This window comes from Citrobacter sp. CF971 (assembly GCF_006385635.1).
Classification (GTDB): domain Bacteria; phylum Pseudomonadota; class Gammaproteobacteria; order Enterobacterales; family Enterobacteriaceae; genus Citrobacter; species Citrobacter freundii.
Genome location: NZ_CP041051.1, coordinates 574813 through 632483, shown reverse-complemented (window position 1 = coordinate 632483; position 57671 = coordinate 574813). Strand labels below are relative to the sequence as shown.

55 protein-coding genes and 1 pseudogene (2 of these 56 only partly in view) are annotated in these 57671 nt (G+C 52.7%); 20 read left to right on the top strand and 36 right to left on the bottom strand.

Annotated features, from left to right (window positions below; genetic code table 11):
* The 4 genes from tssD to tamA form a co-directional block, all read right to left on the bottom strand.
* A protein-coding gene (gene tssD, locus E6P06_RS06525; RefSeq protein ID WP_119173895.1) for a type VI secretion system tube protein TssD crosses the window boundary here: on the bottom strand, positions 1-1134 show its 5' portion. 78 nt of this gene lie to the left of the window's left edge; 1134 of the gene's 1212 nt are visible here — the first part of the coding sequence; it begins with the start codon at positions 1132-1134; its stop codon lies off the left edge, out of view.
* A gap of 450 nt (positions 1135-1584) precedes the next feature.
* Positions 1585-1929, bottom strand: a complete 345-nt coding sequence (locus tag E6P06_RS06520) for a gamma-glutamylcyclotransferase (RefSeq protein WP_003025723.1) — start codon at positions 1927-1929, stop codon at positions 1585-1587.
* A gap of 2 nt (positions 1930-1931) precedes the next feature.
* A complete protein-coding gene (tamB, locus tag E6P06_RS06515; protein ID WP_139935051.1) occupies positions 1932-5708 on the bottom strand; it encodes an autotransporter assembly complex protein TamB in 3777 nt (1258 codons plus the stop codon).
* Positions 5705-7438: an autotransporter assembly complex protein TamA gene (gene tamA / locus E6P06_RS06510; RefSeq protein WP_003025718.1), complete on the bottom strand. Its 1734-nt coding sequence runs from the start codon at positions 7436-7438 to the stop codon at positions 5705-5707. Before tamA ends, tamB begins: the two co-directional genes overlap by 4 nt.
* A 212-nt stretch (positions 7439-7650) precedes the next feature.
* On the opposite strand from tamA, the gene msrA reads away from it, so the two are divergent.
* On the top strand, positions 7651-8289 hold the full coding sequence (msrA, locus tag E6P06_RS06505; protein ID WP_016149464.1) for a peptide-methionine (S)-S-oxide reductase MsrA: 639 nt from the start codon (positions 7651-7653) through the stop codon (positions 8287-8289).
* A 7-nt stretch (positions 8290-8296) separates the two neighbouring features.
* Here msrA and E6P06_RS06500 read toward each other — a convergent pair whose 3' ends face one another.
* A complete protein-coding gene (locus E6P06_RS06500; RefSeq protein ID WP_032948399.1) occupies positions 8297-9352 on the bottom strand; it encodes a LacI family DNA-binding transcriptional regulator in 1056 nt (351 codons plus the stop codon).
* Between the two features lie 190 nt (positions 9353-9542).
* Here E6P06_RS06500 and E6P06_RS06495 point away from each other — a divergent pair, with 190 nt between their 5' ends.
* The 7 genes from E6P06_RS06495 (at position 9543) to E6P06_RS06465 (ending at position 18324) form a co-directional block, all read left to right on the top strand.
* Complete coding sequence (locus tag E6P06_RS06495; RefSeq protein WP_139935050.1) at positions 9543-10697, top strand: Gfo/Idh/MocA family protein; 1155 nt, start codon at positions 9543-9545, stop codon at positions 10695-10697.
* A 16-nt stretch (positions 10698-10713) separates the two neighbouring features.
* A complete protein-coding gene (locus E6P06_RS06490) occupies positions 10714-11898 on the top strand; it encodes a Gfo/Idh/MocA family protein (protein WP_139935049.1) in 1185 nt (394 codons plus the stop codon).
* A complete protein-coding gene (locus E6P06_RS06485) occupies positions 11895-12962 on the top strand; it encodes a Gfo/Idh/MocA family protein (RefSeq protein WP_139935048.1) in 1068 nt (355 codons plus the stop codon). Before E6P06_RS06490 ends, E6P06_RS06485 begins: the two co-directional genes overlap by 4 nt.
* A gap of 11 nt (positions 12963-12973) precedes the next feature.
* Positions 12974-13996 (top strand): Gfo/Idh/MocA family protein, encoded by a 1023-nt coding sequence (locus tag E6P06_RS06480; RefSeq protein ID WP_139935047.1) that lies wholly within the window; start codon positions 12974-12976, stop codon positions 13994-13996.
* A gap of 81 nt (positions 13997-14077) precedes the next feature.
* Complete coding sequence (locus tag E6P06_RS06475) at positions 14078-15622, top strand: MFS transporter (protein ID WP_003839533.1); 1545 nt, start codon at positions 14078-14080, stop codon at positions 15620-15622.
* Positions 15623-15632: 10 nt separating this feature from the next.
* Entirely contained in the window at positions 15633-16703 is a 1071-nt protein-coding gene (locus E6P06_RS06470) for a 1,4-beta-xylanase (protein WP_139935046.1), read from the top strand.
* 280 nt (positions 16704-16983) lie between these two features.
* Complete coding sequence (locus E6P06_RS06465) at positions 16984-18324, top strand: hemolysin family protein (RefSeq protein ID WP_003025713.1); 1341 nt, start codon at positions 16984-16986, stop codon at positions 18322-18324.
* A gap of 66 nt (positions 18325-18390) precedes the next feature.
* Here the strand turns inward: E6P06_RS06465 and E6P06_RS06460 are convergent, their stop codons facing one another.
* Positions 18391-18597, bottom strand: coding sequence for a DUF1107 domain-containing protein (locus E6P06_RS06460; RefSeq protein WP_003025710.1), 207 nt, complete (start codon positions 18595-18597; stop codon positions 18391-18393).
* Positions 18598-18925: 328 nt separating this feature from the next.
* On the opposite strand from E6P06_RS06460, the gene E6P06_RS06455 reads away from it, so the two are divergent.
* On the top strand, positions 18926-19483 hold the full coding sequence (locus E6P06_RS06455; protein ID WP_003025707.1) for a YtfJ family protein: 558 nt from the start codon (positions 18926-18928) through the stop codon (positions 19481-19483).
* Here the strand turns inward: E6P06_RS06455 and cysQ are convergent.
* Positions 19473-20213: a 3'(2'),5'-bisphosphate nucleotidase CysQ gene (gene cysQ / locus E6P06_RS06450; RefSeq protein ID WP_139935045.1), complete on the bottom strand. Its 741-nt coding sequence runs from the start codon at positions 20211-20213 to the stop codon at positions 19473-19475. The genes E6P06_RS06455 and cysQ overlap by 11 nt on opposite strands.
* A 188-nt stretch (positions 20214-20401) precedes the next feature.
* Between cysQ and cpdB the strand changes: the two genes are divergently transcribed.
* Positions 20402-22345, top strand: coding sequence for a 2',3'-cyclic-nucleotide 2'-phosphodiesterase (gene cpdB, locus E6P06_RS06445; protein ID WP_139935044.1), 1944 nt, complete (start codon positions 20402-20404; stop codon positions 22343-22345).
* 97 nt (positions 22346-22442) lie between these two features.
* Here the strand turns inward: cpdB and E6P06_RS06440 are convergent, their stop codons facing one another.
* A complete protein-coding gene (locus E6P06_RS06440) occupies positions 22443-22823 on the bottom strand; it encodes a helix-turn-helix domain-containing protein (protein ID WP_003839526.1) in 381 nt (126 codons plus the stop codon).
* A gap of 90 nt (positions 22824-22913) precedes the next feature.
* On the opposite strand from E6P06_RS06440, the gene E6P06_RS06435 reads away from it, so the two are divergent.
* The 3 genes from E6P06_RS06435 (at position 22914) to E6P06_RS06425 (ending at position 25710) form a co-directional block, all read left to right on the top strand.
* On the top strand, positions 22914-23762 hold the full coding sequence (locus E6P06_RS06435) for an SDR family oxidoreductase (protein WP_139935043.1): 849 nt from the start codon (positions 22914-22916) through the stop codon (positions 23760-23762).
* Positions 23763-23843: 81 nt separating this feature from the next.
* On the top strand, positions 23844-24668 hold the full coding sequence (locus E6P06_RS06430) for an AraC family transcriptional regulator (RefSeq protein ID WP_003025695.1): 825 nt from the start codon (positions 23844-23846) through the stop codon (positions 24666-24668).
* A gap of 76 nt (positions 24669-24744) precedes the next feature.
* A complete protein-coding gene (locus E6P06_RS06425; protein ID WP_048234098.1) occupies positions 24745-25710 on the top strand; it encodes a DMT family transporter in 966 nt (321 codons plus the stop codon).
* Positions 25711-25773: 63 nt separating this feature from the next.
* On the opposite strand, the pseudogene E6P06_RS28130 reads toward E6P06_RS06425, so the two are convergent.
* Positions 25774-27327 (bottom strand): annotated as a pseudogene (locus tag E6P06_RS28130) (methyl-accepting chemotaxis protein).
* Positions 27328-27572: 245 nt separating this feature from the next.
* Here E6P06_RS28130 and ytfE point away from each other — a divergent pair.
* On the top strand, positions 27573-28235 hold the full coding sequence (gene ytfE / locus E6P06_RS06415) for an iron-sulfur cluster repair protein YtfE (protein WP_003025690.1): 663 nt from the start codon (positions 27573-27575) through the stop codon (positions 28233-28235).
* A gap of 83 nt (positions 28236-28318) precedes the next feature.
* On the opposite strand, the gene cycA is transcribed toward ytfE, so the two are convergent.
* Positions 28319-29728 (bottom strand): D-serine/D-alanine/glycine transporter, encoded by a 1410-nt coding sequence (cycA, locus tag E6P06_RS06410; protein WP_139935042.1) that lies wholly within the window; start codon positions 29726-29728, stop codon positions 28319-28321.
* Between the two features lie 309 nt (positions 29729-30037).
* Positions 30038-30658, bottom strand: a complete 621-nt coding sequence (gene fklB / locus E6P06_RS06405; RefSeq protein ID WP_060855486.1) for an FKBP-type peptidyl-prolyl cis-trans isomerase — start codon at positions 30656-30658, stop codon at positions 30038-30040.
* Positions 30659-30877: 219 nt separating this feature from the next.
* Here fklB and E6P06_RS06400 point away from each other — a divergent pair, with 219 nt between their 5' ends.
* On the top strand, positions 30878-31528 hold the full coding sequence (locus tag E6P06_RS06400) for a LysM-like peptidoglycan-binding domain-containing protein (RefSeq protein WP_060855407.1): 651 nt from the start codon (positions 30878-30880) through the stop codon (positions 31526-31528).
* A 29-nt stretch (positions 31529-31557) separates the two neighbouring features.
* On the opposite strand, the gene E6P06_RS06395 is transcribed toward E6P06_RS06400, so the two are convergent.
* The 6 genes from E6P06_RS06395 to E6P06_RS06370 all read right to left on the bottom strand — a co-directional run bounded on the left by E6P06_RS06395 (position 31558) and on the right by E6P06_RS06370 (position 34986).
* Positions 31558-32481, bottom strand: coding sequence for a DMT family transporter (locus E6P06_RS06395; RefSeq protein ID WP_060855406.1), 924 nt, complete (start codon positions 32479-32481; stop codon positions 31558-31560).
* A 142-nt stretch (positions 32482-32623) separates the two neighbouring features.
* Complete coding sequence (gene rplI, locus E6P06_RS06390; protein ID WP_003025676.1) at positions 32624-33073, bottom strand: 50S ribosomal protein L9; 450 nt, start codon at positions 33071-33073, stop codon at positions 32624-32626.
* A 41-nt stretch (positions 33074-33114) separates the two neighbouring features.
* Positions 33115-33342 carry a 30S ribosomal protein S18 gene (rpsR, locus tag E6P06_RS06385; RefSeq protein ID WP_000135199.1) on the bottom strand — a complete coding sequence of 76 codons (228 nt, stop codon included), beginning with the start codon at positions 33340-33342 and terminating at the stop codon, positions 33115-33117.
* Between the two features lie 4 nt (positions 33343-33346).
* Positions 33347-33661: a primosomal replication protein N gene (gene priB, locus E6P06_RS06380; RefSeq protein WP_003025674.1), complete on the bottom strand. Its 315-nt coding sequence runs from the start codon at positions 33659-33661 to the stop codon at positions 33347-33349.
* Between the two features lie 6 nt (positions 33662-33667).
* Positions 33668-34063 (bottom strand): 30S ribosomal protein S6, encoded by a 396-nt coding sequence (rpsF, locus tag E6P06_RS06375; protein ID WP_003025672.1) that lies wholly within the window; start codon positions 34061-34063, stop codon positions 33668-33670.
* A 158-nt stretch (positions 34064-34221) separates the two neighbouring features.
* Positions 34222-34986 (bottom strand): TSUP family transporter, encoded by a 765-nt coding sequence (locus E6P06_RS06370; protein ID WP_032937757.1) that lies wholly within the window; start codon positions 34984-34986, stop codon positions 34222-34224.
* Positions 34987-35284: 298 nt separating this feature from the next.
* Between E6P06_RS06370 and yjfY the strand changes: the two genes are divergently transcribed.
* The gene (yjfY, locus tag E6P06_RS06365) at positions 35285-35560 is read left to right on the top strand and encodes a DUF1471 family protein YjfY (RefSeq protein WP_003025668.1); all 276 of its coding nucleotides are present in this window, start codon (positions 35285-35287) and stop codon (positions 35558-35560) included.
* A gap of 132 nt (positions 35561-35692) precedes the next feature.
* Here yjfY and E6P06_RS06360 read toward each other — a convergent pair whose 3' ends face one another.
* The 6 genes from E6P06_RS06360 to ulaA are packed head-to-tail and all read right to left on the bottom strand — an operon-like array spanning position 35693 to position 40102.
* A complete protein-coding gene (locus E6P06_RS06360) occupies positions 35693-36379 on the bottom strand; it encodes an L-ribulose-5-phosphate 4-epimerase (RefSeq protein ID WP_003839510.1) in 687 nt (228 codons plus the stop codon).
* Positions 36379-37233 carry an L-ribulose-5-phosphate 3-epimerase gene (locus E6P06_RS06355; RefSeq protein ID WP_032937760.1) on the bottom strand — a complete coding sequence of 285 codons (855 nt, stop codon included), beginning with the start codon at positions 37231-37233 and terminating at the stop codon, positions 36379-36381. Before E6P06_RS06355 ends, E6P06_RS06360 begins: the two co-directional genes overlap by 1 nt.
* A 9-nt stretch (positions 37234-37242) precedes the next feature.
* Positions 37243-37893, bottom strand: coding sequence for a 3-keto-L-gulonate-6-phosphate decarboxylase UlaD (ulaD, locus tag E6P06_RS06350; protein ID WP_003025660.1), 651 nt, complete (start codon positions 37891-37893; stop codon positions 37243-37245).
* A gap of 12 nt (positions 37894-37905) precedes the next feature.
* The gene (ulaC, locus tag E6P06_RS06345; RefSeq protein WP_003025658.1) at positions 37906-38373 is read right to left on the bottom strand and encodes a PTS ascorbate transporter subunit IIA; all 468 of its coding nucleotides are present in this window, start codon (positions 38371-38373) and stop codon (positions 37906-37908) included.
* A 10-nt stretch (positions 38374-38383) separates the two neighbouring features.
* Entirely contained in the window at positions 38384-38689 is a 306-nt protein-coding gene (gene ulaB / locus E6P06_RS06340) for a PTS ascorbate transporter subunit IIB (RefSeq protein ID WP_003025655.1), read from the bottom strand.
* A gap of 15 nt (positions 38690-38704) precedes the next feature.
* Positions 38705-40102 carry a PTS ascorbate transporter subunit IIC gene (gene ulaA / locus E6P06_RS06335; protein WP_003025652.1) on the bottom strand — a complete coding sequence of 466 codons (1398 nt, stop codon included), beginning with the start codon at positions 40100-40102 and terminating at the stop codon, positions 38705-38707.
* Between the two features lie 367 nt (positions 40103-40469).
* On the opposite strand from ulaA, the gene ulaG reads away from it, so the two are divergent.
* Together ulaG and ulaR are read left to right on the top strand one after the other, a co-directional pair.
* On the top strand, positions 40470-41534 hold the full coding sequence (gene ulaG / locus E6P06_RS06330; protein ID WP_003025649.1) for an L-ascorbate 6-phosphate lactonase: 1065 nt from the start codon (positions 40470-40472) through the stop codon (positions 41532-41534).
* A 107-nt stretch (positions 41535-41641) separates the two neighbouring features.
* Positions 41642-42397, top strand: coding sequence for an HTH-type transcriptional regulator UlaR (ulaR, locus tag E6P06_RS06325; protein WP_003839504.1), 756 nt, complete (start codon positions 41642-41644; stop codon positions 42395-42397).
* Here the strand turns inward: ulaR and yjfP are convergent.
* Positions 42394-43143, bottom strand: coding sequence for an esterase (gene yjfP, locus E6P06_RS06320; RefSeq protein ID WP_016149449.1), 750 nt, complete (start codon positions 43141-43143; stop codon positions 42394-42396). The genes ulaR and yjfP overlap by 4 nt on opposite strands.
* 181 nt (positions 43144-43324) lie before the next feature.
* Between yjfP and bsmA the strand changes: the two genes are divergently transcribed.
* A complete protein-coding gene (gene bsmA, locus E6P06_RS06315) occupies positions 43325-43654 on the top strand; it encodes a biofilm peroxide resistance protein BsmA (RefSeq protein ID WP_003025640.1) in 330 nt (109 codons plus the stop codon).
* Between the two features lie 147 nt (positions 43655-43801).
* Entirely contained in the window at positions 43802-44077 is a 276-nt protein-coding gene (gene yjfN / locus E6P06_RS06310) for a DUF1471 family protease activator YjfN (RefSeq protein WP_003025637.1), read from the top strand.
* A gap of 85 nt (positions 44078-44162) precedes the next feature.
* Here yjfN and E6P06_RS06305 read toward each other — a convergent pair whose 3' ends face one another.
* The 12 genes from E6P06_RS06305 to mutL all read right to left on the bottom strand — a co-directional run.
* Positions 44163-45785, bottom strand: a complete 1623-nt coding sequence (locus E6P06_RS06305) for an isovaleryl-CoA dehydrogenase (RefSeq protein ID WP_057063028.1) — start codon at positions 45783-45785, stop codon at positions 44163-44165.
* 129 nt (positions 45786-45914) lie between these two features.
* A complete protein-coding gene (gene rlmB / locus E6P06_RS06300; protein ID WP_003025615.1) occupies positions 45915-46646 on the bottom strand; it encodes a 23S rRNA (guanosine(2251)-2'-O)-methyltransferase RlmB in 732 nt (243 codons plus the stop codon).
* Positions 46647-46716: 70 nt separating this feature from the next.
* Complete coding sequence (gene rnr, locus E6P06_RS06295) at positions 46717-49179, bottom strand: ribonuclease R (protein ID WP_003025612.1); 2463 nt, start codon at positions 49177-49179, stop codon at positions 46717-46719.
* 156 nt (positions 49180-49335) lie between these two features.
* Positions 49336-49761, bottom strand: a complete 426-nt coding sequence (gene nsrR / locus E6P06_RS06290) for a nitric oxide-sensing transcriptional repressor NsrR (RefSeq protein WP_003025609.1) — start codon at positions 49759-49761, stop codon at positions 49336-49338.
* Between the two features lie 216 nt (positions 49762-49977).
* A complete protein-coding gene (purA, locus tag E6P06_RS06285; RefSeq protein ID WP_003025606.1) occupies positions 49978-51276 on the bottom strand; it encodes an adenylosuccinate synthase in 1299 nt (432 codons plus the stop codon).
* Between the two features lie 102 nt (positions 51277-51378).
* Positions 51379-51576 carry a DUF2065 family protein gene (locus E6P06_RS06280; protein WP_003025602.1) on the bottom strand — a complete coding sequence of 66 codons (198 nt, stop codon included), beginning with the start codon at positions 51574-51576 and terminating at the stop codon, positions 51379-51381.
* An 82-nt stretch (positions 51577-51658) separates the two neighbouring features.
* On the bottom strand, positions 51659-52663 hold the full coding sequence (gene hflC, locus E6P06_RS06275) for a protease modulator HflC (protein ID WP_003025595.1): 1005 nt from the start codon (positions 52661-52663) through the stop codon (positions 51659-51661).
* A gap of 2 nt (positions 52664-52665) precedes the next feature.
* Positions 52666-53919 carry an FtsH protease activity modulator HflK gene (hflK, locus tag E6P06_RS06270; RefSeq protein ID WP_003025593.1) on the bottom strand — a complete coding sequence of 418 codons (1254 nt, stop codon included), beginning with the start codon at positions 53917-53919 and terminating at the stop codon, positions 52666-52668.
* A gap of 189 nt (positions 53920-54108) precedes the next feature.
* On the bottom strand, positions 54109-55389 hold the full coding sequence (gene hflX, locus E6P06_RS06265) for a ribosome rescue GTPase HflX (protein ID WP_003025589.1): 1281 nt from the start codon (positions 55387-55389) through the stop codon (positions 54109-54111).
* A 74-nt stretch (positions 55390-55463) separates the two neighbouring features.
* Positions 55464-55772, bottom strand: coding sequence for an RNA chaperone Hfq (gene hfq, locus E6P06_RS06260; protein WP_003025584.1), 309 nt, complete (start codon positions 55770-55772; stop codon positions 55464-55466).
* An 84-nt stretch (positions 55773-55856) separates the two neighbouring features.
* Positions 55857-56807, bottom strand: coding sequence for a tRNA (adenosine(37)-N6)-dimethylallyltransferase MiaA (miaA, locus tag E6P06_RS06255; protein WP_016149447.1), 951 nt, complete (start codon positions 56805-56807; stop codon positions 55857-55859).
* Positions 56800-57671: the end of a DNA mismatch repair endonuclease MutL gene (gene mutL / locus E6P06_RS06250; protein WP_003844967.1), read on the bottom strand. Its footprint extends 994 nt past the window's final position; 872 of the gene's 1866 nt are visible here — the last part of the coding sequence; the start codon falls outside the window, past its right edge; its stop codon occupies positions 56800-56802. The genes miaA and mutL overlap by 8 nt, the downstream gene beginning before the upstream one ends.

Sequence of the window (57671 nt, the reverse complement as noted above, 5' to 3'; positions counted from 1 at the left end):
TTTTTCATTCAATATCAATTCTTTATTCATCTTGATTGCATCATCAGCATATGTATTTGGATGCTTAAAGAGATAGATTTGCATAGTATGTGTTCTTTCATGTCCTAACGTTTTTATTAATTGCTCAATATCCGCAAAAGCATCCGGGTACAAATCAATATCACCACTAGGGTGAGTATAACCATAGATATTCTTACCTTTCAGGTCAGAATCCCTGATAATTCTCACTTTAACTCCCCCCAAGCCTATCCCACCTTCACGTGCAGCCTGTTCAACATAGCGCATCTGCATAGGCACTTTTAGATCTGAAAACACTTCAGTATTGCTAGTCCGACGATATAAATTTTCAGTGGTGTTACTACGCCCTAATGATATGCTCTTGGTTTCAATCCGCCCCAGCTTTTCAAGACTTCTTATCGTCGAACTTAACTCCATCCTCCCAAGCCCATAACCAGCGGCAATAGAGGCAGCCGTAATGGCGACGCCGACCGTTTTCTCATTAAGAATCTGATCGTAGCCTTTGACGGCATCACCACCCAGTTTTTCTGCAGTGTCCCTGAACCCTTCGATGTTACCGTTATAAATCCCTCCAGCCGCCAGCAATCGGCCCACACCTGCACTGTTAAGAGTTTGAGTCTGGGGTTTCGGAATCGGAACAAAAAGCTTATTGTAGTCTGCAGGTAAAGCCAGATAGCTACACTCGGTATTGCTTATCAGGTGCTTACAAAGGATATAATCATAATTTACTGATATTATTTCTGTATCTATCTGGTCTTTTATAACCCTCATCTGAATACTTGATATCGATGCACCTCTGAGCTGAATATAATAATACTTCTCCCATTGACCATATCTATTTATGTGATAAAACCAAAACTCAAGAAACAGGTTTTCATTGTTATTAATCGCATTCATTAATAGTGGTGAGCTTTTATCTATTTGCTTACTGAATGTTAAGTTCTTTAGATTCGTACCTTTACCTGTACTCGCTACTCCTGCAACCAGAGAAAAAACAAATATTTCATTCACATGATTCTGTTGCCACCGATTACCAACTGAATCAGTTGTGCCACATCCATCAGAAATATCGCCTTGTTGTTCACCAATGAGCTTGAGATAAACAATATTACTCATTCCATTACTATCCTTACCTGGATAATTATTTTTACAGAATGAGAGTGCAACTAAAATAAAATTATTTCTGCTAACGTGATCATATTGCCTTACAATAATCCACGGTGATGTTTTGAGTAAAATAATAAATTATATTAATTAACGCTTTATTGAACAGGTATTTTTATGTGATGAAAAAAAAGAGAAATGCTTCCTGATAGCCCAGGATTACAGCGACCATCGTATAAAACAACGCCACCCGAGGGTGGCGTGTTATACCTGTCGTCTTTCAAACTGCCTCTGCGTTGGCTTTACTCGGCCTTTGGCCTCGCCCCTTCGGGGCCAGCGTAAGCGCTGTTCAAACTGGCTGTGCCAGTTTGTCCTCGCTCACCCCAGTCACGTACTGATGTACGCTCCTGGGAATTCTCTGCTTCGCCGCCTTGATGCAACTCGAAATCCATCAGGTATATGTTAGTACTGGTCTCTGTCTAACCAGTTACCGCTTTCAATCAGCGTTAAGCCATCAACCGGACGTTGGTACACGTACATCCATGCACTTCCGTACGGCGTTTGAATTAACTGGCGTGCGTATTCACCGCCACGGGTACGCAGAGCGTCAAGCTCTGCCAGCGTGGCGTTATCAATACGATAAACTTCCCCGTGTACTGTTCCATTTCCCGGAACGGCGCCTGGATAGTGGCCCAGGCTGTACAACTGGTAGTTATCGATACTGAAATTTCCCAGCAACAGGGCATTGGTCATCCAGTGGCTGTTGCCTTGTTTGGTTCGTAAACTGCCGTAGACAAATATTCGCATTGCTAAAACTCGAACTGATAGAGCAAATCAAGTGCCTGATCTACGCCAGACACTGCTTCCAGATATAGCTTAGGCATCAGACGATAACGTAGCGTGAGTGTCGCTAAGGAGTCAAATATACCCACACCATATTTCACCTGCAGACCTGGCAGTACGTATCCGCTGACAACCACCTGAGATGAGTCGCCCACCCCTTGCGTGTCCAGTGCCAGATTGCTTACGCCAAATGTCTCCCCGATTTTACCCACAACCTGACCACTTTGTGCAACCCCCAGACCAATAAGCATTGAGGTCATCGCTGCGCTATCGCTCTGCTCGCTATCCAGCCCTTGTCCGCGTAGCAGGTAGGAAAGCGCCATTTGCTGCGACATTGCCGGGTCAGAGAAGATCTCTGCCTTCGGTTCATCGGCGGTACCAGTGACGCGAACGCCAGCGATCACGTCGTCTTCGGTGGCATCCGGGTTACGAATCGCTTCGATATTGAGCAACGGCTGATCCGGCGGGCCGGAGAACAACAGCTCGCCCTTACGCACAATCAGATCCTGACCATAGGCATGGAAGCGACCACTCGGAATATTAATTTGACCGTTCAGCCCCAGCCCCTGCTTATCCTGTACCACTTTCAGGTCGCCCGTCAGACGCGCTTTCAGACCAAAGGCGTCAAGACGCACGTTGTTACCGACGTGGATGTTCAGGTTGCTGTTGATCGGAATGCCGGCGGTCTGCGGTTTCTCGGGCTGCAGATTGTTGTTAAGCATGACCATATCGCTGGAAACCCCAACCGCGCTTTCCGGCAGGTCATGTACCACGATACGCGCCCACGGCACATCCACGTTGCCATCGAGGGTGAACAGGCTTGGCGTGGCTTCAAAGACCACGTCCGGCGAGACATCCAGGCGGACCATTGGCGGTACGGTAATACGCACCCTACTGCCTTTAGCCGCGACGCGCGCCCGCCAGTTGTCTATCTGACTCCAGTCAGCATCGCCGCTCAGGTTAATTTCTCCCTGCTGCGTACGCACCACGCCCGCCAGCGTTGAGCGTGTTCCGGTAAAGTTAACGGCTAACTGGCTTGGCTGCATGTCAAACGGCATAAAGTTACCGTCTATATCCAGACCGCTCAGTTGCAGCTGTCCGAGCAACTGCGGGCTTTGCACATCGCCGCCCAGCCGCAGGTTGGCGTTGATCATCCCTGCCGCTTTTTCACCGCGCGAGAAGATGGGGTTCACCATCGCCAGATTGAAGTTGCGAATATTGACGTTACCGCCCAGATTACGGCGCCCTTGCGGGTCTGTTACCTGCACCTGTCCGTCAAACTGTCCATTGTTGGTCAGACGAATCAGCCAGCCCAGCTCGGCACGGTTATTGTGCAGGTCGGCGGTCAGATTCAACGTCTCAAACGCCACGGGGAGCGGTGCATCATTCACGCTTTGCGTGACCTTCACGTTACGTCCGCTCAGGGTGACCTGCCCCTGTGGCAGCCCCTCTTTGGTGGTGTCCCAACTCACATCGGCTTTACCGGTGAACACGCCGCTGGCCTGGGTTGTCTCCGGCATAAACGGTTTTAGCATCGCCAGGTCGAAGCGGTTTAGATTCACCACCGCGCGCCCTTCCGCGCCCGCATCAATCGTCTGTGGTACGCACAGCTCCGCATTCGGGTTGTTCCAGCAGTGCGGTCCGATACTAATTTTTTGTTCCTGATTACGGTAATCCAGCGCGATAGCCCGGTTGAGCGACCACGGACCGACCGGCGTCTGGAAGCGGGTATTGCTTAACTCTCCTTTCCAGCGCTGTTCTTTGCGATCAAAGCTCCCGGCAAGATCCAGTTGCCCGGAAACCGGTTCCCCCTGAATGCGCAACCGCAGCTCGTGCTGCTTTTCACTGCCTTTGGCGTTGAGCGTCACCAGGCCAATATTCACGTCAGGTTGTACAATCCGCTCTACGCGAACATTAAGATTACCGGCGATTTGCTCGGCCGATTTCACATCCCCTTCAACACGTACCTGAGCAACGGAAAGTTCCTGCCAGCGCAGACCACGGGCGGTAATATCCGCCAGCAGCTGTGGTGCTTCAACCGTACCGCGAACTTTTACCAGCCCTTTCGCCGTACCCCCCAGCCCCGGCAGCGCGTTATCCAGACTTGGGGCATCAATCGTCGCGTCGAGGTTGAGGTCTTTAACCCCCAGTTCACCTTTTACGTCCGCACTGTTGCGTCCCAGTTCCAGATGCAGGCCCGGGATCGTCCACTGCAGGTAGCTGTTCCCCTTCAGCGAACCGTTCACATTGACCTTATTCTGCTTCACGTTGCCGGTCAGCTTCAGCTCGGGAACCTCCATCTGCCAGCTTCCGCCGTACAGACTGCCGCGAGTTTTCACCAGGCCATTCAGTTTTGACGGCCAGTCCGGGATCGCTTTTGCGGTGTTGATACCATCCAGCGTTAGCTCCCCGCGCCAGCTGATCGCCTGCTGCCAGTCCACCAGCGCTTTCAGCTCGGTATTCCCTTCCAGTGCCGCAACGCTGAGTTTGTCGAGATTGATCTGCTGCTCGTTGCCTTTGGCGTCCAGCGTGATGGTAGCCGGTGGAATATCCTGACCTTTCACGGCGGTACGCATCGACAGCGTATAGTCGGTCATCTTACCGGTCAGTTTGAGTTTGATGTCATCGGCCTGGAACTGTTTCTCACCGGTAAACGGCCAGTAAACCTGCTTACTCACCACCTCAATGTTGAGCGGTAATCCGGCTTCAGCCAGACGCGTCTGTGCACGCAGGTCCATATCCACCGGACCAGACAGATTGACGCCGACTTCCAGCTGCTCGCGCAGCGCGCCGCCGACCTTCAGCTTCACCTTTTCGCCTTTTAACGGGTCGATGTTTAGCGTACTGTTTAACGTAATATCAACCGGCCACGTGTCGGTCAGTTGCGCTGTGCCGCTGGCTTTTACCGTTCCCTGATTCGAGTCGATGTCCAGCGCGTCGAGCTTCATGTTGCCGTCAATGCTGCTCACTTTTAGCAGCATGTTATGGACCGTTAAATCCGTATCTCCGGTCACGCGCAGCTGCTCGCCGCGAAACTCTTCAATATTGAGATTGAGCGGCAGATGGACATCGGTCATTTCCGGCAGCACCGGCTGTGAGAACAGATCTTTTAGCGTTTCGCCGAGCGGCTTTTCATCCGGCTGCGGGTTTTGAATCTTCGGTTCGACAACCTCTTCCTGCGCCACTTCCGCCACTTTGGGCAGAGCAATCAGCAGCCCCTGTAATGACGTTGGCTTCAACGTCAGCGTTTTTTCCTGCCAGTTCAGGCCGGAGGTAAAATCCAGCACCGAAACCGTGGTGTCATCGATTTTGATATTGATGTTGTTAAGCGCCACGCGTGAAAGCGTGATGGGGTAAGGCGTGGAAAGGTTAAGCGGACCGCTCTCTTCTTCCTCAACCGGCGCGGATGGCGGCATCTTTTTGCTGTCGATCGCCACATTGATGTTTTTCAGTGCCAGATCGTTGACGCACAGACTGCTGTCCCACAGGCAGTTAAGCCCCACAGCCAGATGCACTTCGCCGGCATTCACCGCCACGCCAGGCTGGTCATAACGAATATTTTTCAGTGATAAATCCCGCCAGCCGCCGGTGACCTGACCAATCTCCAGCCCCGGAACCCAACGATTAGCTGCTTTGAAGATCAGATGCAGGCCCGAGGTGGTACCGACGAGGAACGCCACCGTGCCTAACAACAGCAGGATAAAAATCAGCACACCGAGGCTTATCTTCTTCCATAAACTCATAATTCAGGCCCCAGACCGATGTAAAACTGTAAACCATGTTCATCTTTGTCGCCGACCGGGACGGCAAAGTCGAGCTTGATAGGGCCCACTGGTGATTGCCAGCGTACGCCGACCCCGGCACCGGTTTTGAAATCGCTTCGGCGAATATCGCTGACCGCTTCACCGCTATCGACAAACATCGCGCCCCACCATTTACCGGTCACGTTGTACTGGTATTCCAGCGAGCCAGTTGCCAGCTTGGAGGCCCCTTTCAGCTTGCCGTCGCTACCTTCCGGCGAAATAGATTTGTATTTATAGCCGCGAATACTGCGATCGCCCCCGGCGAAGAAACGCAGGTCCGGCGGTACTTTGTCGAAGTCTCCGGTTTCAATCCAGCCGAGATTACCGCGCATCACAAAACGATGGCGATCGTACAGCGTGCGGATCCAGACGTTTTGCGCCTGGAAAACGGAGAAATCAACATCTGACCCCCAGGCGGTGTTGGAGTAATCAATAGAATAACGCTGAGAGTCGCCCCAGACAGGCATCAAGCCGCCGCGTGAACGCGTCCGGCTGATCATCACGCCCGGATAGAGCAGCATAGTGGTGTTGGTGACGTTACCCTGGGTAAAGTGGTCGAGGCTCCAGCGCAGGTTAATCGCGCGCTGCCAGCCGCTGGAGAGGTCCCAGTAGCGGGAAACCGCAAGCGTTGTGGAATCCTGCTCGGTATCGTTTAAATCGGTTCGCTTAAAGCCGCCCTGTACCAGGTAATACTGTTCCAGCGGGTTCTTTAACAGCGGCATTTTATAGCTGAAATCAAGCACCTGCTCTGGCGCCGAGATACTGGCGCTGGTTGTCAGGCTGTGGCCGTAGGAGTTCATCCACGGCTTTTTCCACGAGGTCTTCACCCGTGGTCCGACATCAGTTGAATAACCAACCCCGGTTTCGATGGTGTTTTCGGTGCGCGGTGAGACCACGCCTTTCAGCGGCAGCACTTTGGTTTTGCGGGCTTTATCAAACTCCGGCGCGACGACCACGGAGTTAAACCATCCGGTCGCCGACAGACGACGGTTCAGTTCGCCCAGATCTTTCGACTCGTACTCTTCACCTTCTTTAAAGGGCACCAGATTTTGCAGATACTCATCGCGAATTTGCGAGCCTTCAAAGGTGACATGCCCAAAGCGATAGCGTTCGCCGCTGTTGTAATCGATATCCCAGAACGCCTGGCGGCGCTCAAGCGCTATTCCAAGCTGGCTTTTATTAAATTCACTGTCGAAATAACCTTTGCGCAGCGCCACGCTGGTGAGTGACTTTTTGAAGTTGTCATAGTCCCCCTGATTCAGCACGGTGCCGATTGCCGGGCGCGTTTTCAACAGATCCAGATAATCTTTATCCGTACGCGCGCCACCACGCAAAATCACCTCGGTGCCACCAATCAGCACCGGCTCGCCGGGGGTCACTTTGGCGATCAGCACCTGGCGGCCTTTCGCCGGCGGTGGACGTAGTTCAAAATCAATGGTCGGCTCAAAGTAGCCCAGCGCTTTTAGCCCTTCGCGGATGGCATCATCAACGCGCGCACGAAAGCGTCGGTCTGGAGTGACTTCATCACTTTGAATCGTGGACAGCTGCGCACGGACGTTTTTCTCCAGCGGTCCTGATAATCCTTCGACCTGTAAGCGAACATTCGCGGCGGCGGCGGAGCCACTTAAGCACAGTAATCCCACCCAACATAACTGACGGATATGTGGCACATTTTCTCCTGAATATCCTTTTTTCCCACCCCTGGAAAAAAATACTATGCCGTTCCTCGGCTTAACAAAAAATCAACAATAAGAGTTGAAAAACAGACGGCAACCCAAATATTTCTTATGTTTAACTCTAGACGTATTCACGCCGTTTATTGTGGGCAAAGACGCGTCTCGTTACAACCTTAACCCAAATGACTGATTTCGGGAGAACGGCCATGAGTTTATTTGATAGAAAGCATCTTGTTACTCAAGCAGATGCGCTACCTGGACGCAACACCCCGATGCCAGTGGCAACGCTGCATGCGGTTAACCAACATTCGATGACCAACGTGCCCGACGGTATGGAGACCGCTTATTTCGCCATGGGATGTTTCTGGGGCGTTGAGCGTTTATTCTGGTCATTACCCGGTGTATACAGCACGGCAGCCGGATACACCGGCGGCTACACCCCAAACCCAACCTATCGGGAAGTGTGTTCTGGCGACACTGGACATGCCGAAGCGGTACGCATCGTCTATGACCCGCATGTTATCAGCTACGAACAACTGCTGCAGGTGTTCTGGGAAAATCACGATCCGGCGCAGGGCATGCGTCAGGGGAACGACCAGGGTACGCAGTATCGCTCCGCCATTTACCCGTTAACGCCGGAACAAACCGCCGCCGCACAGGCCAGCCTTGAGCGTTTTCAGGCAGCAATGACCGCCGCAGGCGACGAGCGCACTATTACCACAGAAATCACTACGGCAACGCCTTTCTACTATGCCGAGGACGATCACCAGCAATATCTGCATAAAAATCCTTATGGATATTGTGGCATTGGCGGAATTGGCGTTTGCCTGCCGCCAGAGCGTTAATCCGCGATTAACGCGCTACCGTCACCCGCGCGGCATGGCGCGTTGCGTGGGTAACGGTGCCTCGATCCGTCACCTTTCCTTTCAGCAACAGGTTAAAAACCGGCGCAGAGGGGCGATTAAGACGGTTCTGCAGCAAATGCACCGCTTCCACGCCCAACGCCCGACAAGGAATCGTTATACTGGTCACCGCAGCAACGATATGCGCGTCCAGTTCCTGAACATCCGTCGTCATCAGCGACAACTCACCGGGTATCTCCACGCCAATCTTTTCCAGCACCCGCCGGATGCCCGTCGACATTGACGCCCCGGCGCAGAAAATAACTTCCGGCCACGCTTCACGCGGTGTCTCATTTAGCCAGTTGCCTATCGCCCGCTCTGATTCGTCCTCAGAAAAGCCCTCCGTTACCAGCAGATCGCGCCCGGTATCAAACGGTATTTGATACTGTCGGTAGACCTCCTTGATGCCCTCCAGACGCCAGTACATCGTTTCCCGACGCAGGCTGGTGACATGGAGAATACGCCGGTGCCCCTGATCAAAAAGATATTGCACAGCACGGTTGCCAATCGCCCGATGATCGGGGGATACCGCATCCAGCAACCCTTCCTGGTCCTGCGAATTAATCAATACGCAGGGTTTATCCAACAGTTGCGCCAGTTTATGCACGGTCGGGTCATCAATGCCGATAAGAATAATCGCATTAATATTCTTATTGTTGGCCTTTTCCTGAAAGACCTTGATGTCCGCACGTTGCTCATCCAGTCCGCAGTAACTCAGATAGACATCATGTGGCGCTATCGCCTCGGCAATGCCGCGTGTCACTTCGAGGTAAAATGCATCGCCACGGGCGGTAAAGGTGCGCAACGGGGCGAAAACAGCAATGCCGTTGATCAACAACCGCCCGCTGGACAACGAGTCCAGAACCCCCAGCCTGCGCGCGCAACTGACAATCGCCTCACGTGCTTTATCGCTGGTGTATGACTTTCCGCTAAGCACCCTCGACACCGTACTCACCGAGTAGCCCGTCAGAGCAGCAATTTCGTCCATTTTTAGCTTGCCAGACATTCTGTGACCTCACTCGCAATCAATCTTTGCAATTTTTTGCAAACGCAGTTCATTGACTCTAAAACACTTTTTCAATGACTGGGCCAACTTCTTTTTCATCCTGCAACCGTTCTCACAAAATCACATTGTCGATATTCCAGGCGTTTCTTATGTTCCGCATATCCCTTATTTCTGACGAAAAAGGCACGACATGAAAAAAATACGCTTTGGCATTATTGGGGTTGGCAACATTGGTACCGTCCACGCACGCTACCTGCTGGCCAGAACGGTACAAGAAGCAGTGCTCGCCGCAGTGTGCGATAACAATCCGGATAAACATCCGGCGATCCGCCGGCTGGTCGGCGAAGAGGTGAGATTGTTCAGCGATGCGCGAGAGATGCTGGTAAGTGGGCTGATCGATGCCGTCATCGTCGCCACGCCGCATTATGACCATCCGGGTTTATCGATGATGGCCATGCGTCTTGGTATTCATACGCTATGTGAGAAGCCTGCAGGGGTCTACACCGCGCAGGTACAAGAGATGAACGCCTGCGCGCGCGAATGCGATGTGGTGTTCAGCATGATGTACAACCAGCGCCCCAATCCGCTGTATCAGAAAGTAAAAGATCTGATCGACAGCGGCGAACTCGGCGAGCTGCGTCGATCTAACTGGATCATTACCAACTGGTATCGTTCGCAAAGCTATTACAACTCCGGCGGCTGGCGCGCGACCTGGAAAGGTGAAGGCGGCGGCGTGCTGCTGAATCAGGATCCGCACCAACTCGATTTATGGCAATGGCTGGTCGGCATGCCGGTACGCTTGCGCGCTTTTTGCCAGTTTGGCAAGCATCGTCAGATTGAGGTCGAAGATGACGTCACGGCCTACGCAGAATACGCCAACGGCGCAACCGGGGTGTTCATAACCACCGTCGCCGAAACGCCTGGCACCAACCGCCTCGAAATTGTCGGCAGCAGGGGAAAAGTGGTGGTAGAAGAAGGTCGCCTGCGCTTCTGGCGACTGCGTGAATCCGAAACCGAGTTCAACGCCCGCTGGCAAAACGGTTTTGGTGAGCCGGAATGCTGGGAGGTCACCATCCCTACCGAACCGGAATGCAGCGAGCACTATGTCATTACCCGCAATTTTACCGCCGCGATCCTGCACGGCGAGCCGCTGATCGCCCCTGGCCTGGAAGGCATTCGCGGCCTGACGCTTTCCAATGCGATGCACCTCTCTACCTGGACGGATGACTGGGTAGAGCTGCCGCTTGACGAGCAACGCTACTTCCAGCTGTTACAGGAACGTATCGCCTCTTCAGTGGAAAAAAATACGGCCAGCCGCACGCTGGACGCTTCCGGTAGCTGGTAACGCGCAGGAGAAAATCATGCTGAACATTGCGATTGTCGGTACCGGGAATATCTCCCACAACCACATTCAGGGCTATTTACAGTTCGCGGATCGTTGTCGGATTGTTGCGCTGGTCGATATCTACCCGGAGAAAGCAGAGGAGAAGAAATCACGCTATGGCCTGAGCGAAGCGCAAGTCTTCCGCAGCCATCAGGCGATGCTTAACGCAGGCATTGAGGTCGATGTGGTCGATGTCTGCACGCCGCCGTACGTACACGCAGGCATCAGCATTGATGCGCTGCACGCCGGAAAACATGTGCTGTGCGAAAAGCCGATGGCCGCCTCGCTCGAAGAGTGCGATGCGATGATCGCCGCGCAAAAGGCCAGCGGGAAAATCTTATCGGTCATCGCCCAAAACCGCTTTACCGATGCCTTCTGGCGTTTGAAAACCGTGGTTGATTCCGGGCTGGCGGGCAAGATTTGCCATGCGCAGGTGGATTCGTTCTGGTGGCGCGAACACTGTTATTACGATTTGTGGTGGCGCGGCACGTGGCAGAAGGAAGGCGGCGGCTGCACGCTGAATCACGCAGTGCACCACATCGACGCCATTCAGTGGATGCTCGGCTTCCCAACGGAAGTGGTGGCGATGATGACCAACGTCGCCCACGACAACGCCGAAGTCGAAGATCTTAGCGCGGCTATTTTCAAATACTCACACGGGGCGCTGACGCAACTGACCGCCTCGGTGGTGCATCACGGTGAAGACCAGAAAATTGTTATTCAGGGCGAAAAAGCGCGAATTTCTGCGCCGTGGCAAGTCCATGCCAGCCAGTCGGCGGACAACGGCTTTCCGCAAACGGAAAATAACGGTGAGCTGGAACAAGGTCTGGACGCGCTTTTTCACGCGACGCCAGCACTGCAATGGACGCTGCATACCGGGCAAATCGACAACCTGCTTAGCGCCATCGAACGACAAACCCGTCCGCTGGTCGATGGCGAACAGGGCAAACGCTCACTGGAGCTGATCACCGCTATCTATAAATCCGCCATCACCCGCACGGTGGTGACGCTGCCCATCCACCACAGCGATGCGTTTTATCGCACCGGCGGCCTGATTGAAATCGCCCCGCATTTCTATGAGAAATCCGCCTCCGTGAGCAATTTTGCGGAAGTGGGCGCCATCCCTCTGGGTAAAGACTTAGATTCAGGAGTTAAATCATGAACAAGCAAGATGGAATGAACTACGCCCCTACCGGGAAGCCTCAGCCGGTCGTGAAGCCTGGCGAGTTTGTCATTGCCGCCGCCACGCTCGACCACGGCCATATCTACGGCATGTGCAACGGGTTGATTGAGGCAGGCGCCACGCTGAAATGGGTTTACGATCCCGATCCGCACAAAATCGATCAATTTCTGCAGCAGTATCCGCAGGCGCAGGTGGCCGATTCGCTCGAAACCATCCTCAACGATCGTGAGGTACAACTGGTTGCCGGGGCGGCTATTCCGTCTGAACGCTGCCCGCTGGGGCTAAAGGTAATGGCGGCAGGGAAAGACTACTTCACCGACAAGGCTCCGTTAACCACCCTTGCACAACTGGAAGACGCCAAAGCGATGGTGGCGAAAACCGGACGCAAATACGCAGTCTATTACAGCGAGCGTCTGCACGTTGAAAGCGCTGTCTTTGCTGGTCAGCTCATTCAGCAAGGGGCGATTGGTCGCGTGATGCAAACCCTGGGCACAGGGCCGCACCGTGAAGGCAATGGGCACCCGGACTGGTTTTATGACAAATGCTACTTTGGCGGCATTCTGTGCGACATCGGTAGCCATCAAATCGAACAATTCCTGTTTTATACCGGCAACCGCGAGGCACACGTCGTCGCCAGCCAGGTACGTAACGTCAATCATCCGCAGTACCCGCAGTTCGAAGACTTTGGCGATGCCATGCTGGCGGGCGACAACGGCGCAACGGGTTATTTCCGCTGCGACTGGTTCACGCCGCAGGGGCTCAGTAGCTGGGGGGATGGACGCCTGACGTTGCTGGGTACCGAAGGTTACATTGAGATCCGCAAGTATGTGGATATCACCCGAGGCGAACAGGACGTGGTGTATCTGGTGAATAAAGAAGGAGAGTTTCGTTTCCCGGTCGCAGGAAAAGTCGGTTTCCCGTTCTTTGGTGAATTCATTCTCGATTGTCTGAATCGCACGGAAAACGCCATGACTCAGGCCCACGCCTTTAAAGCCGCAGAGCTATGCGTGAAAGCGCAAATGCTGGCGAATGCCCGCACATAACCGGAGGTGACATGACAACACTCAATGCCGCCATCATCGGCGCGGGGGCGATTCACCGCAGCCACGTTAACGCCCTCCGGCTTTTGCCGGGGGTCACGCTGCGCGCGCTGGTCGATATTGATAGCGCCAACGGTTTGCAACAGGCCATGGCGTATAACTGCCGCTTTTACCAGAATTACCGTGAAATGCTGCTGGATAATGACATCGACGTCGTCCATATCTGTACACCTCATTTCGAGCACAAAAACATGATTACCGCCGCGCTTGCCGCCGGGAAACATGTGTTTTGTGAAAAGCCGGTGGGGTTGAATTGCACAGAAGTCGCAGACATCGCTAACGCAGCAGCGTCCGCCCAGGGCTTGCTGGGCGTGTGTTATCAAAACCGGCTTAATCCAACCAGCTTACGTATCCGCGACGAACTGGCGAAAAATACGCTGGGTAGAATGTTGAGTATTAAAGCGGTTTTGACCTGGTCACGCTCTAAAGCGTATTACAGCGAAAGCCCGTGGCGTGGGCGTTTTGCCAGCGAAGGCGGCAGTTTACTGATTAACCAGGCCATTCACACTCTCGATCTGATGCAGTGGTTCGCCGGCGGTGTAACGCGTTTGAAAGGCGTGGTGGACAGCGGCGAGCTGGCAGACGTTACCGAAGCTGAAGACTGCGCGATGGCGACCCTGCACTTTACCAACGGTGCCCGCGGTCTGTTTTATGCCAGCAACTGCAATACCCTCGATTCACCGCTGCTGCTGGAGATCCATTGCGAACACGGCATGCTGCAGCTCACGGATAACACCCTGTGGCGCGTTACAACGGATCGGCGCCTGAAGCTGGATTGCGACGGTTCACCGGACGGCCACAGTAAAAGTTACTGGGGCCTGGGCCACCAGCAGGCCATTCGTCAGTTTTATCATGCTATTACTCATGGAGGTCAAACAGAATATATCAATATTAATGATGCCCGCAAATCACTGGCGATGGTCGATGCTATTTATCATTCGTCTAAAACCCGACAATGTATAACCATTAATAATTAAAAATTAACCTGGCACTACAGAATTAATAAACATCAGCCGGATAATACCGGAGTACAAATACCCTACATACTGGAAAATATTATGGTCAAACCAACTGAACGCAGAGTCAGTTATGGTGTAGCGATCGGCTATGGCATTACTGATTTATTTGGCGGCGGTGCTTTCGCCATTATCGGAACCTGGCTTTTATTTTTTTATACCACCTACTGCGGTTTAAGCGTACTGGAAGCAGGCTCAATATTTGCTATTGCCCGCGTGATTGATGCGGTACTCAGCCCAATTATGGGTTACATCACTGATAACTTTGGCAACACGTGGCTGGGTCGACGATTTGGCCGCCGTCGCTTCTTTTTATTACTCAGTTCTCCTTTAATGTTTCTCTATGCTCTACTGTGGCTGACCGACATGGGTTACTGGTATTACCTGGGAACCTATCTGTCAATTGAGCTACTGTCAGCGATGGTGCTGGTGCCGTGGGAAACCCTCGCCGCAGAGATGACCAATCGCTACGAAGAACGCAGTCGCCTCTCCGGCGTGCGCATGATCTGCTCGCAGTTGGGCGGATTCCTTGCCGTCTCGGTACCCGGTATCCTGATGCAGTTCACCGGCAAAGATAATCCCTTTACCTATACGCTAACCGGACTGATTTTTTCCGTCGTGTTCTGTCTTGCCGTATTTATAACCTGGCGCTGTACATGGGAAGCCAAAGACGTTCAGGAAGAGACATTTCAGGCTGACTTACAACGAAATAGCGGGCTACTGAATCACCTTAAATATTTAATACTTGATCTGTTTTCGTCATTCCGTATCCGGGCATTTCGCTTGCATATCATTATTTATATTTTCTCATTTACCGCCATGGATGTATTCGGCTCGGTTTTCACTTATTACGTGGTGTATTGTTTAAGCCAGGATGCCGCCTCCGTTTCGGGCTGGTTAAGTATTGCCGCCTTTGCTTCAGTATTTGGCACCTATGGATTTATGCTACTACTGAACAAACTCAATATCACCCCGTCAGCGGCACTACGTCTTTCTTACACCTGTATATTTAGTGTATTACTCTTTTTATTTATTATTTATTACACTGAAACCCAGGTATCCAACATTCTGTTCTCGGCGGTATTTATTCTACTCGGTATGGCGCGTTCCGGCCTTTACTATATCCCATGGAATATCTACAGCTTTATTCCTGATATCGACGAAATGGTTACCCAACAGCGCCGTGAAGGGATTTTTGCAGGCGTTATGGTACTCACCCGCAAAAGTACCGTGGCAATCGCTATTTTGCTTATCGGCATGGTGCTGGAAGAGTCTGGCTTTATAAAAGGCAGCGGCGCACAGCCGGAAAGCGCGCTCCACGCTATTATCGGATTGATGATCTTTGCTACCGCGGCGCTGCTGGCGGTGAGTTTCTACGCGACCTACAAATTCAAACTCACCCGCGAAACCCACAAAGTTCTGCTTAAAGAGATCGCTCGCCGCAAGCTGGGTGGCAACTATCGCGACTGCGATGAAGAAACTCGGGTGGTGATCAAGCAACTTACTGGCTACGAGTACGATGAAGTTTGGGGTGGCAGCGCCACGCAGCGTGCGACGGGACGCGTCAGTCTCTCAGATGCAGAATAAGGAGCGCATCATGTATAACCCATGGAACAAAGCACGGGCGCAAAGCTGGTATCAACAGCAACCCTGGGGCTGCGGATTTAACTACTTGCCGCGCACCGCGGTTAACTGGCTCGAAATGTGGCAGGCAGAGAGTTTCGATAGCAGTACTATCGATCAGGAACTCGGCTGGGCCAGCCAGTATGGCTATAACCAGCTGCGAACAAATTTACCGTTTACCGTCTGGCAGTATGACCGTGACGGGCTTCTCGAGCGCATCAATATCTTCCTGAGCATTGCCCATAGCCACCGTATAAAAGTGATGCTGACGCTGCTCGACGACTGCGCTTTTTCCGGTGATGAGCCCGTTATCGGTCAGCAAAAACCGCCGGTTCCCGGCATTCACAACAGCCAGGCGGCGGGTAGCCCTGGGCGCGCCTGCGTGCTGGATCGGCGCTGTTGGCCGCACATTGAAGCCTACGTCAGAGATATCATCCGTTACTTTCGCCATGACTCGCGCATCAGCGTCTGGGATTTATATAATGAGCCAGGCAACGGCGGGATTTTTTGTCATACTGGCGAATTTGCCCGCTATGATGACAGGCTGGAAATCTACGCCTTAACCCTGATGACCCATCTGTTTAGCTGGGCCCGACAGGAGTCACCCTCTCAACCGTTGACCGTAGCAGCCTGGCATATTGACGATCGCGCGGAGTGCGGGAATGCGTTTACGCATCCTGTTGATATAGCGGCGCTGCGGCTTTCCGATGTGATTAGCTACCATGCCTATGTCGACACCCCTGGCCAGCTGTCTCTTCTGTCACAGTTGGCCGAATTTGGCAGGCCGCTTTTTTGTACCGAGTGGCTGGCACGCCATGTCGATAGCCGAATAGAAGAACAGCTGCCGCTATTTCGCGCCCAGCGCGTTTCCAGCTTTCACTGGGGGCTGGTACAGGGGAAAACGCAAACCTGGTTGCCGTGGCCGGATATCCCGCGGAACGAGACGACGGCGCTGCTATGGTTCCACGATGTGCTGAAGTCGGATGGTTCGCCTTATAGCGAAAAAGAAATGCAGATGGTGCGCAGGCTTAACGCCGCAGGATAAGGCCAAAAAAGCTCCTCTGGCGACTTTACAGTACCTTACGCTATACTAGCTTCTGAAATTACCGGTCCACTCCCTTCGGACCGGTTTTCATTGAATATTCCATTGGATTTATACTCTATGGATTTCGAGTTGCAGGCAGGCGGCAAACTCGTGAATCCCCAGGAGCATAGATAACTATGTGACTGGGGTGAATGAGTGCAGCTAACGCACCTGCAGCTTGAAAGACGACGAGTATCAACTTCTCCCTTCCGAGGATCTGACCTGAACGGTCGGATAAGATATGTTAAACAGTATTTTAGTCATTCTCTGCCTGATCGCCGTGAGTGCGTTTTTCTCGATATCTGAGATCTCGCTTGCTGCATCACGCAAAATAAAACTTAAACTGCTTGCCGATGAAGGCAACGTAAACGCACAACGTGTTTTGAAGATGCAGGAAAACCCCGGCATGTTTTTTACCGTCGTGCAAATTGGCCTTAACGCGGTCGCCATTCTCGGCGGTATCGTCGGTGATGCAGCATTCTCCCCGGCGTTTTACAGCCTTTTCTCGAAGTACTTCGCTCCAGAGCTGTCCGAACAGTTAAGCTTTATTCTGTCATTCTCGCTGGTTACTGGCCTGTTCATCCTGTTCGCGGATTTAACCCCGAAACGCATCGGTATGATTGCGCCAGAAGCTGTGGCTTTGCGTATCATCAACCCGATGCGCTTCTGCCTGCTGGTCTTCCGCCCGCTGGTGTGGTTCTTTAACGGTCTGGCTAACAACATTTTCCGTCTGTTTAAGATCCCAATGGTGCGAAAAGACGACATCACCTCAGACGACATTTACGCCGTGGTCGAAGCCGGTGCGCTGGCGGGTGTTCTGCGCAAACAGGAGCATGAGCTGATTGAAAATGTGTTCGAACTGGAATCGCGTACCGTCCCGTCTTCAATGACCTCGCGCGAGAATATTATCTGGTTCGATCTCCATGAAGATGAGCAAAGCCTGAAGAACAAGGTGGCGGAACATCCGCACTCCAAATTCCTGGTATGTAACGAAGATATCGACCACATCATTGGTTATGTCGATTCAAAGGATCTCCTCAACCGCGTACTGGCGAACCAAAGCATGGCGCTGAACAGCGGCGTACAGATCCGCAATACGCTGATCGTTCCGGACACGCTGACGCTCTCTGAAGCACTGGAAAGCTTCAAAACCGCAGGCGAAGACTTTGCCGTCATCATGAACGAGTACGCGCTGGTGGTAGGGATTATCACGCTCAACGACGTGATGACCACGCTGATGGGTGATTTAGTTGGCCAGGGTCTGGAAGAGCAGATTGTGGCGCGTGATGAGAACTCATGGTTGGTTGATGGCGGTACGCCGATTGATGACGTTATGCGCGTGCTGGATATCGACGAGTTCCCGCAGTCCGGCAACTATGAAACCATCGGCGGCTTTATGATGTTCATGCTGCGTAAAATCCCGAAACGCACCGACTCGGTGAAGTATTCTGGCTACAAATTTGAAGTGGTGGATATCGATAACTACAAGATCGATCAGCTGCTGGTGACGCGTCTGGACAGCAAACCTACAGTTCTGGTACCAAAACTGCCAGATGCAAAAGAAGAGGCAAAGGCGTCGTAACGCCTTACAGAAACATCAACGGCTCCTGTCCAGGAGCCGTTTTTTTAACTACTGCATAGCACTTGATCAAGCCATCTCAGTTTGCAGACGCAAGACCTGACGGTTAACTTCGGACATCACGGAAAAATGCAGCTTGTCCTTCACTTTTGGGATAAGAATCTTACCCTTATCAAATTCAAAAGCGCCTACATCCTTGATATATAACCGTCCACGAAACAGGATCTTCACGTACTTCGCCACCTGCAGCGGGTTGTATCGTTGGAAAATTTTCATTGTTGTCTCCTGCTGAGCATTACGCCTTTGCGGTACCACAATCGGTCCGACAATCCTCAGGCGCAAATTTTAATGCCCTATGACTATAGACTATCTCGTTGATGTTTCCAGCGTGTATAAGTTTATTTACCTTCAGGTTACAATTATTCAGAATTATCTTTTCAACGCTTCGCTGTCTTCAGTATAAGCCTTCATTTTTCGCAGGATTTGTGCGCCCGTCCGCAAACTGGCATCGCGCTTGCGGGAAAAAGCATCAATCGCACATATGATTAAATTCCAGACCCAAGTGGTCGGATCACCTGCAAAATAAAAGAAAGAAGGAAAACCTATGACCTTACGAAAACTGTTGGCGCTGTCGTTTCTGCTGCTGCCGATGATTGCCTCCGCACATAAGTTTGAGACTGACCAACGCGTACCACCGGTGGGGATCGCCGATCGCGGCGAACTGATTCTCGATAACGATAAGTTTAGCTACAAAAGCTGGAATAGCGCGCAGTTGCCTGGGAAAGTGCGAATTGTGCAACACATTGCCGGACGCACCTCCGCCAAAGAGAAAAATGCGACACTGATCGAGGCAATCAAAGCCGCCAACCTGCCGCACGACAAATACCAGACCACCACTATCGTCAACACAGATGACGCCATTCCCGGCTCCGGTATGTTTGTGCGCAGCAGTCTGGAGAGCAATAAGAAGCTCTACCCGTGGTCGCAATTCATTGTCGACAGCAATGGCATTGCGCGTAAAGCCTGGCAACTGGATGAAGAGAGCTCCGCTATCGTCGTACTCGACAAGGACGGACGCGTGCAGTGGGCAAAAGATGGCGCATTAACGCAGGAAGAAGTGCAGCAGGTAATTGCCCTGCTGCACAAATTGCTCAGTAAATAGATACGCGGAAGCCGGGGTTGAGGAACGATTCACGTGGGGTGTAATCCAGAGGTTTCCCCTGCCAGTCGTGAACGTGCGCCCCGGCTGCGGCGGCAACAGCGTGGCCCGCGGCGGTGTCCCATACGTTAGTGGGCCCAAAACGCGGGTACAGCTGTGCGTGCCCTTCCGCCACCAGACAGAACTTCAACGATGAGCCAATCGACGTGGTCTGGTGCTCACCCAACTGTTGCAGATACTCTTTTAACTCATTATCGGCATGCGAGCGGCTAATGACCACCAGCGGCGGACGCGCGTCACGAACCTGAATTTGTTTACGTACGCCGCACTCTTCTTTCCACGCTTTACCTTCTGCTGCGCTGTACATCACTTTCATTACCGGCGCGTAAACCACGCCCAGAACCGGCTTTCCCTTTTCGATCAGCGCAATATTGACCGTAAATTCACCGTTACGCTTAATGAACTCTTTGGTCCCGTCCAGCGGGTCCACCAGCCAATAGCGCTGCCAGTGCTGGCGGACATCCCAGCCAGGAGGCGCTTCTTCAGACAGGACGGGAATATCCGGCGTCAGCGCCAGTAATCCCTCGAGGATAACCTTGTGCGCGGCGATATCCGCCGCCGTGACCGGAGAATCATCCTGCTTGCTGGTAATCTCCATCGGTTTGATTCCATCGTAGACCAGCATAATGGCATCGCCCGCGTTCCGTGCAAGCTGGCATACATGTTCTAGCATTCTCCACCTCGTTTCTGTCAGTGGTGTTAACTCGTTGTTTTACTTATACCCGATCGTCAGGGGATCCGCCAACTGTGATAGCGTCTGCGGTTTTAAACGCTATATTCATGTCATGATTCACAGTTCTGTAAGCAAGAAGATTTATATACATTTTCTTTTGTGGCTTAGATCTTAAAAGGATGCCCCTGATGATTAAGTTTAGTGCAACGCTTCTGGCAACGCTGATTGCAGCCAGCGTCAATGCCGCGACCGTCGATCTGCGTATAATGGAAACCACTGATTTACATAGCAATATGATGGATTTCGATTATTACAAAGATACACCGACTGAAAAATTCGGTCTGGTACGTACGGCAAGTCTTATCAACGCTGCGCGTGAAGAAGTCAAAAACAGCGTGCTGGTTGATAATGGCGATCTGATTCAGGGCAGCCCGCTCGGGGATTACATGGCGGCCAAAGGGCTGAAAGCGGGCGAAACTCACCCAGTATATAAAGCGCTGAATACCCTGGATTACGCGGTGGGTAACCTCGGCAACCATGAATTCAACTACGGTCTTGAGTATCTGCACAACGCGCTGGCAGGGGCGAAGTTCCCTTACGTTAACGCCAATATCATCGACGTTAAGACCAAAAAGCCGCTATTTACGCCTTATCTGATCAAAGACACTGAGGTTGTCGACAAAGAAGGGAAAAAGCAGACGCTGAAGATTGGCTATATCGGTTTTGTGCCACCGCAGATTATGACCTGGGATAAAGCCAACCTCAGCGGTAAAGTGACGGTGAACGACATTACGGAAACTGCACGCAATTACGTTCCCGAAATGCGAGAAAAAGGAGCCGATGTCGTGGTGGTAGTTGCTCACTCCGGGCTTTCTGCCGACCCGTATCAAACCATGGCGGAAAACTCCGTTTATTACCTCAGTGAAGTCCCAGGCGTGGATGCCATTATGTTTGGCCACGCTCACGCCGTTTTCCCTGGTAAAGACTTTGCCAACATCAAAGGTGCAGATATCGCAAAAGGTACGCTGAATGGGGTTCCGGCGGTGATGCCGGGTATGTGGGGCGATCATCTGGGGGTGGTGGATTTAGTGCTGAATAACGACAGCGGTAAATGGCAGGTCACCCAGGCGAAAGCCGAAGCACGTCCGATTTATGACGCGGCAGCGAAAAAATCACTGGCCGTTGAAGATAAGAAAATCGTTGAGATCCTGAAAGCCGATCACGACGCCACGCGTGAGTTTGTCAGCAAACCGATCGGTAAATCCGCCGACAATATGTACAGCTATCTGGCGCTGGTACAGGATGACCCGACCGTACAGGTGGTGAACAACGCGCAGAAAGCCTATGTGGAACACTTTATTCAGGGCGATCCGGATCTGGCAAAACTACCGGTACTTTCCGCCGCCGCGCCGTTTAAGGTCGGTGGACGCAAGAACGATCCGGCAAGCTTTGTCGAAGTCGAAAAAGGCCAGTTAACCTTCCGTAACGCCGCTGATTTGTATCTCTATCCCAACACTCTGGTGGTGGTGAAAGCCAGCGGTAAAGAGGTGAAAGAGTGGCTGGAATGTTCCGCCGGGCAGTTCAATCAGATTGATATCCACAGCAGCAAACCACAGTCGTTGATTAACTGGGACGGCTTCCGTACCTATAATTTCGACGTGATTGATGGCGTAAATTACCAGATTGATGTATCGCAACCCGCCCGCTACGACGGGGAATGTCAGACCATTAATCCGAAAGCGGAACGTATTAAAAATCTGACCTTTAACGGCAAACCAATCGATCCGAATGCCACCTTCCTCGTCGCGACCAACAACTACCGCGCCTACGGCGGTAAGTTTGCCGGAACCGGCGACAGCCACATCGCGTTTGCTTCTCCGGATGAAAACCGCTCGGTGCTGGCCGCGTGGATTGGTGCACAGACGAAGCGTGCCGGTGAAATTCATCCGGCGGCAGATAACAACTGGCGTCTGGCGCCAATTCACAGCGATACGCCACTGGATATTCGCTTTGAAACATCACCGTCTGATAAAGCCGCGGCGTTTATTAAAGAGAAAGGCCAGTATCCGCTGAAAAAAGTCGCGACCGATGACATCGGTTTCGCCATTTACCAGCTGGATTTAAGTAAGTAATTTTCGTGCCGGATGCGACGCAATAGCGTCTTATCCGGCCTACGAGTCGAAGTAATCTGTAGGCCGGATAAGGCGTTAGCCGCCATCCGGCAATACTTTACGCCGCCCGCTCTTCCCGCTGCGCTAAAACCTGCGGCAAATTCAGTTCTATCCAGTCCGCCAGCGCGGCGACTTTATCGCTCACCTGCTCACCCAACTGCGTCAAACTATATTCCACGTGCGGCGGTACCACCGGATATGACACCCGATTGATAAACCCGTCCTGCTCCAGCGCCTGCAGAGATTGCGCCAGCATCTTTTCACTGACCCCGCCCATCTTACGGCGCAAATCGCTGAAACGGTGCGTACCGTCGCGCAGCGCCACCAGAATCAATACACCCCAGCGGCTGGTGACGTGTTTTAACACCTCGCGGGAGGGACACTGTTCGGCAAACAAGTTGCCATCGCGTAACTGCTGGGAGAGCGTCGAAGCTGTCATTTTCATACTAACCTTTTTGTACGTACTTACTAAAAGTAAGTTTAGGTGTTAGCGTGATTAAACACAAGACCAATACCAAGGAGTCACCCCATGATCGCGATTACCGGCGCCACCGGCCAACTGGGCCAACACGTTATTGAATCTCTGCTGAAAACCGTTCCTGCCAGCCAGATTGTGGCAATCGTGCGTAATCCCGCTAAAGCGACGGCGCTTAGTCAGCAGGGCATTACCGTTCGTCAGGCGGATTACAGCGATGAAGCCGCCTTTACAACTGCCTTACAGGGTATCGACAAGCTACTGCTGATCTCCTCCAGCGAAGTGGGACAACGTGCCCCGCAGCATTGCAACGTGATTAATGCAGCGAAAGCCGCTCACGTGAAATTTATCGCCTACACCAGCCTGCTGCACGCCGACACCTCTCCGCTGGGGCTGGCTGATGAGCATGTGGCAACCGAGCAGATGCTGGCTGAATCCGGTATCGCCTACGCGCTACTGCGTAACGGCTGGTACACCGAAAACTATCTCGCCAGCGCACCGGCTGCTCTGGAACATGGCGTGTTTATCGGGGCTGCAGGTGAAGGCAAAATTGCCTCAGCGACCCGCGCCGACTATGCCGCTGCCGCCGCGCGCGTCATCAGTGAAGACGGTCACGCCGGTAAAACCTATGAGCTGGCGGGCGACGCAGGCTGGACCCTGAGTCAGTTGGCTGCCGAGCTGGCAAAACAGAGTGGAAAAAAAGTGGTGTATCAGAACCTGAGCGAAGCTGATTTTGCCGCCGCGCTAAAAGGTGTAGGTCTGCCTGCCGGACTGGCGGACATGCTGGCTGACTCAGACACTGGCGCCTCCAAAGGCGGTCTGTTCGACGACAGCCATACGCTGAGCAAACTGATTGGTCGCCCGACCACCTCGCTGGCTGACAGCGTCAAAGGCATCGTGTAAGTGTTAAAAATTAGTTAATTGTGGTGGCATCCCTACGCATCCTCTCTGATAATGACAGGATGATGCGTGGGGAGAGAAAACGTGCAAGGTGTACCTGAGCAGTTTATTGATGAGAAAGACAGCGCCCGCTTTCGCCATCTGGCGCAGGTGCCGGGCGTAGAGCTGTATCATGCGCACATCTCACGTTACGCCTTTGAGCCGCACACACATGAAGCATTCGGCATTGGCGCGATAGAAGCCGGAGCCGAACGTTTTCGTTATCGCGGCACGCAGTACGTGGCCCCCGCCCATTCCGTCGTAACCATGAATCCCGATGAGCTGCACACCGGCGAGGCCGAAACCGCCGATGGCTGGCGCTATCGGATGATTTATCTTGAGCCCGATCTTCTGGAAGAGGTCACTGGGATCCGCCACTGGTGGTTTCATGACGTAACGCGTCACGATCCGCTGCGCTCGCGCCAGATCTGCTCGCTGATCCACGGCCTGTGGAACACGGAAGATCCGTTGGCGCAAAAAGGACTATTGCTCGATCTGATCGACACGTTCCAGCCGCTGGCCCGCCATGCACCGGTATTGCCGGAGGGGGCGCATCGCTTTGAACGAGTACGCGAGTATCTGCACGATAATTATATGCATCCGGTCACGCTCGACGAGCTGGCGCGGGTTGCATCGCTGAGTCCCTGGCATTTTCAGCGCCAGTTTAAATCTCATTTCCACGTCACGCCGCACCAGATGTTGATGGCGATCCGCCTGTGGCGAGCCAAAGGTTTTCTCACTTGCGGTATGCCCGCCGCAGAGGTCGCCGCCGCAACCGGCCTCACCGACCAGTCGCATCTCACCCGCGCGTTTACCCATCGCTACGGCATTACGCCAGTGCGTTATCAGAAACAAGTCGTCCGGCGTTGATCAGCAATCTCATACAATACGGCGGCATTTTTCCTGCCTACACTCGACGTATTGTTAAGCGATGTGGATATCAAAAATGATTAGCGGTGTGTTGTATGCCCTGCTGGCCGGGCTGATGTGGGGATTAATTTTTGTTGGACCGCTGATCATACCGGAATACCCGGCGGTATTGCAGTCGATGGGGCGCTATCTGGCGCTGGGGCTGATCGCATTGCCGATTGCCTGGCTGGGACGTGTGCGCCTGCGTCAACTCGGGCGGAAAGACTGGTTAACTGCGCTGACGCTAACAATGATGGGGAATCTGATTTATTACGTTTGCCTGGCAAGCGCTATCCAGCGCACCGGCGCACCGGTCTCCACGATGATTATTGGTACATTGCCGGTGGTGATCCCGGTCTTCGCTAACCTGCTCTACAGCCAGCGTGACGGCAAATTATCATGGTGGCGTTTGTCGCCTGCGCTGGTGTTGATTGGTATAGGCCTGCTGTGCGTGAATATCTCGGAGCTGAATCAGGGACTCCCTGACTTTAGCGGCTGGCGATATGGCTCTGGCATCGCACTGGCGCTGATTTCGGTGGTGTGTTGGGCGTGGTATGCGCTGCGTAATGCCCGCTGGCTGCGCGAGAATCCGGATAAGCACCCGATGATGTGGGCGACGGCCCAGGCACTGGTGACGCTGCCTGTTTCTCTGCTCGGCTATATTGCCGCCTGCCTGTGGTTGAACGGGCAAACGCCGGACTTTGCTCTGCCCTTCGGTCCGCGTCCAGCCGTGTTTATCGGCCTGATGATAGCCATTGCGGTATTGTGTTCTTGGGTTGGCGCACTGTGCTGGAACGTCGCCAGCCAGAAGCTGCCGACGGTGATCCTCGGCCCGTTGATTGTCTTCGAAACGCTGGCTGGTTTGCTGTACACCTTTATACTGCGCCAGGAATTTCCGCCGCTGCTGACGGTAAGCGGTATTACGCTGCTGATGGTTGGGGTAGTGATAGCCGTCAGAGCCAAGCCACAGAAACCGAGCGTCATGGTGATTTCACAATCATAATGTGCCGGATGGTGCTCCGCTTATCCGGCCTACTGGATAATATCTTGTAGGCCGGAGCAGACGTTAAACTTTAAACACCGCCACCGTCTGGTTCAACCGTGCGGCCTGCTCTTCGAGCGCGGCTGCGGCGGAAGCGGATTCCTCCACCAGCGAGGCGTTTTGCTGCGTGACGCGATCCATCTCAGCCACCGCCTGACCGACCTGATCGATACCCCGACTCTGTTCATCAGAGGCCGACGCAATTTCTCCCATAATATCGGTAACCTGGGTGACGGCACTGACAATTTCCGCCATCGTCTCACCCGCCTCATGCACCAGCGCCGTACCGGCATTGACCCGATTCCCTGAGTCATCAATCAACGCCTTAATTTCTTTTGCCGCCTGAGCGCTACGCTGCGCCAGCGTGCGCACCTCGCCTGCGACTACAGCAAAGCCACGCCCCTGTTCGCCCGCTCGCGCCGCTTCTACCGCCGCGTTCAGCGCCAGGATGTTGGTCTGGAAAGCAATACCGTCGATAACAGTAGTAATTTGCGCAATTTTGCTGGAACTGGTGGCGATTTCATCCATCGTACGCACCACGCCATCAACCACGGTTCCGCCTTTCTGCGCCGTCTGCGAAGCATTTTTTGCCAGGCTGGTCGCCTGACGCGCGTTATCTGCGTTCTGTCTCACGGTTGCAGTAAGTTGTTCCATGCTGGCTGCGGTCTCCTCCAGAGAGGCGGCCTGCTGTTCGGTACGTGAAGAGAGATCGTTACTGCCAGCGGCAATTTCACCCGCGCCGGTATAGATGGTGTCAGCCCCGTCACGCACCACGCTGACCGTGTTCGCCAGCGCCTGCTGCATGTCGCGGACGTTGCCTGCCAGCAGCGCCATTTCATTACTGCCATCGGCATTGATGCGGTGAGTCAAATCACCTGCGGCAATATGGCGAATATGTCCCATCACCTCGTGGAGCGGCTTGAGCAGCACTCGCTGCATCGCCAGCCAACTGGCGATAATCACGGTGACGACAATCAGCATCACCGCGGACAGCAGCCAGATTATCTTCTGGTAGTCACTCTCATTGTCCTGTACCCCGGCAGTGGCCAGCGCCGTTTGCGCGCTACGCCATTCCCGATAAACTTCCTGCATGGCCGTTTGCTTTTGCTCGGCGTTCTGCTTGAACATCTCTTCCAGCTTTCCTTCAGCCAGCAGCGCGTTCATTTTTGCCAGCGTCGCAGAATAGATGCCGTACTGTTCTTCCAGTCGATCGGCCAGATGCTAATCCAACCCCGGCGTTTCCGGTAGAGCGTAGTATTTATCGTAATGCTCTTTCGATTCGGCCAACAGGCGATTTGCTGTGTTCACCAGCTCCTTCAACTGACCGCCGTTAATCTCGCTAGCCATCGTTCCCTGTAAACGCAGCATGCCCCGGTTGAGCGTGACGCGAGCCTGGTTCAGGCTAATCCACGCATCGGTAAACTCGGCCACATTCTGGCTGGAAAGTTGAGACACGTTAAAGTTCTGCTTATCGTTATTGAGTGCGCCAATAAAGACGCCCGCGGAGATAAGCTGCATTGCGCCCAGGGCGAGTAACACGGTGATAAGTAAGGTTATCACTTTGATTCGTTTGAACATCTGTAGCCTTTTTATTATGCAGGTATTGTCTGAGGTCTAACTATCGGCAGCGGCGTGCGCTTATTTAATCCTGTCGAGCCGCTTTTTTCGCCGCCCCTCACCTTTCCAATAAGATTCAGCACCTTAACGAAATAAGAAATTTTCGTGACATTCATCACAAAACACCCCACCCCGAAAGGGTTATATCCTTCGCCATAAGTTGTATTTAAAATACATCTTATATTATTGAGAATGAGGTAACGGCAATGTCTTATCGCGATCAACCTTTAGGTGAACTGGCGCTCTCTATTCCTCGCGCTTCGGCCCTGTTTCGTAAATACGATATGGATTACTGCTGCGGCGGTAAGCAAACGCTGGCACGCGCTGCCGCGCGTAAAGAGCTGGATTTAGACGTTATTGAGGCACAGCTCGCGCAGCTGGCTGAACAGCCGCTGGAGAAAGACTGGCGTACCGTGGCTCTGGCTGAAATCATCGACCATATCATCGTGCGTTATCACGACAGACACCGCGAACAGCTGCCGGAGCTGATCCTGCAGGCCACAAAAGTTGAACGCGTTCACGCAGACAAACCGAACGTACCGCGCGGTCTGGCGAAAAACCTGACCATGCTGCATGAAGAGCTGTCCAGCCACATGATGAAAGAAGAGCAGATCCTGTTCCCGATGATCAAACAGGGCATGGGTAGTCAGGCGATGGGGCCAATCAGCGTGATGGAAAGCGAACATGACGATGCGGGTGAACTGGTGGAAGTGATCAAACACATCACCCACAACGTGACGCCGCCGCCAGAAGCCTGCACCACCTGGAAAGCCATGTATAACGGCATTAACGAAATGATCGATGACCTGATGGAACACATCAGCCTGGAAAACAATGTGTTGTTCCCGCGTGCCCTCGCAGGTGAATAAAAAAAGGCGCCCGAGAGCGCCTTCCTGAAGTCCGAATTCGGCCACTGCTTATGTGGCCTTTTTTGTGTCCGATATGACAACGCTTAACGCATACCCGCCATACGTTTCTTACCGATAAACAACCAGCCCAGACCCAACGCGATGAACCACAGCGGCGTCACCATCAACGCCTGACGGGTATCATCTTCCAGCGTCAGCAGTACCAGTACGAAGACGAAGAACGCCATACATACCCAGCACATCAGCTTGCCTAACGGCATCTTGTAGATTGATTTTTCATGCAGGTGAGGACGTTGCTTGCGGTACACCAGGTACGAGCAAAGAATGATGGTCCAGACGAACATGAACAGAATCGCCGACACGGTGGTGATCATGGTGAACGCGCCAATCACGCTCGGGTTCACGTACAGCATCACCACGCCGCCCAACAGACAGATACAGGAGAAGGTTAAACCCTTCGCCGGAACTGCGCGTTTAGACAGCTTGGCAAATGCTTTAGGCGCAACGCCTTCCTGCGCCAGGCCGAACAGCATACGGCTGGTAGAGAACACGCCGCTGTTTGCGGAAGAGGCAGCTGAAGTCAGAACCACAAAGTTGATCAGGCTCGCCGCAGCAGGCAGACCAACCAGCACAAACAGTTCAACGAATGGGCTCTTGGTTGGTACTACCGAGCTCCACGGCGTTACGGACATAATCACGATCAGCGCGAACACGTAGAACATGATAATACGGATTGGAATCGAGTTAATGGCGCGCGGCAGAGATTTCTCAGGATCCTTGGTTTCCGCGGCGGTCGTTCCCACCAGCTCAATACCCACAAACGCGAATACCGCTATCTGGAAGCCGGCAAAGAAGCCGCTCAGACCTTTCGGGAACCAGCCACCGTCATTCCACAGATGCGTGAACGATGCCTGAACGCCGGTTGGCGACTGGAAGTGCGTCAGCACCATCACCAGACCGACGACAATCAGGCCGATGATGGCGACGATTTTGATCATCGCAAACCAGAACTCCATCTCACCGAACATTTTTACGGTGGCGAGGTTGAGGCTCAGCAGCAGCACAATCACCGCCAGCGAGGCGACCCAATCTGACAGTTCGGGGAACCAGAATTGCGCATACGCGGTAATCGCGGCAACGTCTGCCATCCCAGTAACGACCCAGCAGAACCAGTAGGTCCAGCCGGTAAAATACCCGGCCCACGGCCCGAGCAGGTCGGAGGCGAAATCACTAAACGATTTGTACTCCAGATTCGAGAGCAGCAATTCACCCATTGCCCGCATCACGAAAAACAGCATAAAACCGATGATCATATATACAAAGATGATCGACGGTCCGGCGAGACTGATGGTTTTACCGGAGCCCATAAACAGGCCAGTACCGATAGCACCACCAATAGCAATAAGTTGAATATGACGGTTTGTGAGATTGCGCCGTAGCGACTGTTCAGACGACGCCTCTTCAGCGGTGTCGACTTTTACCTGATCTACCATGTTTTTTTCTTCCTGTACCTGTCTGTGTTGTTCAGGCTCTACGGCCTTTAGTGTGTCTATGATACGACGATCCTGTTATCAGGACTCATCGATATTAGGTAAGAATTGGCGGGATGAACACTAAGATTTAGATATAATGTTAATTTAATGTTTAAAGTGAGTGTCATATCACTCTGATAGCGCGAATCAGCTCACAAAAATACACGCTGATGCGGCATTTGCAAGATAAAATATCGACAACGACGTAACTATAGCTTTTCACGCTATTTATTTGTTCCCCCCGACCTCGGGGGGAACAGAAGTCACTGCTTACAGGATCTCAAGCAGCTCAACGTCGAACACCAGCGTGCTGAACGGAGGAATGGACGCGCCAGCACCACGCTCGCCGTAAGCCAGTTCCTGAGGAATAGTCAGTTCCCATTTCGAACCTACCGGCATCAGGGTCAGTGCTTCAATCCAACCAGGGATTACGCCGTTAACCGGGAATTCAGCCGGTTCGCCACGTGCGACAGAGCTGTCAAACACGGTACCGTCGATCAGTTTACCGGTATAATGCACGCGAACGCGGTCAGTACGCGCCGGAATAGCCCCTTCGCCCTGAGTCAGAACACGGAACTGCAAACCGGATTCAGTGCTGTTCACACCCTCTTTCTCACGGTTTTCTTCCAGATATTTGACGCCATCAGCCGCCATAGCCTGGAAGCGTTCGCGACGTACTGCATCAGCGCGTTCATGGATTTCACGCAGCGCGCGATGCACAACATCAACCGGCACTGCCGGGTGCTTACCTTCCAGCGCGTCAGCGATACCCGCTACCAGCGCTTCAGGCAACAGTCCTTCCAGTCCGGATTCGCTCAGCTGTTGTCCTACCTGCAAACCAATGCCATAGCTTGCTTGCGCTTCGATAGTGTCAAAATTCGGGTTAGCCATCATATTTCCTTTCATCGGATGTAAAGTAGCGGGCAGCATATCAGCCATGCCGCATCCGGTAAAACTTTGTCTCGGGAACAGATGACAAATCGCGAGGAAACATAAACAATAGGAATATCCCGCGTTGACGTCACGAAAGCGGGTAATATGACGAACATCATAGCGTTAGCCATCTATACTCTATGATCGAGGAACGAGACGCGGAGCAGGAGGAAAGCCATGCCCGGGCGCTTTGAATTAAAACCAACCCTGGCGAAAATCTGGCATGCACCGGACAATTTTCGCATTATGGATCCGCTACCGCCTATGCACCGCCGCGGCATTATTATTGCTGCTATCGTGCTGGTGATAGGTTTCCTGCTTCCTTCCAGTGACACCAGCGATGCCCCTGTGGTGACGCGTACTGCCCAGCTGGATTTACAGTCACAGTCGCAGCCACCAACCGAGGCTCAGCTACAGGCACAGTTAGTCGCCCCGCAAAACGATCCCGGCCAGGTCGCTCCGGTTGCTCCAGAGCCAATCCAGGAAGGAGAACCTGATGCGCAGCCGCAGGCTCAGCAATCTCAGCCGCAGACGCAACCTTTCCAACAGGATAGCGGAATTGAGCAACAGTGGCGCTCTTATCGCGTAGACTCGGGCAAAACGCTGGCACAGGTCTTCCGTGACCATAACCTCCCGCCAACCGATGTGTATGCAATGGCGCAGGTTGAAGGCGTGGGAAAACCGCTAAGCAACCTGAAAGACGGTCAGATGGTGCAGATCAGGCAGAATGCCAATGGCGTGGTGACGGGATTAACCATTGATACCGGGAATGGCCAGCAGGTTCTGTTCACCCGCCAGCCTAACGGCAGTTTTATTCGCGCCCGTTAAGCGGCGCCATCAGGCATCAAGGTGAAGCGTCAGCGCTTCACCTTATTCACCCACCAGATCCCCGAACAGACCAGCACCAGCGCCAGTGCGTATTTCCATTCGAGAATGTTTTCGCCGAGGAATATCGCCGACAGCACCGCCCCCGAAACCGGGATCAGGAAGTTAAACGGCGCAATCATCCCCACACGATTATGCTTGAGCAGAATACTCCACAAGGCAAAGGCGACCGAAGAGAGTAACGTCAGGTAGCCCAGAATTGCTACCGAAGACGCACCGTGTACGGTCAGCGTGCCGCCAAAAGCGTAGCCACCGATAACCAACGCCAGACCGCCACCGCCCAACTGGTACCCTGTCATTACCGTCGGGTCCACCGTCTGAGAAATACGTTTTCCATATAGCGTGGCAGCAGAAAGAATAAAGGCCGCCATCACTACTGAGCCGTCTCCTAACAGGCTGAAACTAAAATCCATTCCGCTGCTAAAGTTCACTACCATCACCCCAGCAAAGCCGAGGATACAGCCCAGCGCTTTGTTGTAGCTCAGTTTGTCATTATGGTAGATAAAATGGGCCAGTAGCACGCTGAAGAAGGTCCCGGTCGCATTCATAATGGACCCTTTCACCCCCGTCGTGAACGCCAGGCCGATATAGAAGAAGATGTATTGCAGCGAGGTTTGTGTCAGCCCCAACAGCGTGAGTTGGCCATACTGACGCGGGCTTAACCGGCCAATCGGTTTTCGCTGTGCCAGCGCCAACAGTAGCAGCAATATTCCCGCAAACAGAAAGCGATATCCGGCAAAGACAATCTTTGAGGGAATGTCATCCGTGGCAATCTGGAAGATCTCATATCCGCTTTTGATCGCCGGATAGGCGCTCCCCCACAGCAGGCAGCAGAACGCCGCGCTCAGATAGACAACATTTTTACGCGCAAACAGAGGTTGGTGCGTTGGTTCCATTCCATCACCACTTTGAAATAATGTTTTATTTTTGTGATTATCCCGAAAAGGATAAAGAATAGCCAGAGAGAAAAGCGGGGGAACAGAAAAGCAAAACGCCGGCACAGGGCCGGCGCTTTTACGCGGTCATCAGAATAAAAACTTATTCTGCAACTACGTTTACAGTCAGCTTAGCAAACACTTCGCTGTGAACCTGGAAGCTCACTTCGTGCTCACCAGTGGTACGCAGAACGCCGTTCGGCAGACGAACTTCGCTCTTAGCTACTTCAACGCCAGCTGCAGTTACAGCGTCAGCGATGTCGCGAGTACCGATGGAACCGAACAGTTTACCTTCGTCGCCAGCTTTAGACGCGATGGTTACGGTTTCCAGTGCGTTGATTTTCTCAGCACGAGCTTCAGCAGCGGACAGAACGTCAGCCAGTTTAGCTTCCAGCTCAGCGCGACGCGCTTCGAAAAATTCAACGTTTTTCTTGGTAGCAGGAACAGCTTTACCCTGTGGTACCAGGAAGTTACGAGCATAGCCCGCTTTAACGTTAACCTGATCACCCAGGCTACCCAGGTTTGCTACTTTATCAAGCAGAATAACTTGCATTACCTTATCCTCTCAAAGTCGTATTAATGGACCGTGACCGATTACTGATGACGATCAGTGTACGGCAGCAGGGACAGGTAGCGAGCGCGTTTGATAGCGCGAGCCAGCTGACGCTGGTATTTTGCACGGGTACCGGTGATACGGCTTGGGACAATCTTACCGCTTTCGGTGATGTAGTTTTTCAGCGTAGCGATATCTTTATAGTCGATCTCTTGAACGCCTTCCGCGGTGAAACGGCAGAACTTGCGACGACGGAAATAACGTGCCATATGGCTAGTCTCCAGAATCTATCAATTCAATCTGCTCGGCATGCAGAACCATTTTGCTCAGGCCGTTCTTTGCCTTGTGGCAAGAGATGAACCCCTGAACGGTCACTGCGCTACCGACCGTTATACTGTGAGTAATGGCCTGGTTTTCGTGTCCGCTAATAATAACGGGCATTTGGCACCACGCCTGCCGGTGAAACCCGGCTTCCTCCTGCACAGAACGATGCTCAAGCACGAACTGGCAATGAGGAATTCCTGATGGACTGACCTTTCGAAGGGGAGCCCTGCACACGGTGCCGGACAACGCCAGACGGTTGGTCATCAGAAATTACTCTTCAGAATCCCCAGCTTCAGCATCATCTGCGGTTTCGTTAGCGAAATCATCGCGACGCTCACGGCGCTCGTCTTTCGCTTTAACCATCGGAGATGCTTCGGTAACAGCGTGTTTAGTACGCATAACCATGCTGCGGATAACGGCATCGTTGAAGCGGAAGGTAGTTTCCAGCTCATCGATCACTTCCTGCGGCGCTTCAACGTTCATCAGAACGTAGTGAGCTTTGTGCAGTTTGTTGATCGGGTAAGCCAGCTGACGGCGGCCCCAGTCTTCCAGACGGTGGATCGTGCCTTCTGCACCAGTGATGGCAGCAGTGTAGCGTTCGATCATACCCGGAACCTGTTCGCTCTGGTCAGGATGGACCATAAAAACGATTTCGTAATGACGCATCGAATTGCTCCTTACGGATTATTCAGCCTCCTGTCTGGGTCAGCCGAGGCCCATGGAGGCAAGGAACGTGTTAAAGGTCGGCTGAAAAATGACGCGTCATAATACTGGGGTCAGCAGTTAAACTCAAGGTGCTTGTACGATTATTTATCATGTCGCCATTAATACATATCCAGCAGCATTTTGACGCTGATACAAATAGAGACGATGACAATCATGGGTCGGATGACTTTCTTGCCGCGCGTCAGTACGACTGTCGCACCCAGACGTGCGCCAAGGGATTGCCCGACAAACATCACCAGCCCCAGCGACCAGATCATTTTACCGCCGAAAATGAAGAACAGAATCGAGGCAATGTTCGACGCCAGGTTGATAAAATTCGAGTGGATTTGCGCTTTATCGATACTGTACCCCCACAGCAGGATATAGCAGAGCGTATAAAAGGAGCCGGCCCCGGCACCGAGAAAACCATCATAAAACCCAATACCTCCCCCGCAGATCAACGAGAAGAGAAACAGGGATACCTGCTGCTTCCTTTTCGGTTCGCTAAGATTAGGCGCAGAAATAAAGTAGATAGCGACCGCGATAATCAGGATCGGCAGCAGTTTCTTCAACACGTCCGGTTCAATAAACTGGATAAGCGTTGTGCCCATCGCAGAACCGATAAAGGCAGATAAAAAGACATATTTGTGCTCCTGCACATTAATATGTCCCCGGCGTAAAAAGTAAATTCCGGAGGTTAGCGAGCTACCCAGTGCCTGAATTTTATTGGTTGCCAGCGCATTAGCCGGGGGTAAACCAGAAATTAAGAGAGCGCCAATAGAGAGAAAACCACCGCCGCCCGACACCACGTTAATAAAGCCAGCCACCAGCGCGACCATAAACATAATCACGAAATAGCTGAAATCCATGAATGAAGTATCCATAAGTTTTTGCCTAATTATCATAAAGTTATATTAATTATCTGGCTCACTATAAACGGCGTACTCACCCGATTAAATTGACTATTTGGTAAGAGCTTATGCGCGTAAGGCAGGTATTTTTAACCGTAGCGGAAGGCATCAGCTGATTGTTAATTAAAGAAAAGATGGCTTTGCGGTAATTTTTTGAACAACTGCATCAGAAATGGTCGCTATCGACTGCGCCGGCAGCGGTTAAAATTAAATCAGAAGTTATCCACTCACAGGAGAGAGCTAACCAGAGACCGCAGTCGAGGAGGTACATATGCGAGCCCGTGTTTTGACCCTTCTGGCTGTACTTTTGCTCAGTGCAAATGCAACGGCAGCCATCAAAATTGACAATCATCAGGCCAGGAATATGGATGATGTGCAGAGCTTAGGCGTTATTTACATAAATCATAACTTCGCCACTGAAAGTGAAGCCACTCAGGCCCTGAATGAAGAAACCGATGCGCAAGGCGCAACCTACTATCACGTGATCCTCACCAGGGAACCCGGTAGTAACGGAAATATGCACGCCAGTGCAGATATTTATCGCTAGCACCAGAAACAACCAACGAGAACATTGCCACAGTTTGACTTGCCCCCTTCACTGGGGGCTTTTTTTTGCAAAACAATCCCGAAGCCAGACCGATCTCATCCCCATGAAGAGTTGGCTCCGGAACGTTTTTTCTTACTTCTGGCCGTAATAGGCATTTGGGCCGTGCTTACGCATGAAGTGCTTATTCATCAGGTAACTGTCGATGGGGCTGAGCGCCGGATTAATGCCACGCGCAATCCATGCCATTTTTGCCACCTCTTCCATCACCACAGCGTTATGTACCGCGTCGTGAGCATCTTTGCCCCAGGCAAACGGGCCATGTTGGTACACCACTACGCCAGGCGTATGTAAAGGTTCCACCTCCCCGAGCGTTTCAATAATCACCCTACCGGTATTAAGTTCATACTCCTCCTGAACTTCAGCTTCAGTTAAAGCCCGGGTACAGGGAATATCGCCAAAGAAGTAGTCAGCATGCGTCGTGCCGAGCGCAGGAATTGCCAGACCTGCCTGCGCCCATGCCGTTGCGTGGGTTGAGTGGGTATGCACCACGCCGCCGAGAGAGGAATAACGGCGATACAGCGCCAGATGGGTGGCGGTATCGGAAGAAGGACGATAGCGTCCCTCCACCACATTACCGTGCAGATCCACAACCACCATGTCATCCACTGTCATTGTTTGGTAGTCGACGCCGCTGGGCTTGATCACCACCAGCCCGCGTTCGCGGTCGATGGCGCTGACGTTACCCCAGGTAAACGTCACCAGCCCGTAGCGCGGCAGATCCATGTTGGCCTCAAAAACCTGCTGTTTACGTTTTTGCATTACACTGCCTCCACCAGGCCCGCGTTGGCCATACGCGCTTTCACCCAGTCGCGCGCCTTCGCCACTTCACGTGCCGGGTCGTCCGACGTTTCGCTCCACATCTCAATCAGGTATGGCCCGCAATACCCACTCTGTTTGAGCGTCGCAAAACAACGTTCGAAATCGACAACCCCTTCACCAAACGGCACATTTTTGAATACGCCGGGTTTGGTATCTTTCACGTGTACGGCAACTATATGGCCCATTCCCGCCTGCAGCTCCATCTGCACGTCGTTATCCCACGCCGATAAATTGCCAATATCGGGATACAGCTGGAACCACGGATTGTTGAGATAGTGGGCGTATCCCAGTGCCTTACTGATCGAATTCATCAGTGGATAATCCATGATTTCCATCGCCAGCGTCACCTGTGCACGGCTCGCCATCTCTACGCTCTCTTTCAGCCCATCGCGGAACCGACGACGCGTTTCGTTATTGGCCTGCTGGTAATAAACGTCGTAACCCGCCATTTGAATAACGCGAATACCGATATCCTGCGCAAACTGAATGGCTTTACGCATGATCTCCAGCCCCTGTTCGCGTACCGCATCATCTTCACTACCAAGCGGAAAACGACGATGAGCGCTCAGGCACATGGACGGTACCCGTATCCCGGTGTCGGCGATAGCGGCCACCAGCGCCAGTCGCTGCTCGCGGTTCCAGTCAAGACGCGCCAGGCGAGCGTCGGTTTCATCAACCGACATTTCGACAAAGTCAAAGCCCAGTTCCTTCGCCAGTTGCAAGCGTTCCAGCCAGCACTCCCCGCCGGGGAGTGCTTTTTCATAAATACCGAGCGGGACCTGTTTCGACAACATAGTCGCTCCTTATCCCCACAGTTGGGCGATAGAACGTTTGAACTGACGGGCCGCTTCCACCGGAGAGGCGGCATCGCGAATACTGCGGCCGGCAATAAAGACGTGAATCGGAATTCCCTGGAACAGCGGCAGATCTTCCAGCGCCAGACCGCCGGTGACGGTGACTTTAAAGCCCATCTCGGACAGACGCTTGATCGCGCTGATATCCGCTTCTCCCCACGCCACGCCCGCCGCCTGCGCATCACGACTGCGGTGATATACAACTTGCCCAATCCCTGCGTCACGCCACTCTTGCGCCTGCTCCCAGGTCCAGTAACCAGTCAGTTCAATCTGTACATCACCGTTAAATTCTTTCGCCACCTCCAGCGCACCCTTGGTGGTGTTGATATCGGCACAGCAGATGACGGTGACCCAGTCAGCGTTGGCTTCGAAACACATGCGGGAGAGGATTTTTCCCGCATCGGCAATTTTGGCGTCCGCCAGCACAATTTTATGTGGGTAAAGCGCTTTCAGATCGCGAACGGCGCGCACGCCCTCTGCCACGCAAAGAATAGTGCCCACCTCAATGATATCGACCTCTTCGGCAATCAGACGCGTCGTTTCATACGCGGAAGACATTGATTGGTTATCCAGCGCAACCTGCAACATAGGTAATGACATTTTGGTATCCTTTTAAACAGCCGCCGCAGTGGCGTTATCAATTAAATCCAACACTTCCTGCGCGGTGCGGCAGGCGCGTAAACGGTCGAAATTGGCTTCGTCATCAAAGAGATTCACGATCTGCATGATGCCCACTTCCTGATGCGTGTTGGCGTCAACTGCCGCCATCGTGATCAGAATGTCGACCGGGTCGTTATCCTCGTGGTTAAACACCAGCGGCGTTTTCAGCGTCACCAGCGCAAAACCGGTTTTCTTGACCCCTTCCTCCGGACGGCCGTGCGGCATCGCCAGGCCTGGCGCAATCACAAAGTACGGGCCAAACTGCTCAACGCCATCAAGGATGGCTTGGTAGTAGCGTGGTTCAACCACATCAGCCTTAACCAGCAGATCCACGCCAAGCTTTACCGCTTCCTGCCAGGTACTGGCCTCGGCTTGCAAAAGGATGGAACTATTGTCTGCCAGCGAGTCACGTAATTTCATATGCCGCCCCTTACTTCACGTCCTGCGGAAAATGCGCTTTGATCACTTCCAGCAGTTTTGGTCCAAAATCGGCAGGAGACAGCATGTTGCGTACGCCAACGACATATTTATTGCCAGAAACGGTAATCTCACCGGCGATATGCGTAGAGGCGATGATAATATCCGCTCCGCTCAGTTCACTTTTGTATTCACCCACGGCGCAGCTGTTTACCGTATGGTCAATATTTGACTGGGTTAAAAACTGGTCCACCTTCATTTTCATGATCATGGAACTGCCCTGCCCATTGCCACACACAGCCAGAATACGTACGGTCATAATCGGAACTCCTTATTAAGCAGAGTGTTCTGCCAGTTGTTTTTCTGCGTCTTCCTCAGCACGCAACGTGCGTCCTGCGAAAAACATATAAGCCAGTGCAATCAGAATAATGACGGCCATAAACACGATGCCGATGGAGGCAAAGCCTTGCATCATCGGCGGTGCCAGAATTGACCAGTCCGCCATGCCCATCCAGGCGCTCATACCGGTGAGCTTCACCGCCCAGACGCAGCCGAAGATTTCGATCATCCCCATCACCAGGCAAATCTTGAGCGCTGCGCGCCAGCCGCCAAAGTGGTTAGCAAATACGCCGATAGTGGCGTTCGAGAAGAACATCGGGATAAAGCCTGGGATAATCAGAATGGAAGAGCCGCAGGCCACAAGGATGCCCACCGCAATCAGTTGGCCGATGGTCCCCCACATAAAGCCCCAGACCACCGCGTTAGGAGCAAAGCTATAAATCGCCGCGCAGTCGATGGCCAGTACCGCGCCCGGGATCAGACGTTGGGAGATACCGTTGAACGCTTCTGAAAGTTCAGCAACGAACATACGTACGCCCTGGGTGATGATGAAGATAGCGACAGCAAACGAAAAACCGGTTTGCAGGATATACACCGTCCAGTGGGTTTTACCCGCCATCGCCTGAACCACATCAATGCCGAAAGAGAGCAGGATCGCCCCGAAGAAGATGGTCATCACAATCGCGGTAGAAACGATGTTGTCATGGAAGATATTCAGCCAGCCTGGCAGCTTGAGATCTTCTACGCTCTCCTCTTTCTTACCCAGATACGGCGCGACTTTGTAAGCAATCCAGGAGGCGAACTGCTGCTGGTGACCGATGGAAAAACCACAGCCGTCGGTCACTTCCTGGGTCGGCTTGTACATCATATTGGAGGTAATGCCCCAGTAGAGCGACACCAGCACCGCGGTACAGATGATGGTGGTCCACATGGAATAGCCAAAGATGTAGAAAGAGACGGCGATCAGGCCCGCCTGCTGGAACATGATGTGCCCGGTCAGCATGATGGTACGAATACCGGTAATCCGCCGTAGCAGTACATAACAAATGTTTAGCGCCAGCGCCAACAGTACCGCGTACCCTACCCAGCTATAGGCATCCCCCATACGTTCGATGGTTGCCATCATGGAGGCATAGGTATCGGAAATCGCACCGTTGATACCGTAAACCTCGGACATCTTCGCCACTACCGGTTTAAACGTGCTGGTCAGAATGCCCGACCCTGCCTGCAATAACATAAAACCGATAATCGTTTTGATCGTGCCTTTGATAATAACGCTGACACTTTTACGCAACAGGATGTAGCCGAGGCAGGTCACAATACCCAACAGCAACGGTGCATTGGTCATGACCTGATTAAAAAAGACGGTAAAGATGTTGTAGAGGATCTCCATAACGATCTCCAGTAGACGAAGTTGCTGAACATTCATTACAGATGCCCAGGATGTTGTGCCCTCACTCTAATTTTCAAAAGTAGTCACAACAAGATTGAATTTGATTAAATGTGATGCAGTACGCAAATAATTCTCTCACTTGCAGAGTGGATTTGCTCCGAATTCATTCACTTCAAAATAAATCCATTTAAAACAATAAAATAAAAAAATACATTTCATATAAACCATCTTGTCACGTTGTAATTTGTTAACAATTTTTCATTCAACATCAAAAATCAACGCATTGCCTTCTTGAGAAAATGATGTCAGTATCAATCAAAACAAATCACAATTTGATTCAACTTGAATAAACATGAAGGTAATTGCGATGAGTAAAGTAAAAAGCATCACGCGTGAATCATGGATCCTGAGCACATTCCCGGAGTGGGGAAGCTGGCTGAATGAAGAGATCGAGCAGGAACAGGTCGCACCAGGTACTTTCGCGATGTGGTGGCTCGGCTGTACCGGAATTTGGCTGAAGTCGGAAGGCGGGACTAACGTCTGCGTCGATTTCTGGTGCGGCACGGGCAAACAGAGTCACGGTAACCCGCTGATGAAAACCGGTCACCAGATGCAACGCATGGCAGGGGTGAAGAAGCTGCAGCCAAACCTGCGCACCACGCCGTTTGTTCTTGATCCGTTTGCCATTCGTCAGATCGATGCGGTGCTGGCCACGCACGATCATAACGATCACATCGACGTAAATGTTGCGGCAGCCGTCATGCAGAACTGTGCCGACGACGTGCCGTTTATTGGACCGCAGACTTGTGTGGATCTGTGGATCGGTTGGGGTGTACCAAAAGAGCGCTGCATCGTGGTAAAACCAGGCGATGTGGTAAAAGTAAAAGATATTGAAATTCATGCGCTTGATGCGTTCGATCGTACTGCGTTAATCACCCTGCCCGCCGATCAGAAAGCCGCTGGCGTACTGCCGGATGGTATGGATGCCCGCGCCGTAAACTATCTGTTCAAAACGCCGGGCGGTACGCTTTATCATAGCGGCGACTCACACTACTCCAACTACTATGCAAAGCATGGCAACGAGCACCAGATCGACGTCGCACTCGGATCCTACGGCGAGAACCCACGGGGTATTACGGACAAAATGACCAGTTCTGACATGCTGCGTATGGCGGAGGCCCTGAATACAAAAGTGGTGATCCCTTTCCATCATGATATCTGGTCAAACTTTCAGGCCGATCCGCAGGAGATCCGCGTACTGTGGGAGATGAAAAAAGATCGCCTTAAGTATGGCTTTAAGCCATTCATCTGGCAGGTAGGTGGCAAGTTCACCTGGCCGCTGGACAAAGATAACTTTGAATATCACTATCCGCGCGGCTTTGATGACTGCTTCACCATTGAACCGGATTTACCGTTTAAATCGTTCTTGTGATCCACACAAAATGCCGGGCCATCCCGGCATTTTTTTCCCATTTACTTTAGTATTTCCAGGCTATTTCAAATATCATCTTTTCAAATCAATTTGTATCGGAATAGCTCATGACTGAAGCACAAAGACATCAAATATTGCTGGATATGCTGGCGCAGTTGGGCTTTGTTACCGTTGAGAACGTAGTTGAGCGTCTGGGGATTTCACCCGCCACTGCGCGCCGGGACATCAACAAGCTCGACGAAAGCGGCAAACTCAAGAAAGTACGCAACGGCGCAGAAGCTATTACCCAGCAGCGGCCGCGCTGGACGCCAATGAATCTTCACCAGGCGCAGAACCACGATGAAAAAGTTCGCATTGCCAAGGCCGCATCCCAGCTTGTGAATGCGGGTGAAAGCGTAGTGATCAACTGCGGATCGACCGCTTTCCTGCTGGGTCGCGAAATGTGCGGCAAGCCGGTGCAGATCATCACCAATTATTTGCCCCTGGCGAACTATCTGATCGACCAGGAGCATGACAGCGTGATCATCATGGGAGGGCAATATAACAAAAGCCAATCCATCACGCTTAGCCCGCAAGGCAGTGAAAATAGCCTGTATGCCGGACACTGGATGTTTACCAGCGGCAAAGGGTTGACCGCGGACGGACTGTATAAAACCGATATGCTGACCGCGATGGCCGAGCAGAAGATGCTTAACGTGGTGGGTAAACTGGTGGTGCTGGTCGATAGCAGTAAAGTCGGTGAACGTGCGGGAATGCTGTTCAGTCGCGCCGATCAAATCGATATGCTCATTACCGGCAAAAATGCAAACCCTGAGATTCTGCAACAGCTTGAAGCTCAGGGCGTGAGCATTATGCGCGTTTAAAGGTGCTGGCGGAAAAACGTCACTGTTGCGGCCAACGCTTCTGGCGTGATGCGATGTCGTACACCCGCTTCCCACAGGCAGGTCAGATTGTTGTCCAAACCTGCCTGAATCAGCGCTTGCTGTAAGCGGAAGGTTTCAACAGCCGGTACAACATCATCATCCTGTCCATGCCACAGCAGCAACGGCCTGTCGGCAAGGCGTGGCAACTGATGCGTAACATCCCATTCGGCAAGCGGGGCGATAACGGCATCAAACTCCGCCTGTTGCTCTGGGGTCTGAACCTGTAAAGGAGGAAAAAGCGTCTGCGCAAGCCGGGTAAAATAGCCTGAGCCCATCAGGCTGGCTACACATTTAACCTCAGGATGGCGCGCCATTATGCCCAATGCAGTCATTCCCCCCATCGATGCCCCACCGACGGCAAGCCGCTCATCTGAAAGCCAATTTTCTGCCACCAGAGCCGCACGTAACGTCGTAAACTCCTGCATGTTTTGCTGCAATATATGCCAGAAGCGGAACATTCGCTCCTGAGCATTACCTTTAAAGCGGGCGCCATGTTCGGGCGCATCTGGCATGACGACGCGAAATCCGGCCTGAGCCAGCGCAACAGCAAAATAACTGTAGACCAGACTTGAAGATGTAAACCCGTGATAAAAGAGAATACAAGGGAGTGAACATTCGCGTTTACCAGCCGGAACGGCGTGCAGGACAGGGATACCAGCTAACTGTCGTGTCTCAATTTCTATCATTTGTTGCCCCTTTTTTTCTGGTATGCCATGCAGCGATACTTAACGCAAGCGAATGTGTTCGGCAATGATTCATAATGTTGAGAACTGGGTTACGCTTTCGCAACATTTTCATTCGAAAATCGCGTGAGAGATAACAATTCGGGAACATTCCCCTAAAGGGAAATTAATAAGGCACTACACTATGGCTATCAGGAAACGAGATAGAGTTATGCGTCGGTTTGCCTCTTTGTTGCTGGTTATGTTTTTAAGCGCCTGTAGCGTGCTACAGGGAACGCCGCAACCCGCACCGCCCGTTGCCGACCACCCGCAGGAGATCCGCCGTGACCAGAGTAATGGGTTACAGCGATTAGGGACGGTTAGCGCGCTGGTAAGAGGCTCTCCGGATGATGCGCTGGCAGAGATCCGTGCCAAAGCCGTCGCGGCTAAAGCTGATTACTACGTGGTTTTATTAGTAGATGAAACAATCGTGACAGGCCAATGGTATTCACAGGCAATTTTGTATCGTAAATAACATTGGGTTGAAATTTAGTCAGCTTTACATTGCTTTGCGCCTCTATGCGTTTACCTGTGCACAATAAACCAACAGCAGGAAGCTTGAGGTTTATTATCGCGATGGAATGCCCTGCCGTGTGTAGGGGTACGAATAATGGAGCTGACGATGAAACAATCTCTTGCCTTATCCTCACTGCTGCTTTCTGCCGGACTGGCAGGCACTACGGCGCAGTCTGCCGAATTCGCCAGTGCTGACTGCGTTACGGGCCTGAACGAAATTGGCCTGATCTCTGTCAGTAACATTGCAGGAAATCTGCAGGATGTAGAACGTGTAATCGCGTTAAAAGCGGATGAACAAGGTGCCTCATGGTATCGGATCATTCAGATGTACGAAGACCAGCAGCCCGACAACTGGCGCGTACAGGCCATACTTTATGCGTAACAGATTGCCGGATGGCGTAAACTTATCTGACCTGGACTGAGCGTAGGCATGATAAGACGCACCCGCGTCGCCATCAGGCAAGTTATTACCGTAACCCCCCCGTTGCCCGCAGGAGCAAATCGTTCAGCACCTGTTCAGACAATCGTAGTCCACCCCGCGTATCAAGCATCATTTGGCACCAGGCCTGCGCCACTGGCGGAGAAGAATAACGCAACATCTGCGCCCCGCAACCGAGCAGGAAAAGCTGCTGCGTAATCTCCCGTCCCAATGCCTCACTGGGTTTACGTAAACGCTGCTGCAACTGACGCACCATTCGATCGTAATGCCGATCCTGCCCCTTTACCTCCGCAAAGGCTTCGCTGAGCATATCGTAGATGCCGGGTTGTTTTGTCAGTACCCGCAATACATCAAGGCACATAATGTTGCCGGAGCCTTCCCAGATACTGTTTACCGGCATCTCACGATACAGGCGCGGCAGCTCACTCTCCTCGCAATAGCCAATCCCGCCCAGCACTTCCATCGCCTCAGCCACAAACGGCATACCGACCTTGCAAACGGAGAATTTCGCTGCTGGCGTGAACAACCTGGCCCACAGCGCTTCTTTGGCATCAGCACGACGGTCCCAGGCCCGCGCCAGTCGAAACAGTAGCGCCGTTTGACCTTCCAGTTGGAGCGCCATCCGGCCTAATACCTGACGCATCATCGGCTGTTCAATCAATGGCTTGCCAAAAACCTGTCGCTGGTGCGCATGATAAATCGCGACGGAAAAAGCACGTCGCATCATGCCGTGACTGCCGAGCGCACAGTCAAAACGCGTCATCCCGCCCATCTTCAGGATATGGCGGATACCTTCCCCTTCTTCGCCCAATAGCCAGCCAATCGCATCGTGGAATTCAACCTCGCAGCTGGCGTTGGAGCGGTTGCCTAACTTATCTTTCAGTCGTTCAAGACGGATGGCATTACGCTGCCCGTCAGGTAAAAATCGCGGTACAAAAAAGCAGGATAAGCCGCCCTTTGCCTGGGCCAGCACCAAATGGGCATCGCTTTGCGGTACGGAGAAAAACCACTTATGTCCCACCAGCCGATACGAGCCGTCGACAAGACGTTCTGCCTGAGTGGTATTGCTCAGCACATCTGAACCACCCTGTTTTTCGGTCATACCCATACCAATCAGTAGCCCGCGCTTTTGCCCTGCGGGCAGTAAATGCGAGTCATAACGGTCGCTTAGCAGCGGCGTCAGCCAGTCGTGAAAGGGGGCGGGTAACATTTGAAGTAACAGCGGCGTAGCGGCAAACGTCATGGTCACCGGACACAACGTGCCTGCTTCAACCTGCGCATGCAGCATGAAACGCGCCGCCCGGGCAACAAATGTTCCCTGCCTCGCGTCTTCTTCCCAGGCCAGATTATGTACGCGGTTGGCGCACAATCCCTGCATCAGCAAATGCCAGGCAGGATGAAAACGCACATCATCCAGCCGCTGCCCCTGCGGGTCGTAGCGCAACAGTTCAGGTGGAAAAGCATTGGCCAGACGACCCAGTTCGAGCGACTCGGCAGTCCCTAGCTGCTGACCAATACTGGCGAGAAGATCGCTATCCCAGCCAGCGCCTTCACGGATAACCGCTTCGCACAGCGCGCCGTCGGACAAATATAAGTTACTGTTATTGAGCGGTACAGGTTGGTTAAAAACGGTATGCGTTTGCCAGTGCATTGTGTCTCCCTCCGTCAATGGCCGTCGCTTTAAGTATGGTCAGGCAGCAGAGAGAACGCATGGGACAACGGTCACAAAAAAGCCATCCCGAAAGATGGCTTGAGAGAAGAGAGAAATCAGGGAGATAGTTTAGCTGCGCTGACGGACTGCTTCAAACAGGCAGATGCCCGTCGCAACTGAAACGTTCAGCGACGAAACGCTACCTGCCATCGGGATGCTGATGAGTTCGTCACAGTGTTCACGGGTCAGACGGCGCATACCTTCACCTTCTGCTCCCATCACCAGCGCCAGACGTCCGGTCATTTTGCTCTGGTAGAGAGTATGGTCGGCTTCGCCAGCGGTTCCGACGATCCAGATATTCTCTTCCTGCAGCATACGCATGGTGCGCGCCAGGTTGGTCACGCGGATCAGCGGTACGCTTTCTGCCGCACCGCAGGCCACTTTTTTCGCCGTAGCATTCAACTGAGCGGAACGATCCTTCGGTACGATTACAGCATGTACGCCAGCGGCATCGGCGCTACGCAGGCATGCCCCCAGGTTATGCGGGTCGGTGACGCCATCGAGGATCAAAAAGAACGGCTGATCGAGCGTAGCAATCAGATCCGGCAGATCGTTTTCCTGATACTGACGCCCAGGCTTCACGCGAGCAATAATCCCCTGATGTACCGCACCCTCGCTTTTCTCATCCAGAAACTGACGGTTAGCCAGTTGAATGACAACACCCTGTGCTTCCAGTGCGTGGATCAGCGGCAGCAGGCGTTTATCTTCACGACCTTTGAGAATAAAGACGTCCTGGAAGCGCTCAGGCGCACGTTCCAGCAGAGCCTGCACCGCATGGATGCCGTAAATCATTTCACTCATGAATGTACTCGTTAATAGTTTATGCATAACGCGGGCAACACGAGATTGCCCGACTTACTGTTTATGGCAGTTATTGTGCGACTTTCTTTTTCGCCGCACGTTTAGCTTTGGTGGCGGCAGCAATTTTAAGCGTTTTTGCCGATGGCTTTTTCGCTTTTTTGTCGCCTTTCTTCTCAGCCGCATTCTTTTCCGCCTGAGGTTTGGCTCTGCCTTTTTTCTCACCGCGGAAAGCGCTATCCGGCTCGAAATTCACCTTTTTGCCCATCTGACGACGTTTACCGGTATTTTTACCCGCATCGCTTTTTTTGGCTTTTTCGCGCGCAGTTTTACCTTCATTACGCGGCGCACGTTCGCTGGAGATCAAGCTAAAGTCGATCTTACGCTCGTCCATGTTGACTGCTTCCACGCGAACTTCCACGCGATCGCCCAGGCGATACATCTGACCGCTGGATTCCCCCGTCAGGCGCTGCCCAACCTGGTCGAAACGATAGTAGTCGTTATCCAGGGAGGAGACATGCACCAGACCGTCGATAAACAGCTCATCAAGACGGACAAAGAAACCAAATCCGGTGACGCTGGCAATCACGCCTTTGAAGACATTCCCCACCTGATCCAGCATGAAGTCGCACTTCAGCCAGTCAGAGACATCGCGTGTGGCTTCGTCAGCACGGCGCTCGGCCATCGAACAGTGCTGACCCAGTTGCAGCATCTCTTCCATCGAATAATGGTAGCCACCCGTTTCAGTGGTGTTGCCTTTATGGCCCTGCTCCTGCGCCAGCAGATACTTAATCGCCCGGTGCAAGGAGAGATCCGGGTAACGACGGATCGGTGAAGTAAAGTGTGCATAAGATTGCAGCGCCAGGCCGAAGTGACCACGGTTTTCCGGATCGTAAATCGCCTGCTTCATCGAACGCAGCAGCATGGTTTGCAGCATTTCTGCGTCAGGACGGTCAGCAATCGACTCCAGCAGTTCAGCGTAATCGCGCGGCTCAGGTTTGTTGCCACCTGGCAGCTCCAGTCCCAGCTCTGCCAGGACGGAACGGAACGAGTTAATCGCTTCGGTCGTCGGCTTATCGTGAATACGGAACAGCGCGGGCTCTTTGGCTTTCTCAACGAATCGCGCCGCTGAGATGTTCGCCATGATCATGCACTCTTCAATCAGCTTGTGCGCGTCGTTACGCTGCGTCTGCTCAATACGCTCAATACGGCGTTCAGCATTGAAGATAAACTTCGCCTCTTCACTTTCAAACGAGATACCGCCGCGCTCTTCGCGGGCTTTATCCAGCACTTTGTAGAGGTTATGCAGCTCTTCAATGTGTTTGACCAGCGGTGCGTACTGCTCACGCAGCTCCTGGTCGCCCTGCAGCATGTGCCAGACCTTGGTGTAGGTCAGACGTGCATGGGAACTCATGACCGCTTCGTAGAATTTAAAGCCGGTTAAACGGCCTTTCGACGAAATGGTCATTTCACAGACCATACACAACCTGTCCACCTGCGGGTTGAGCGAACACAATCCATTAGAAAGCACTTCCGGCAGCATCGGGACAACCTGCGACGGGAAGTAAACGGATGTGCCACGGCTGCGGGCTTCCTGGTCCAGCGGAGTCGGCGGGCGAACGTAATAGCTTACGTCGGCAATCGCCACCCATAAACGCCAGCCGCCGCCGCGTTTCTTCTCGCAGTAAACCGCATCGTCGAAGTCACGCGCATCTTCGCCATCGATAGTCACCAGCGGCAGGTCGCGCAGATCGACACGTCCTATTTTCGCCTCTTCCGGCACTTCTTCTTTCAGTCCGGCGACCTGTTTCTCAACAGCCTGCGGCCAGATATATGGGATTTCATGAGTACGCAGGGCCATATCAACGGCCATGCTGGTTCCCATGTTGTCACCCAGCACTTCAACAATTTTACCCACCGCTTTGGTGCGGCGAGTCGGACGCTGGGTCAGTTCAACGACGACCACAAACCCCATACGAGCGCCCATCACCTCTTCCGGCGGGATCAGAATATCGAAACTCAGACGGCTGTCGTCAGGGACGACAAACCCAACGCCAGCATCGGTGAAATAGCGACCGACAATTTGGCTGGTTTTTGGCACCAGTACGCGCACAATACGCGCTTCGCGACGACCTTTACGGTCCGCGCCCAGTGGCTGCGCCAGTACCTGATCGCCATGAATGCAGGTTTTCATCTGCTCGCTGGACAGGTACAGGTCATCTTTGCGGCCTTCAACGCGCAGAAAGCCGTAGCCATCACGGTGGCCAATAACGGTACCTTTCAGCAGGTCGAGACGCTCCGGCAGCGCATAGCACTGACGACGGGTGAAGACCAGTTGTCCGTCACGCTCCATCGCGCGCAGACGGCGGCGCAGTGCTTCCTGCTGCTCTTCACCTTCAATGTTGAGTTCAGCGGCCAGCTCATCGCGGTTGGCCGGTTTTTCACGTTTAGTTAAATGTTCGAGGATAAATTCCCGGCTTGGGATAGGATTCGCGTATTTTTCAGCTTCGCGTTCCTGGAAAGGATCTTGTGACATTGAGGTTCCTCCATTGTCAGCTCTGATGGAATTCCTTCGTCTTTCACGACGCCTCTTTGTTGGCTGCCTTTGCTCCCACCAGTAACTTACTTTTGTAAGCTCCTGGCGACTCGCTCAGTTGCCGCCGCGATGCGACGCGAAATACTTTGGACTTCATTATTCCACCAGCAATAATTTATAAAGCGGTTGATTCTCTTCAACCAAATCAGCAAGTGTGTAGTTGTCCAGCTCCGTGAGAAAACTTTGCACTGCCTTAGAAAGCGCCTGTTTGAGTCGACAGGCCGGGGTAATGTGGCAAAACTCGCTGCTACAGTTGACCAACGATAAGGGTTCCAGCTCGCGAACCACATCACCAATACCAATATCCTTAGCGGGTTTACCCAAGCGGATACCGCCATTTTTTCCTCGAATAGCAGTAACAAAGCCCGCCCGGCTAAGTTGATTGATTATTTTGACCATATGATTACGGGACACGCCGTAGACTTCTGTCACCTCAGAAATACTGGTCATACGTCCTTCGGGAAGTGACGCCATGTAGATTAGCGCACGTAATCCGTAATCGGTGAAACTTGTTAACTGCACATCAACCTCAGGAAAAGGGATAAAACGGATAAACCTGGTGGTATTAATTATATTGATGATAAACCAGCCACCAGCCAGGTCGCTAATTTATTTCAGTTCGGGAAGGAAAAAAGCGAGGAACTTACGTGATTTTAAGCCGGATTCTGATGCAAAGCACCTTATCCGGCTTGAGATATTGCAAGCGCAGCGCCATTCGACGCCACGCTATAACCAGAATTATGCGTCGAACGGGTCGCGCAGGATCATGGTTTCAGTACGGTCTGGGCCAGTTGAGATAATATCAATCGGCACACCGGTCAGTTCTTCAATACGCTTGATGTAGTTCAGTGCAGCCTGCGGCAGACCGCTACGTTCCTTCACGCCGAAGGTAGATTCAGACCAGCCCGGCATGGTTTCGTAAATCGGCTCGATACCTTTCCAGTCGTCTGCTGCCAGCGGAGTAGTCGTTACTTCACGGCCATCCGGCATACGGTAAGCGACACAGATTTTCACCTCTTTCAAACCGTCCAGTACGTCCAGTTTGGTCAGGCAGAAGCCAGACAGGGAGTTAATCTGTACTGCACGGCGTACAGCAACGGAGTCCAGCCAGCCGGTACGACGACGACGACCGGTGGTCGCACCATACTCGTTACCTTGTTTGCACAGGAACTCGCCAACGTCATCAAACAGTTCAGTCGGGAACGGACCCGCACCTACACGAGTAGAGTAAGCTTTGATGATACCCAGAACGTAGTCCACATAACGTGGGCCCAGGCCGGAGCCGGTTGCCACGCCACCTGCGGTGGTGTTGGAGGACGTTACGTACGGATAGGTACCGTGGTCGATATCCAGCAGCGTACCCTGCGCACCTTCAAACATGACGAAATCGCCACGCTTACGCGCCTGGTCCAGCAGATCGGAAACATCAACAACCATCGAGGTCAGGATGTCGGCGATAGCCATCACATCATCCAGCACTTTCTGGTAGTCAACTGCTTCAACTTTATAGAAATTCACCAGCTGGAAGTTGTGATATTCCATCACTTCTTTCAGTTTTTCAGCGAAGGTTGCTTTATCAAACAGATCGCCAACACGCAGACCGCGACGAGCTACTTTGTCTTCATAAGCCGGACCGATACCACGACCGGTAGTACCGATCGCTTTCTCGCCACGCGCTTTCTCACGAGCGTTATCCAACGCAACGTGATAATCAAGGATCAGCGGACAAGCTTCAGACAGCAGCAGGCGCTCGCGAACCGGGATACCACGATCTTCCAGTCCTTTCATTTCTTTCATCAGCGCGGACGGAGACAGAACAACACCGTTACCGATGATGCTGATGACATTCTCGCGAAGAATACCTGATGGAATAAGATGGAGGACGGTTTTTTCACCGTTGATTACGAGAGTATGGCCTGCGTTGTGACCACCCTGGTAGCGCACAACATATTTAGCCCGTTCAGTCAGAAGATCGACGATCTTCCCTTTACCTTCGTCACCCCATTGGGTGCCCAGTACGACGACGTTGTTACCCATTTTTCAAAATCACCGTTTGCTTAAAAATGGATTCTACCACCGCTTTTTCAGATATACAGCACTTTTTGCATGCGAAAATCCGCAAATTAGTCTACTAATTAATCAGCCAATCGTTTTCCTCAACATGTAGTAGACCACAACGCCCGCAACCACAAGACCGCCACCAAAACGACGCAAAATATTTTCGGGAAGTTGCGCCATTGCAGAGATCATTTTCTTCCATGCGCTGGGATAAAGCATCGGACCCAGCCCTTCCAGCACCAAAACCAGCGCGAGCGCCAGCAAAATTGTTGAATTCATCCATCGCCCTTATATAAAAAGAAAACCACCGCATCCCTGGAGATGCCGGTGGTTTTGCTGCTTTAAAACCGCTGGAACGCGATTAGCGTGTCGCGGAACTCGGTGTCTTCATGTAGCGGAAGAAATCGCTGTCCGGACTCATGACCATCACGTCCTGGTTGCCTTCGAAGCTCTTCTCGTAAGCACGCAGGCTACGGATGAAGGCGTAGAAGTCAGGATCCTGACTAAACGCATCGGCAAACAGCTTAGCGGCTTCTGCATCGCCTTCACCGCGCATGATACGGCCCTGACGCTCAGATTCTGCCAGCGTTTTAGTGACTTCATAGTCCGCCGTTGCACGCAGTTTTTCCGCCTCTTCCTGGCCTTGTGAACGATGGCGACGTGCTACCGCTTCACGCTCAGCGCGCATACGGTTGTAGATAGCCTCGGACACTTCAGCAGGCAGGTTGATTTGCTTAATACGCACGTCAACCACTTCGATGCCCAATGCCGCCATACTGTTCGGGTTGATGACCGGTACTTTACCGTTCGTTTCAGCCTGAACACGTTCAGCCGCTTCGGCAATCGCGCTATCTGCTGCCGGAGTCGCCACTTCATCTTCCGTGCCAGCAGAACCGGAGTTCAGCGCGTCACGAACTTCCAGGGTCAGACGACCGCGGGAATCGGTAACGATATCCTTCACGTCCAGACGACCAATTTCAGAACGCAGACGGTCAGAGAACTTACGTTTCAGCAGGACTTCCGCCTGAGAAACATCGCCACCGCCCGTTGCCAGGTAGTAACGGCTAAAGTCACTGATGCGCCACTTGATGTAGGAGTCAACAATCAGGTCTTTCTTCTCTTTGGTAACAAAGCGATCGGCCTGGTTGTCCATGGTCTGAATACGCGCATCGAGCATCTTCACAGATTCAATAAACGGAATCTTGAAGTGCAGGCCTGGTGCAACGACCAGCGGCTTGTTTTCATCGTCACGCAGAACTTTACCAAAGCGCAGAGTAATGCCGCGCTCGCCTTCTTTGACCACAAAGACAGACATGAACAGAACTACCAGAACGATGATGATAATCGCAATAACTGACTTACGCATCGTTATTCCCCCTGACGCTGGTAGTCGTTACGCTGCGCATTCGCGCGGCGTTGGTCCATAATATCGCCCTGACTGGTGGACGATGTATTGCTTGCTCCAGTGCTGGAAGTCGTTGCTGGCGGCAGACGCAACAGGTTTGAACTGCTGTCAGTCTTTGCTGCTGGCGCACTACCACCTTTCAGCATTTGATCCAGCGGCAGAACCATCAGATTGCTGCCTTTATCGTTAACCAGGACTTTGCGGGTATTGCTCAGCACTTTTTCCATGGTTTCGATATACAGACGTTCGCGGGTAATTTGCGGTGCGGCTTTATATTCCGGCAGAATTTTTGCGAAGCGAGCCACTTCACCCTGTGCTTCCAGGATGGTCTGAGTCTTATACGCACGCGCTTCTTCCAGAATACGCTGAGCCTGACCGTTTGCACGCGGCTGAACTTCGTTGGTGTACGCTTCTGCTTCACGGATGTACTGCTGTTCGTTTTCACGTGCTGCGATAGCATCGTCAAACGCGGCTTTTACTTCTTCCGGCGGACGTGCTGCCTGGAAGTTGACGTCCAGCAAGGTGATACCCATGTTGTACGGACGGATCGTTTCTTCCAGTTCACGCTGGGTATCGCTACGAATAACGGTACGCCCTTCGGTCAGGATACGGTCCATGGTGTATTTACCGATAACCCCACGCAGGGCGCTGTCAGTTGCCTGACGCAGACTGTCATCCGCACTGGTTACGCTAAACAGGTAACGCTGCGGATCGGTCACGCGGTACTGTACGTTCATTTCGACGCGCACGACGTTTTCGTCAGAGGTCAGCATAACGCCGGATGCGGCAAGTTCACGCACGGCTTCAACGTTGACCGGTGTCACTTCATCGATAAAGGTCGGTTTCCAGTTCAGACCCGGTTCAACCAAATGGCTGAATTTACCGAAGCGTGTCACCACGCCACGTTCCGCTTCTTTAATGGTATAGAAACCGCTAGCCGCCCAGATAATGACGATGGCGGCCGCTGCGATAGTAAAGACTCGACCGCCCAGTTGCGGACGCGGGCCTTGCGATGAACTACCGCCGCCAGAACCAGTACCTTTACCGCCACCCAGACCACCGAGCTTTTTACTCAGTTTGCGGAAGATATCGTCCAGATCAGGAGGTCCCTGCTCGCGACCACCTTTGTTTCCATTTCCCTCAGGGTTGCCGCCAGGTTTGCTGCTTCCCCAGGGGTCGCGGTCTTGTCCGTTATTACCGGGCTGATTCCACGCCATTTTTGTGCTCCATATTTGTTATGCGATGCTATACCTGCGTCTTTTGCGCTGCCGATGCGTTGACTGCGTCCCTCAACTCCAGTCACATAGTTGACTATGCTCCTGGAGATTTCAGGACTTGCCGCCTTCCTGCCGCACAAAATCCACAAGGTATAGAGGCGAAAAAATCTTCAGGCCATATCCGTCAGATCAGACAACATAGTCTTCCAGTGCCGGTTCTTGTTTACAGAGGCGACGCCAGTCTACGATCGGCATACGAACCTGCAGACCTACGCTGCCGTCTTCCTCCATCCACTCTTTTTCTATTGCCTGAAGTTGATAAAACCGGCTTCTCAAACGCCCTTCCTGCGGCGGCAAACGCAACGTATGCTGCGCCACCTCACCGGAAAGTCGCTCAGTCAAAGCCTGAAAAAGTTGTGGTATACCAATCCCCGTTTGCGCTGATACCCAAACGCGAATGGGTTTATTCTCTTCATCTCTATCGATACGCGGCTCAAAGTCATCCAACATATCGATTTTATTCATCACCAGCAGGGTCGGGATCTCATGCGCATCGATCTCTTCGAGCACCGTGTCGACTGCCTCGATGTTTTCCTGCACACGAAAATCTGCAGCATCAATAACGTGCAGCAGCAATGTCGCCTGACGTGTTTCCTGCAAGGTGGCTTTAAATGCCGCCACCAGGTCGTGCGGCAAATGGCGGATAAACCCTACGGTATCCGCCAGCACGGTCTCCCCCACGTCCGCCACGTCTATGCGGCGCAGCGTTGGGTCCAGGGTCGCAAACAGCTGGTCCGCTGCATAAACCCGGGCTTCGGTGATCTGGTTGAACAGGGTGGATTTTCCGGCGTTGGTATATCCCACCAGTGATACGGTTGGGACATCCGCTTTCTTGCGCGACTGCCGCCCCTGCTCACGTTGCTTTTCAACTTTTTCCAGGCGCGACTGTATTTGCAAAATGCGATTACGCAGCAAACGACGGTCGGTTTCGAGCTGGGTTTCACCCGGACCACGCAAACCAATCCCGCCCTTTTGCCTTTCAAGGTGGGTCCAGCCACGGACCAGACGCGTAGCCATATGGCGCAACTGCGCCAGCTCAACCTGCAACTTACCCTCATGGGTGCGCGCACGCTGGGCAAAAATATCTAAAATAAGACCTGTCCTGTCGATTACAAGACACTGGCACAACTGTTCCAGGTTACGTTCCTGGGCGGGGCTCAGAGCATGATCAAAAATCACCACCGCAGCGCCAGTCGCTTTTACGGCTTCGGCAATTTCGATTGCCTTACCTTCACCAACAAAATACTTCGGGTGCGGTGCTTTACGGCTCCCGGTAATCACCTGCATTGCTTCGACACCGGCGGAAGAAACCAGAGATTCAAACTCCTGGAGGTCTTCCATATCTTTGTCTTGCGAAAAATAGATGTGTACCAGTACCGCCTGCTCACCGGCATCATAACGGTCAAACAAGCGTCAACCCCTTAATATAAATCAACGGGGAACGCAGGATCGCTGGCTCCCCGTATGTAAAACAGCTAATAACCTTATTCGGTTTCTTCGCTGTCCTGTTGCGCAGATGAACCTTGCGCGTTGCTACCGTGATGGTAGTTGCTGCCAGTGCCGCCGGTGGCATTATTGCTGTGATGAGAAACCGGACGAGACGGGACAACAGTAGAAATCGCGTGCTTATAAACCATCTGGCTGACCGTGTTTTTCAACAGGATCACGAACTGATCAAAAGACTCGATTTGACCTTGCAGCTTAATACCATTCACCAAATAAATAGAAACTGGAACACGTTCCCGACGCAATGCGTTCAGGAACGGATCTTGTAAAGATTGCCCCTTAGCCATTCTCTCTTTTCCTTATATGCTTATTTGTACTTTGAACCTTTCGATTCTGAAAAATTGCGCACGATACGTTTCAATTGTACACATTCAGTTCGCGATAGCACCAACAACCTGTAATACTTCGTTTCGCGCTAGGTCAGGCTTTTCACTGTCAAGCCAGTGCACCCCTTCCCAACCACGCAACCAGGTTACCTGTCGCTTCGCCAACTGCCTCGTGGCGCAAACACCTCTATAAACCATTTCATCGTATGAAATTTCACCTTCAATGTATGACCACATCTGGCGATACCCTACACAACGAATGGAAGGCAAATCCGTATGCAAATCTCCACGGGCAAAAAGCGCCCGGACTTCTGCTTCAAAACCTGAAGCTAACATCTGATGAAAACGCTGCTCAATTCGCTGATGGAGCAGTTCACGGCTCGCCGGGGCGATTGCAAACTGATGCACCTGATACGGCAAAGCATCTCCTGACGTTTGCGTCAGCTCCGTTAAAGTTTTACCCGAAATGAAAAAAACTTCCAGTGCCCGGGAAAGTCTTTGCGGATCATTTGGATGAATACGCGCCGCAGCCACCGGATCGATGTCCTGAAGCTGTCGGTGTAACGCGTCCCAACCCTGCTCTGCCGCCTGCTGCTCAATTCTGGCCCTGACTTCCGGGTCCGCCGACGGTAACGGCGACAGCCCTTCAAGCAAGGCTTTGAAATATAACATTGTGCCGCCCACCAGCAACGGGATACGCCCCGCGGCGGTGATGTCGGCCATCTCGGCTAACGCATCGCGACGAAAATCCGCAGCGGAGTACGCTTGCGACGGATCGCGAATATCCAGTAATCGGTGCGGCGCGGCCTGTAATTCATCTGCATCGGGCTTTGCTGTACCGATATCCATTCCCTTGTAAATAAGGGCGGAATCAACGCTTATCAACTCTATGGGCAAAACTTTACGCAATTCAATTGCGAGTGCCGTTTTACCGGAGGCCGTTGGCCCCATCAAAAAAATCGCCTTTGGCAGGCTCGCCTTACGGGTATCACTCATGTTTCAGGGCATTCATTACCGAATGTAAATCAACAGGTTGTAACAGACCACCCGGCGGTGCCTTCACGAGTTGTGGGCAGAGCCGCTCAACATCCGCTAACAGCGTAATCGCCTGTGCCATACTCCACTGTGGATGCTCGCTAATCAGGTTACGTGCGATCCACTGCGCAATATTGCCCGGCTCGAATACGGATTGCTGCGCCAGGTAGCCTATCAGTTCAGGAATCAAGATTTGTAAATTTTGTTGGCGTAAGGGTAAAGGCACCGCCCGGATGGTCACATGCTGCGCATCCAGTTGAAATTCAATGCCCAGCTCAGCCAGTTGGCTCTGTCCTTTTTGCAGCGCCGCTTTTTCATCGGCGTTGACTTTTAAACGTAAAGGGATCAGCAACGGCTGGGCGCAAACGGTCCCCTGGTCCGGCGTTAATTGCGCCTGACGCAGCCAACGCTCAGCCACCGGTAATGCCAGCAACCGAATATGGCCATCGCACTCGAGTAACGCGCAGTCTGCACCGACAATCGTTAGCACCCGGCCAAAGCCCTGACTACTGCCACTCAGAGGTACCGATGATGTTTCAGAGACCGGCGTTTTACGCGTTGGAGCCGGCGTCTGCATCAGTTTCTGATAAATTTCGCCCTGCTGCTTTTGGTATCCGGGTTGGGCATGAGGCCAACTGGCCCCCGCCTGACGGCCTGCGCCACTACTGCCGTTTCCAGCGCCAGTTGAGTACTGCGGTGTCGCAGGTTCACGCGCGGGAGCCGGCTCGGCAAAATGGTTACGTCCGGCAGCAACGCGGTTTTCCGGGATGTGCCTTGGAGCGGGTTCGTCGTCATCAGCCAACGGCAGCGGCGTTTCAAGCTGCT

Coding starts and splice junctions, on each gene's coding strand:
- E6P06_RS06520 (WP_003025723.1), bottom strand. CDS start 1,929: ATGCGAATATTTGTCTACGGCAGTTTACGAACCAAACAAGGCAACAGC.
- tamB (WP_139935051.1), bottom strand. CDS start 5,708: ATGAGTTTATGGAAGAAGATAAGCCTCGGTGTGCTGATTTTTATCCTG.
- msrA (WP_016149464.1), top strand. CDS start 7,651: ATGAGTTTATTTGATAGAAAGCATCTTGTTACTCAAGCAGATGCGCTA.
- E6P06_RS06500 (WP_032948399.1), bottom strand. CDS start 9,352: ATGTCTGGCAAGCTAAAAATGGACGAAATTGCTGCTCTGACGGGCTAC.
- E6P06_RS06495 (WP_139935050.1), top strand. CDS start 9,543: ATGAAAAAAATACGCTTTGGCATTATTGGGGTTGGCAACATTGGTACC.
- E6P06_RS06490 (WP_139935049.1), top strand. CDS start 10,714: ATGCTGAACATTGCGATTGTCGGTACCGGGAATATCTCCCACAACCAC.
- E6P06_RS06485 (WP_139935048.1), top strand. CDS start 11,895: ATGAACAAGCAAGATGGAATGAACTACGCCCCTACCGGGAAGCCTCAG.
- E6P06_RS06480 (WP_139935047.1), top strand. CDS start 12,974: ATGACAACACTCAATGCCGCCATCATCGGCGCGGGGGCGATTCACCGC.
- E6P06_RS06475 (WP_003839533.1), top strand. CDS start 14,078: ATGGTCAAACCAACTGAACGCAGAGTCAGTTATGGTGTAGCGATCGGC.
- E6P06_RS06470 (WP_139935046.1), top strand. CDS start 15,633: ATGTATAACCCATGGAACAAAGCACGGGCGCAAAGCTGGTATCAACAG.
- E6P06_RS06465 (WP_003025713.1), top strand. CDS start 16,984: ATGTTAAACAGTATTTTAGTCATTCTCTGCCTGATCGCCGTGAGTGCG.
- E6P06_RS06460 (WP_003025710.1), bottom strand. CDS start 18,597: ATGAAAATTTTCCAACGATACAACCCGCTGCAGGTGGCGAAGTACGTG.
- E6P06_RS06455 (WP_003025707.1), top strand. CDS start 18,926: ATGACCTTACGAAAACTGTTGGCGCTGTCGTTTCTGCTGCTGCCGATG.
- cysQ (WP_139935045.1), bottom strand. CDS start 20,213: ATGCTAGAACATGTATGCCAGCTTGCACGGAACGCGGGCGATGCCATT.
- cpdB (WP_139935044.1), top strand. CDS start 20,402: ATGATTAAGTTTAGTGCAACGCTTCTGGCAACGCTGATTGCAGCCAGC.
- E6P06_RS06440 (WP_003839526.1), bottom strand. CDS start 22,823: ATGACAGCTTCGACGCTCTCCCAGCAGTTACGCGATGGCAACTTGTTT.
- E6P06_RS06435 (WP_139935043.1), top strand. CDS start 22,914: ATGATCGCGATTACCGGCGCCACCGGCCAACTGGGCCAACACGTTATT.
- E6P06_RS06425 (WP_048234098.1), top strand. CDS start 24,745: ATGATTAGCGGTGTGTTGTATGCCCTGCTGGCCGGGCTGATGTGGGGA.
- ytfE (WP_003025690.1), top strand. CDS start 27,573: ATGTCTTATCGCGATCAACCTTTAGGTGAACTGGCGCTCTCTATTCCT.
- cycA (WP_139935042.1), bottom strand. CDS start 29,728: ATGGTAGATCAGGTAAAAGTCGACACCGCTGAAGAGGCGTCGTCTGAA.
- fklB (WP_060855486.1), bottom strand. CDS start 30,658: ATGGCTAACCCGAATTTTGACACTATCGAAGCGCAAGCAAGCTATGGC.
- E6P06_RS06400 (WP_060855407.1), top strand. CDS start 30,878: ATGCCCGGGCGCTTTGAATTAAAACCAACCCTGGCGAAAATCTGGCAT.
- E6P06_RS06395 (WP_060855406.1), bottom strand. CDS start 32,481: ATGGAACCAACGCACCAACCTCTGTTTGCGCGTAAAAATGTTGTCTAT.
- rplI (WP_003025676.1), bottom strand. CDS start 33,073: ATGCAAGTTATTCTGCTTGATAAAGTAGCAAACCTGGGTAGCCTGGGT.
- rpsR (WP_000135199.1), bottom strand. CDS start 33,342: ATGGCACGTTATTTCCGTCGTCGCAAGTTCTGCCGTTTCACCGCGGAA.
- priB (WP_003025674.1), bottom strand. CDS start 33,661: ATGACCAACCGTCTGGCGTTGTCCGGCACCGTGTGCAGGGCTCCCCTT.
- rpsF (WP_003025672.1), bottom strand. CDS start 34,063: ATGCGTCATTACGAAATCGTTTTTATGGTCCATCCTGACCAGAGCGAA.
- E6P06_RS06370 (WP_032937757.1), bottom strand. CDS start 34,986: ATGGATACTTCATTCATGGATTTCAGCTATTTCGTGATTATGTTTATG.
- yjfY (WP_003025668.1), top strand. CDS start 35,285: ATGCGAGCCCGTGTTTTGACCCTTCTGGCTGTACTTTTGCTCAGTGCA.
- E6P06_RS06360 (WP_003839510.1), bottom strand. CDS start 36,379: ATGCAAAAACGTAAACAGCAGGTTTTTGAGGCCAACATGGATCTGCCG.
- E6P06_RS06355 (WP_032937760.1), bottom strand. CDS start 37,233: ATGTTGTCGAAACAGGTCCCGCTCGGTATTTATGAAAAAGCACTCCCC.
- ulaD (WP_003025660.1), bottom strand. CDS start 37,893: ATGTCATTACCTATGTTGCAGGTTGCGCTGGATAACCAATCAATGTCT.
- ulaC (WP_003025658.1), bottom strand. CDS start 38,373: ATGAAATTACGTGACTCGCTGGCAGACAATAGTTCCATCCTTTTGCAA.
- ulaB (WP_003025655.1), bottom strand. CDS start 38,689: ATGACCGTACGTATTCTGGCTGTGTGTGGCAATGGGCAGGGCAGTTCC.
- ulaA (WP_003025652.1), bottom strand. CDS start 40,102: ATGGAGATCCTCTACAACATCTTTACCGTCTTTTTTAATCAGGTCATG.
- ulaG (WP_003025649.1), top strand. CDS start 40,470: ATGAGTAAAGTAAAAAGCATCACGCGTGAATCATGGATCCTGAGCACA.
- ulaR (WP_003839504.1), top strand. CDS start 41,642: ATGACTGAAGCACAAAGACATCAAATATTGCTGGATATGCTGGCGCAG.
- yjfP (WP_016149449.1), bottom strand. CDS start 43,143: ATGATAGAAATTGAGACACGACAGTTAGCTGGTATCCCTGTCCTGCAC.
- bsmA (WP_003025640.1), top strand. CDS start 43,325: ATGGCTATCAGGAAACGAGATAGAGTTATGCGTCGGTTTGCCTCTTTG.
- yjfN (WP_003025637.1), top strand. CDS start 43,802: ATGAAACAATCTCTTGCCTTATCCTCACTGCTGCTTTCTGCCGGACTG.
- E6P06_RS06305 (WP_057063028.1), bottom strand. CDS start 45,785: ATGCACTGGCAAACGCATACCGTTTTTAACCAACCTGTACCGCTCAAT.
- rlmB (WP_003025615.1), bottom strand. CDS start 46,646: ATGAGTGAAATGATTTACGGCATCCATGCGGTGCAGGCTCTGCTGGAA.
- rnr (WP_003025612.1), bottom strand. CDS start 49,179: ATGTCACAAGATCCTTTCCAGGAACGCGAAGCTGAAAAATACGCGAAT.
- purA (WP_003025606.1), bottom strand. CDS start 51,276: ATGGGTAACAACGTCGTCGTACTGGGCACCCAATGGGGTGACGAAGGT.
- E6P06_RS06280 (WP_003025602.1), bottom strand. CDS start 51,576: ATGAATTCAACAATTTTGCTGGCGCTCGCGCTGGTTTTGGTGCTGGAA.
- hflC (WP_003025595.1), bottom strand. CDS start 52,663: ATGCGTAAGTCAGTTATTGCGATTATCATCATCGTTCTGGTAGTTCTG.
- hflK (WP_003025593.1), bottom strand. CDS start 53,919: ATGGCGTGGAATCAGCCCGGTAATAACGGACAAGACCGCGACCCCTGG.
- hfq (WP_003025584.1), bottom strand. CDS start 55,772: ATGGCTAAGGGGCAATCTTTACAAGATCCGTTCCTGAACGCATTGCGT.
- miaA (WP_016149447.1), bottom strand. CDS start 56,807: ATGAGTGATACCCGTAAGGCGAGCCTGCCAAAGGCGATTTTTTTGATG.